The following is a 57671-nucleotide window of genomic DNA, read 5'->3' as shown; positions in this document are numbered from 1 at the left end:
GTCCGGCGCGGTCCCACAATGGCCCCAGCGCCGACAATTCATCCCGGGTGAGCGCGCGAATGGTGTACATCGGGACGGCTCAGGCGGCGGGAATTTTCCAGTCGACGATCCGGTCGAGACGGAATGTCCGTTCATCGCCGCGCATGTGGCAGTGCGCCACCAGGTAGAGGTCGCGCGATTTCTGCACGACATTCACCACGGTGACCCGCCGCGACGAGCGCACACCCTGCGCGGTGACATAGACGATGTCCAGGTCGCGCGATTCCGACAGCATATGCTCCAGCGACGGGGGCAGCATCGTCCAGGGATTCCCACGCGCCTCCAAGCGGTCGGCGTGAAGCACCAGTTCGCCGACGGCGGGAGACTTTCCGGCGTAGGCGGCGGTCAGGATTCCCTCGAACACGCCGAGCGTGGTGCGGCAGTCGCCGAGGGCCCGGTGGGCATCGGGGGTCGGAATACCAAACTCCCGCGCCAGCTCGGCCAGGCGGTTGGAGCGAAATCGAAAGTGACGCCGGGCCAGGTGCACCGTGTCGATCACCGGCCGTTCGATCAGCACCCGCCGGGCACGGCGGTATTCGCTGCGCAAAAACCCCATATCGAAAGGGGCGTTGTGGGCCAGCCACACCGCCCCGTCGGCGACATCGTTGATTTCGGGAATGACCGCGGAAAACCGCGGCGCGCCGCGCAGAAGCGAGGTGCTGATCCGATTGACCGCATAGGCGCCGGGGGAAATCGGACGCTGCGGGTCGACTAATTGCGACCACTCGTAGAGACTGCCGGAGGGTTCGCGACGGATCAGCGCGACTTCGCACACACGGTCGCCGCGCGCCGGATCCAGCCCAGTGGTCTCCACGTCGACCACAACCAGCGGAACCTCCGCGAGCGTGGCGGCAAGCATGCGGTCGGGGTCAAACGCGGTCCGGGTATTGCGGGGCATGGGTCCATCACCACCGATCCGTTGGACTCACATGGTACGAAAGGCGTTGATCACCCAGTGGTCGCCGCGAAAATCCAGCCGCATCTTGTTGTAGTATTGGACCCGGGTGAGACGATCAATAAAGGAGACTTCGACCCAAGCGGTGTCGGCAACGAGGGTGGCGCCTCCGACGACGATTTGATTTTCCAGCCAGCGTTTGCGCAGCGTCCCCTCGCCGGTGAGCGCGGCCAACAGCGCCGCCCCCGGATCGGCGCCGGCGCTCTCGGCGGGCAGATCTTCGCCGAGCGTGGCCACCGCCGCCGCCAGGTCGACGTGCCGTTCCAAATACAGCGAATCCGAGGCGCGCATGGCGGCAAACAACCCTTTGACCGTCTCCTTCGGGTCCGGGCGCGAATCCGATGCGCATCCGGAAATCACGAGGCCGGCCAACGCGAGCGTGACCAAGGTCGCGCGGCTTCCCAGAGACAAACCACGGTGCGGCATGTCAACCTCGCTGGATCAGAAGCGTGAACGAATCGAAAACCGGTGCGCGTCGCCCAACTCCGAGTACGCGGTGAAGGCGTAGTCAATGGCCAGCCGCTCCAGCGTGAACCCGGCGCCGAGACTGATCCCGGCGAGATTGTCGCTGTCGGAGTCGGTGTCGATCCGGGCGATCAGCGTGTTGTAGCCGGCGCGCAGGGCGAACTGCCGATGAACATCGACCTCCACGCCAAAGGCGCCGCCGACATCGTCGTCGCTGGGCTTGAGCAGATCGGCGGCAAAGAGGATCGGCGCGCCGCGCAACTGGTGTGAAAGGCCGGCGGCCAGCACGATCGGCAACGATTCCTTGTCGCCACCCTCAATCGACTTGGTCTGTCCGCCAAGATTACGAGCCGCCACGCCGGCGCGGGTGCGTCCATCGAGGAACTCATAGGAAAGCCCCAGGTCGGCCGCCAACGCGCTGGAATTCTCATCGTCGATTGATTCGCTGATGAACCGTCCGGTCACCCCCGCATTGAGGCCCCGTCCCAGTGCGCTGGCCCACGTCAGCGCCAACGCCACATCGGAGGCGGAGAAATCCGCGCCGGGGTTGCCGACCTCGTCACGCGCATCGAAATCGCCATAGTCGAGATACTGCGCCGAGACACCGATCCGCCCCTGTCCCCCGATCGACCAGACCGCCGCCAACGCGCCGGCCTGAATGTCGGTGAGCCAGTTGGTGTAGGAGGCCATGACCGAGCGCGGCCCGACCGCCGCCAGCGCCGCGGGATTGTAAAAAGTCGCGCCCAGTTGATCGGCGACGCCGGTCATGGCGCCGCCCATCGCCTCGGAACGGGCATCGGTCCCGATCTTCAGAAACGTGTAGGCGTCCTCGCCGGGGTCCTTCGCGGATACGGGAGAGACGGCGGCGACAACAAGGGCGATCATGCAGGCAATAGCGGCCACTGGGCGCATGTTGGTCTCATTCGTGTGAGTGACAGGATCGGTCATCGACGACGTAGGATAGCACACGGCGGTCCGGGCGGCAAGGCGACTCCCAGTGTTTCAACCCCGGGATACCCCCCGGGTTCCCCTTCCCCTACCAGGATTTGATGGTCCGGTTCAGCAGGTCCTCGGCGATCTTCTCGATCGCCCGGGACTGGCCCTGCTGTTCGTCCTCGGTGTCGGCCTTATAGATGCCGAAACCGCGCATCCGGGAGGCCTTCCAGACATTGGCAGCGCCCTCTTTCTTGTTCAATTCGGCGTCCACCCAGATTTCGACGATGTACTCGGTGACACGGTCGGTCTCGTCGAACGTGTAGGCGCGACGCTTGTATTCAACAATCGCGCCGGTCAGGATGGCTTCGGCATTGGCCTGATCGACCACCTTGATCTGGTTGTCGTTGACAAAACCATTGATGATGCCGCTGGTGAGGGTTTCGGCCAAACCGAATTCGGTGGTCTGATTCTCAAAGATCGGGACCGCGACCGACTGCACCAGGGCGGTGCGTCCGCCGGAAAACGAATACGGCGCACAGGCGGCGAAGGTCATGGCCAACGCACACAACCCCGCGATGAACATCGAACGGATCATGCCCGTCCCCGCACCACGGCGCCGTTTTTGATCACGATCCGGGCCAGATTCACGCCGTAATGATACGGCAATTCGCGGTGGTCGGCGGCATCCCAGATGACCAAGTCAGCGGCGGCGCCGGGGGCCAGGCCGCCGATCTTCCCCTGCCGGTTGAGGGCGCAGGCGGCGTTGTGAGTGGCGGCGGCAATCGCTTCGGCCGGGGTCATCTTATAGAGCACACAGGCCTGATTCAGCGCCATGGGCATCGATTCGGTCATGTTGCTGCCGGGATTGCAGTCGGTGGCCAGGCCGATGGCGACACCCGCTTCGATCATCCTGCGCACCGGCGGCTTGCGGGGCAAATCGAGAAAATAGGCGGTGCCGGGCAGCATCACCGCGACCGTCCGGCTCGACGCCAGCGCCCGAATGCCCGCGTCGTTGACGAAGACCAGATGATCGGCCGAGGCGGCGTCCATCTCGGCGGCCAGCGACGCGCCGCCGACATCGGAGAGCTCATCGACATGGAACTTGAGGTCGAAGCCCAGCTGCCGGGCGCGGCGCTGGATGGCCTCGCTCTGCGCCCGGTCGAAGACGCCGGTTTCGAAGAAAACATCATTGAACTCGGCCAGTCCCTCGGCGGCGATCGCCGGCAGAATGATCTCGCCGATGACCCGCACATATTCGTCGGGGCTGCCCTTGTACTCGACGGGGACATCGTGCGCCGGCAACGCGGTCGGCACCCAGTCGATGGGATGCGCGGCGTCCACCCGGCGGATCACCCGCAGCATTTTCAGCTCATCTTCCAGCGAGAGGCCGTAGCCCGACTTGGCCTCGGCGGTGGTGGTGCCGAAGTCGAGCATGCGATCGGCAACCCGCAGGGCGTTGCGGTAGAGCTCATCCTCGCCGGTGGCGCGCGTGCGGGCCACCGAATTGGCGATCCCGCCGCCCTCGGCGGCGATTTGCTGGTAGGTCTTGCCCGCAATGCGCATCGCGAATTCCATCTGCCGCGGCGCGGCGAAGACCGGATGGGTGTGCGCATCGACCAGGCCCGGGGTCACGACCGCGCCGGCGGCGTCGATCACGGTCGCTCCGGGCGTAAGCGCGACCTGCGCGCGGGCCTGATTCGTGGTTCCGACCCAGACAATCTGCCCCGCCTGCGCGGCGAGGGCGCCATCGCGGATAATGTGCAGTTCAGCCAGATCGGCGCCGCGCTTGGGCGCGGCCACCGCCGTGTCGGCGACACGGACCAGTTCAGCAGCGTGGGTAACGAGCAGATCGGCGGTCGGCAAGGCGGGCCTGCCTCTCAGATCGGATCAAACGGCGTCCGTGTGTGACCACCGCGCCGAATCAGCAGCGCGGTGCGCCGGATGACGATCTCCGGCATTTGTTCCGGCGCAAAGCCAAACAGCATCATCGCCCAGTCGGTCGGACGGATGCTGCCTTCGCCGCCGAGAATCAAATTCAGATGCCAGCGCACACCCTCCTCGGTCTCTTCGACCGCAATGGTGCGCAGGGTGCGGCGCGGGTCAACCGGACGCCGGTCATCGCGGCCGGGACGCCGCCAGCGGACGTCGGGCTGGGCATGGAAACGGTCGAGTTTCTCCTGCGCTTCGCGCAGCGACAGCGGCAACAGCGCGGTGTAGACCGCTTCGTTAATCGTGTCGGTCAAGGCTGGCATCCCGGCGGGGACGCCGCGCGCATCGATGAGGCGCAGCCCCTCGGGCAGCTGCCGCGCCAAACGTCCGGCATCGGCGGGATCGAACTCTTCCTCGAGCAGCAAGTCGAAGTACTCCGCATCCGAAAGCAGGCCGAACGCCAACGGCGGCCCGAACGACAACTTCAGCCGCGGGTGGAATCCCTCGGAATAAGCCGCGGCCAGCCCGGCGCGACGGATGGCGCGCTCGATCGCGCGCACCAAATCCAGATGCGAGTAAAGCCGCCAGGGCATCTCTTTGGCCCAGCGCACGCGCATCCGGGTCATTGACGGCGCGCTGAGACGGCGCGAAAAGCCGGTCTTCCTCTTACGGCGTCCGAAGAACTCATCGGCGGGGGCCGCCAGCACCGCGCGGGTGGCATCATCAGGCACCGGCAGCGGCTCGACGCAACGCTCCGGCGGCGGCGCAGGGAGATTCCACCACGTCGACGTCGGCGGTCCGGTGAGGCCGGACGATTGCCGTACCCAGGCAAACCAGTCAAAGGGCGGCGCCTCGGGATCGTTGCGGTCGGTCAGATCGAGCGCCGCCAACGGCCGCCAGAGATCGTGGTCGGCGGCGGCGATCCAGTTGCGCGCCATGATGTCTTCGATGCGGAACCCGCCGACCGCGGCCTGACGCGAAAGATCATCTTTGAAGTGGCGGAACTCACCGGCGTAGTGGCGGACGGCGTTCTCGTCGGGCGCACTGGCTGGGTCGCGCCAGCGATCCAGCGGCGCGGGACGGTACTCGAGGCGGAGGACGCGGCGGTCCTGATACCCTTCGGCGATGCGCGACCAGCCATCAATGACATCCCGCATCGGCGCCAACAGGCGCGAGAACCCATCAAAGGAATCAAAATGCAGTACCGCGGTCAGCCCCTGCCATCCGCCGTTGAAGGCGACGCGCGCCAACTCGATGGTGGCCGGGACATCGATCGGTTCGGCCAGCGCCAGTGACAGGGTCGGCTTGAGCAGATGCGGGCGGTAGGCGCCCCAGTGACGGCCGAAATCGGCGACGGTGACCGGCGGCAGTTGCGCCCGTACACGCTTCATATTGCGGCGACGCTGCAATTCACCGAGCGCGGTGACCAGCATCTCGGAGTGATCGCCGATCGCGCCGCAGAATCGCAAACCGTCGACGCCGGTCTCATCCAGGGCGATCAAGGCATCGGCGACCAGGGCCGCCAGCGGCCGCGGGCGGAGGCGTCCCTGATCATCGATGCCGCAGAGTTCGACATCAGCGTAATCATCGTCGACCTCGGTCAGCGGCACCCAGCGCGGCGTCAGTTTCGGCTGACATTGGATCCGGCGGGGCAGGGTCCAACCGGGCAACCGGTCGGCATCGAGAAACGGACGCGCCACCAGCGCGCCATCGGGCACAACCGCGTTCTGCGCCAGATCGCCCGGCAGCGTCGCAGGGATCCAGCCACCGGGCGCCGGCATGACCCAATCGACATGCCCGGAGAGAAACCGCGGTATCCAGAGCCCGTCGATCAGGACGCCGACATTCTGACGTTGCGGATCGAGATTAAGGCGCGCCAGCATCGCGGGGATGCGCGCGGCGGTCAACGGATCGGGCGCCCAGAAGAGCGCGGTCGTCATCCGGGACAGATCATCGTCGCCGTCGAGCGTGAACACCGGCCGGGATTGATCCCGAAGGAAAGCCCAGACATCGTTCGCGTATTCCACCACCCGCGCGGCGCGCAGTTGCGGGCCGTCGTTCAATTGGAAATACAGACGACGCCAGAGGGGGTCAACGATCGCCTGCTCGTAGCGGTCGGGATGGCAAAGCGCCACGGCGCGCGCGGAGGATGGTGTCTCCGGCAATCCCTGCTCCCGGCCGAGGTAGCGCCCCGGTTTGAGGATGTTGTAGAGGAATGTGGTGTTGCGTGTCATGGCGTGCGACCGTGTTGACCCCGCGTTTTCGCGCCCGCCAAAGGCAGAACGCGGCGCCGCGTTTGTCAACACGGCGCCGTGATCAAAACGTCGTGGAGGCCCGGAAACTAACCGTAGACTGCCTTATGATTGCATTTGCAGACAACCACGATCGCGGTGCGGAACTTGATGGCTCCGGTCACCGGATCCTCTTCCGGATTGAGCAGACGCACCGGCTGGGTTGTGCCCCCGCAGACCGGGCAGAGGCTTCCGCCCTTTTCTTTCTTCAGCTTATCCGCAAACGTTTGTTTCTTTGCCATTTCCCGCTCCTGTTCAGACGGCCAAAATACCCGATAGCCCGTTGAAATCCAAGGGTTTTATCGCGGGCCTTTTGCTTCGGGAGTAACGCGTGGAGACGCCGGCGGTTCCCGGGCGGCGGCAATTACTTCAACAATAGCATCTTACGCGACTGCTGAAAGCCATCGGCCTGCAGGCGATAGAAATAGACACCGCTGGCGCGCTCGATGCCGTCCTCATCACGGCCATCCCAGACCACCCGATGATGACCGGCCGGCCAATCGCCTTCGGCCAGTGTTGCGACACGGCGGCCCAGGATGTCGTAGACATCGAGCCGGACCGGACCCGTCTGCGCCAGCGAAAAGGCAATCACCGTCGCCGGATTGAAGGGATTGGGATAGTTCTGATCGAGTGCGTATCCGGACGGTATCGGGGTCTGCCCCTGCATGCGTTCAAGCACGTCCCGCAAGATCGCCGCCCCCTGTCCCGAGCCGCCGCAATCAACCAGCGCGCCGAGCAAGGCATCGACCACGCTCGACGACCAGGTCCCCGCCTCTGCCAGCCACTGCTCCACGGCGACCTTTGGCAGGACGGTATCGCGATCGAAAAATTCTGCAATCGGACAGATGTCCGCCGAGTCGACGATGCCATTGCCGTCGCAATCCGCATGCGCGGCGGCGCGCACCGGGAAGGCGCGGGCGGGTTGCACTGAGAAATCGGTGTAGGGCCGCGTCCGCGGCGGCCCCTGCGTCCGCCAGAAACGACCCAGCGGCAGCAGATCGCCTTCATTGACGGCGCCATCGTGATTGGCATCGCCCGGGAACACGCCGGGGCCGGTGTAGAAGGTCAGCAGATAATCGTCATCGGGCGAACCGGCTTCGCTGCCGTCGGCGTTGCCGTCGAGCCGATTTCCGTTGGTGTCGGTGACCTGGGCGCGCAGACGGAACGTGATCGTGTCATCCGGCCAGAACCATGCCGCGGGCGCGAAGGTGAGCGACAGCGGCGTCATTTGCCCCTGACCGGCCACCACGGCATCGGCGCGTCGTGAACGAACGTCCACCACCGGCCCGATGGGCACGATCACCATCGGTTCGGAGAAGGTCAGCACCACGCTCTGATCGATCAACGCCTCGCCAGCCTGAGCGGGCACGGCGGCGGTCACACGGGGCGGGACCTGCTCGCCGATACCGCGTCCATTCATCGGCACCTGCAGGACCGGTGTGCCGGGATCGTTGGAGCGCACCCGCAGGAATCCACTGAAGTCGCCTTTGCGCCCCGGACGGAACCCGAGCGTCCAGGTCACCTGCGCGCCCGGCGCCAGTGTCGCGCCATTGCCCTGCCCAGGGACAATTTCAAAGGGCGGGCCGGAAACCTCGGCGGGCTGCACGATCAGATTGATGCCTTGCGGGCCGCTGGAAGTGTTGCGCACCGTCACGGTACGTGTGGTGAAGAACGTGACGATGGTCGAGTCCATCGCAATCGGCGACGGCGTGACCTGGATGCTGGTAATCCCGACATACGTGTACGGTCGGGTCGCGGTCTTGGCCACCGGCTGGCCCTGCAGATTCAGGCGGGCGGAATCGACGGCGCGCAGTTCAATGGTGTAATTGCCGGAGGCCAGATCGGGCGATGGACGGGCCTTGAGCACGGCGTTAAACGGGGGCGTTCCCGACGCGGGCGTCACGACAAAGGTCATCGATCCGCGCACCGGCAGCGGAGTGAGCCGCGCCGAGAGAGAGACGGTGTGATCGTAGGGCAAGACGAGCGAGTCGACCGCGACGGAATACAGGATGGTGTCGGCGTTGACGCCCAACGAGTCGACGATCCGCGGACGGAAACTGCCAACCACAATCCGCCGCAGGGTCGAGGTGTCGGTTCCGCAAGTGTTGCTGGCCTCGAGGGCCGCCTGGTAGACGCCCGCGGTGTACGGATGAGTCGGATTCTGGGTCGTGGCTGTGACTTGATCGCCGAACCGCCATAGCCAGGATGACGGCTGCCCGGTCGATTGATCGGCGAAGCGCACACTCAGCGGTTCATATCCGCTGTCGGCATCGACGGTGAACGCGGCCACCGGCGTTGTGCCGACAGTGATCGAGTCGGCCACGGGAATCGTGTCGATGCCGCAGACCGAATGCAGCACCAGTTTGGGCAGGTACCGTCCCAGTTGCGCGTAGGTGTGCTGCGCCACCAGTCCGGCGGCGGTCCCGCCATCGCCGAAGACCCATCCGGCGCTGATATAGTTGCCGGTGACCGCGCCGGCGCAGGTGACCGGGGCGCCGCTCCCGCACACGAATGCCGGGCTGGCGGCGGCGGTGGCCTTGGGGCGGGTCGTCAGCTTGATGTATCCGGTGCGCACCACCTGGACATTGCCGCATTCGCCGGTGGCGATCAGCCGGACGCTGAAGGTGTCCCCCTCGACGTAGGTGTGGACCGGAGTCGAGTCGTTGGAGGTTGAGTTGTCGCCGAAGTCCCAGTCCCAGCCGAGGATCGGGCGGTCGGAGGTGTAATAAAAGCGGATCGCGGCCGGATTGCACACCGGCCCGGTGACCGAGTCAAACGATGAGGCGATACCGACCACCGGCAGCGCGCGGGCATGGATGTAACCGGTCTTGGTCTGGCTGGCGGCGCCGCAGGAGTTGACGGCATCCAGACGGACGGTGTGCAGGCCGGTGTCGGCATAGGTGTGGGTCACCTGCGCGCCGACGCCCGCTTCCCCATCGCCGAAATCCCACGAGTACGAATCGACGCCGCTGTTGGCGGCGGCCGTGAAGGTCACCTGGAACGGCACGCAGCCCGCTTGCACATTGCTGGTGAAATCGGGGGTCAGCGGCGCGTCGACACGGATGGTGTCGTAGGTGGTGTCGGCATCCAGTTGCCCCAGCGCGATCAGACGCACTTCGTAGAGGCCCGGGGTTTGATAGGTCACGCTCGGATTCTTCAGCGTCGAAGTCTGACCGTCGCCGAAGTTCCAACGCCACTGCTCGTCGATGCACAATGACTGATTGGTGAAATCGACAACGAGCGGCGCGCAGCCCGCATCAACGGACGGCGTGAACATCGCCTGCTTGTCGGCGTCGTAGAACTGGTCGGCGCCGATGTCGACTTCAAGGGCGACGGTCACGCGGAATTGCCGGTCGATGTCGCGCGTCAATCCGGCGGGCACCGAGGCCGCCTCGCCGGCGCGGCGCGCCGGTGAAAGACAGGTCAGATGCAAATCGGCGGTGGGACCGTCGACATAGAGTGGATCCTCGAAGATCCACGTCGAAGTCGCGCCGAAGCCGATGGACGATCCACCGTTGCCGAAATAGAGGTTGTTCTTCGTCGACTCCGACCCCGGCAGCACCGACACCGAGACAAGCCCCCGCCCCGGCGTATTGAAGCTGACGATGTTGTTGTCGAAGCGGCTGATCGAGGAGCCCTCGTGGATGAGCACGCCCGCCACACCGTCCGGGCCGGGACCGAGGTTGCCGGAGATGGTGTTGTTGACGATGGCGACGTCGGCATCGGGGAAGACCGCGACGCCGCCGACCGAGGAGGGCGTCGCGCCGCCATAATTTCCGATGATCCAGTTGTTGGCGATCATGCCGCCGGCGCCATTGTATTCGATCCCGCCGGTGAGATTGCGGCCGACGTTGTTGCGAATGATGCAGTTGATGATGGTGCCGTTGGTCTGATTGCCGACAAAGACGCCGCCGGCGCAATGCTCGCAACCTTCCGCGGTCACCGTGTTGTCGGCGATGGTGAATCCATCGAGCACGACCGGGTGAGCGCCGCTGTGCAGGTCCATCACCACCACCGACCCGCTGCCGTCGCCGGGGCCGATCAGCGTCGTGACAAACGGGCCGTCCAGCGACTTGATCGTCAGGGCGCGTCCGCCCGGATAGATCACCGCGCCTTCCTGCGGCCCGCCGTATGTGCCGGGTGCGACCAGGATGATGTCGCCGTCGTTGGTCCCCAGGATCGCATGCGGGATGGTGCGGAAGGGATTGCCGGCGGTGCCGTCGCCGGTAGAGTCATTGCCGGCGGTGCTCACATAGACCGTCTCGGGCGGTGGTGGAATAATCTGAAACTCCACCACCCCGAGATCGGACGCGTCGCCGTCGGAAACCCAATACCCCAGCGTATCCGTGCCCGGCGCCGGCGGCGCGATGTACGAGTACGCTCCGGAAATATCGATGTCGGCCGTGCCGAGCGTCGGCGGATCGGAAACCAGGAACTGCAACACATCGGTCACGTTGACATCGGAGGCCGGCAGCATCCCGCTGACCGCGTCTCCGACGATGACAACGATGCTTGTGTCCCGCGCCACCGGTGCGCCTTGAATCTCGATGGTGTCGCCGGTAAACGACACCGGCACCAACAGGCCGCCGTCATCGAGGAAGTGCAGGAAGCGGTTGGGCGCGCCGGGGATCAGGCAGGCGGTGTCGACGACAAACGAGCCCGGCGTGGCTGAAAGATCTAGATCAAGCACGATTGACGGCACCGTATCCGCGCCCGGCGCCAGGTACTCGTCGAGGTTGTCTCCCTCGCGATAGAACCAGGCCCCCTCGGGTGAGACGGCAACCGGATGCCAGGCGCCGTCTGAATAATCCGCGGCCTGGTAACATGCGCCGATGGGCGAGGCGAACTGATCGGTATGGGGGTTGTCCGGCAGCCGGAGGTTTCCGGCGAGGCGGTTGGCGAAGCGCATTGAGAGCCGCGTCACAAACGCATCGGCGGTCAGCTCGCGCATCTCCAGCGGCAGACTCAACGCCGAGAGCGTCACGGCGTTGCTCAGGGAAATACCGACGGTGACTGAATCGGCCGAGGGCTGAAATCGTCCGCCGTGCACCACCACGGAATTCTGTGCCCAGGCCCAACTCGGCAACACCAACGCCCAGCCCAGACAGACCGCGGCAATCGCGAGTTGCTGCCAGATTCTCCCTGGGTTGGTCGGTCGGGTGCTCATACGATGCCGTTTCATCGGATCACGGTTCAGTTGCCGATGACGCGCACGGTGGCCGACTCCAGCACCAGGAGCGCATGATTGCGCACCGGGGCGCCATGGTGGTCAACCAATTGCGCGCCGGCGCGCAGAGCGATCGGCGCCGTCCCCGCGCGACGTTTGGAAAACCGGAAGGTCGCCAGATGCCCCGGCGTCGTCCCGGTGGAGATACCGACCAGCGACGCGCTCTGCTGCAAGCGCGTGACCGCGTAGGCAACCACATTGGCGGAATCCTTCAGCACCAGCGCCCAGGTCGGCACGGCGCCGGAAGCGCCGCGCAGAAAACTCCCTTCGGTGGCCGCGACGAAATCCAGGACAGTGGTGTCGTAGTCGATCCGGAACGCCGCGCCGAACAGTGAGTCGACGTTGTACACGTTGATGCTGATATCGACCAGTTCCTGCCCGGCCAGTTCGACTTCCTGGTAGAGCGGCGCGGCGCGCAGCATCAAAAGCGCCGGCCGCATCACGATGTTCAAGGTCAGTGTCGCGCCGGGCTGGACCTGGCGTGGACCATCACGCCCCTCGTAGAGCACCAACCCATCGCCATCCAGCGCGCGCAGGACAAACGTGACCGTATCGCCCGGCGCGACGCTGACGGTGTCATCGATGACGCCATTCCTGAAATTCAGTGTGTCGGGTCCGACCGGCACCGCGCCGTAGCGGACGGTCAGGGTGACAACCTCGATGCGCGAGGCCAGCGACGGGGTCTCCAGGGAGACATTCAGTTTCAGCGCGACCGCGCCCCCGCCGCCGGTCGGCGAGTCGCCGCAACCCAGCAGCCAGAGCGATAGAAGCAAAAGTCCCGTGGCGCGTCCTGCGGGAAGAGCGTGCCAGATGCCGGCCATCACGCGGCCAATCTCCCGCCACGGGTACCTCCCTGTCAAGGCATAAGCCGTCCGGACGGCGTTCCCGCCTGTGCCTGAACAATCGCATTGACTCGGCCAGGCCGGGGCGGCTATCTGTGACCTGATGATCTCAGGTCGGAAACGCGTCTCCCAGGGGGTCTTCGCCTGCGCCCTCGCGCTCGGCGTGCTTCTGGCCGGAGGCGGATGCGCGGCCACCGTCGGGCAGCGGGCCATGCGGGCGATGTATGAGGGTGACTATGCCCGGGCGGTCCCGCTTTTGACCTCGCAGACGATTTCCTCACCCGATGATGCCCGCGCCTGGGCGCGCTTGGGCGAGGCCCAGTTCCACACGCAGCAGTTTGCGCCGGCGCGCGCGTCGTTTGCGCGGGCCGTCGAACTCGATGGCTATCTCCCTTCGGCCTATCTCTTTCTCGGCTACATCGCCGAAGAAGAAGACAGTGTCGAGGCGGCCATCCGACACTATGAGGAGTGCATCGCGCGGCGACCCTCGGGCGCATTGACACGCGATCTGACCAAACGCATCGAGACCTTGCGCGGGGAGCAGGCGCGGCTGGCCGCCCAGGCGGCGCTGGCGCGCGAGCGTGCGGCCGGCACACCGCCGTTGTCCGAATCGGCCATCGCGATCATCCCGTTCAACTCGGACAGTCTACCCGACAACCTGCGTCCCATCGGACGCGGACTGGCCGAATTGCTGGCGTTGGACCTTGCTAAAGTGAAATCGCTGCGGGTCGTTGAGCGGGAGCGAGTCGACCGGCTGATCCGGGAGTTGAAGCGGTCGCCGCTGGCGCCTTTCGACTCGGCCGGCGCGCCGCGGCTGGGACGGTTGCTCGGCGCCGCCCATGTGGTCGGTGGCGAGGCGGTGGAAGTGGAGCCCGGACGGCTGCGCCTGCGGACCCGTCTGGTCGGAGTCCTCGACGGCCGCTTCGACGCGGCGCGCGACCAAGTCGGCGAACTGGCGCAGTTGTTCCAGATGGAGAAACGCATCCTCTGGGAGATTCTCGCCAAGTTGCGCATCGAGCCGACGTTGGAAGAGAAGCTGGCGCTCGACCGGATTCCGACCGAGTCGTTTGTCGCCTACCTGTCCTACGCGCGCGGATTGGCCGAAGAGGAAGCCGGTCGCGCCCGCGATGCCGCGCGGGAGTATGAGCGCGCCGTGGATGTCGACCCGCGCTTCCGAGAAGCGGCCGATCGCGCCCGTGAGATGTCGTACCTGGCCTCGCTGGATCTGAACGCAAGCCCCGAGCCGCTGGCGGATTTCATCGAGCAACACAGCGGCCCGTTCGAGTGGACCGAACGCCCGGCGCGCACCGATGACCGGCTGGGCGCCATGCTTGGCCAGGCCGGGCTGGTGCCGACGACGCCGCCGGGGCCGATCGACGATCCCTACACACCGCCCTCCACGAACACGACCATCATCATCCATGGTCAGTTCGACCAGGCGAAGCCATGAGCCGCAGAGGATCGCCGGCATGCACGACCCTGGCCGCCCTGGGCATCATCGCGATGCTCGCCGCGGTCGCGACATCGGCGCGCGCGCAGATCATCCACGGCCAGAATCCGGAAATGTCGCAGCGGCTCACCTACATGTCGTGGAAAGTGTCGGGCGATGAGGAGTTCACGCTTCAGGAATGGCATGTGCCGCTGACAATCCGCTCCGGGCTGGCCGAGAATGTCGAACTGGCGGTGACCGGCGCGGTGGTCAGCGCGTCGGCAGACTGGCCCTCCGCGGGCGACCCGATCAGCGGCCTGACCGACGCCAAAGCCCAGGTGGCTGCCTCCCTGATGGGAGATCAGGTGCTCCTGGCCGGCGGAGTGTCGTTGCCGACCGGACAAAAGAAACTCTCGCGCGACCAGCAGGAGCTGTTGTCCTGGCTGTCATCCGACTTCCTCAACTTCCCGCTGAAGAATCCCGGCGAGGGCATTAACCTCTTCGGTCAGGCGGGACTGGCGCTGCCGGCTGGGCAATGGGTGGTCGGCGCCTCGGCGGCGCTGTATCTGGCGGGAACGTATGAGCCATACGATAACGGCCGTGAATATCAGCCGGGGTCACGGCTGGTCGGCGGCATCGGCGCCGAGCGCATCTGGCCCGCCAACCATCGACTGACCTGTGATCTGCTGGTGATTTACAGCACCAACGACAAACTCGACGGCGAAGCGGTCTTTCGCGATGGCGTGCAATTCGACGCCCGGCTGGCGGGTGTGGTGGCGCTCGGCCGCGGCGCGCTGGAAGGCGGTCTGCGGTATATCCAGCGCGGCAAAGACAAACAGCCCGGGCCGGCGGAGGACCTGATCGCCGAGACGGACAAACGCCACGGCGATGATTTCCGTCTGCATGCCGCCGGACGGATGCCGGTGGGTCAATCCGTCAGCGGCTGGCTGTCGGTCGATGCAAAGTTTCTTGCCGCCAACGACTATCCCAAAGCGTCGCCGTTTTTCGAGGACGCGGCGCATCTGGCCGGGTTCGGCGGAGGGCTGGATCTTGCGCTCGGGCTCAGGGCGCGCGCCGGGTTTGGCGCGCGGGTCTGGACCGGTTCCTCCGACGGCGCGCAGGGCCTCGGCGCCATCGACTTGTCCGGACTCGAAGTGCTCCAGCATTTCGTCGTGACGTTCTGATTCCCTCTGCCTGCTATCCCGCTTGGACTTTCCCGACGCGCCGCGTGTATCTTCCCTCCGTGGAAACCCGGACAGCGACAGCGCGTGTTCAATGGTGGCCGCTGGCCTGTTTGTGCGCCATCGCCATCATCGCGCATGTGCACCCGGCGGGGGCGCAGCGGCCCCGCGCGACCGCTTCCAAGACCGATTCGGTTGTCACGGCACCACGCCCGATCTTCCACCTCATCACCACCTGGGATGCGACCGCCATGCGGGTGACGCATTCCAGCGCCGCCGATCCTCTCGCCTATTCGCTGGAACGTCTCTGCCTCTACTATCAGACCCCGTTCGATCCGGTGCTGATGTTGCGAATGAACCGGTCCCCGCTGGAGTGGCCGCCGGTGTTTGCCGATGACCGTCCCGATCCCGACCGTCAGCGCATCGAGATCCGCGCCTTCCTCGACGGATCGGGTCTTGGCTATCGCGAGTTGATTCCGCTGGACCTGCCGCCCGCCGCCTTCGCTGAGTCGCTGTCGGCAGCGCTGTCCGCCGACCAGCCGGTGCTGATGAACAATCCGCTGGCGGCGGTGATCTACGGTTATGATCAGCGCGAGCCCGACCACTGGTGGTGGTTCGACGAGGCGGGCAGCCCTGAGATTGTCCTCGAATCGGAACGGCATGAACGATTCACCTATTGGAGCGATCGTCCGACCGCCGGAGTGGCCTGGGCGATCACCGGACGTACGGACCGTCCGAAGTTGTCGGCGGATTCGTTGAGTTGGGAATATCTGCGCGCGATTGTGCGTTCGGTCCAAGGGGTGGCGGCGGAGGGTGTGCGGCCCTATCCGCTGAGCCTGCGACGCGTTCAGGATCTGTTGGCATCCTCCGATACGCTGCCGGCTCTGGCTCCGACGCACGACCCGCGTGATCCGTTGGCGCTGGGACGGATGCGGCGCGTCCGTGTAGACTTGGTCGGCGTGTGCGCTTCGCTGGCGGGCACGAAACGCGACACCGCGATCACCGAGCCGCTGAAATTGGCGCAGTATCACCTGCACACGGCCTCCGGTACGCTCGCCGAGTTGGCGAACGCGCTCTACGGTGACGCGACGGGTTCGATCGATCTGGCGCGCCAGTGGAAGAACGCGCGCGCCCGCGGACACGCCCTCCAATTGCTGGGCGATCTGCTGAAGTCGGAGAAACTGGCGCTGGAATCCCTGACGGCCGCCGTCACCGCGCACGACAAATCCGACGCGCCGGCGGCCAGGAACTCCCGTCGCCGCGGACGATGACGCTCTAATCTTTCTCGAAAACGACGGTTGCCGACGAGTACGTGAGATCGTGCGTCATGCTGACCGCGGTGTGGGTCACGCCCAGACGCGCGGCGCGCAATTCGGCCTTGCGGAAGAATCGCAGACCGGGCTTGCCGGTCGGTTCGCGGGTGATTTCGATGTCACGCCAGGCAATCCCGCCGGGCCAGCCCAAGCCGAGCGCCTTCATCGCCGCCTCCTTGGCGGCGAACCGTCCGGCCATGGACTCGGCCGGATGCGGACGCGACAGGCAATAGGCCCACTCGGCGTCGGTGAAGACACGCCGCCCAAAACGGTCGCCGTACTTCTGCCAGCTGCGAGCCACGCGGGCGATTTCGATCTGATCGATGCCCAGTCCGATGATCACATGGCGTCTCCGACGTTATTGCGGCTCGTCGATGCGCTTGATGCCGCCCTTGTCGATCAGGTCGGCGTAGACACCCTTGATGCGGTCGAAAGAACCCTTGTAGAAGATAAACAGCGGCTTGGGACGTCCGGGTCGGAAGGCGAAGTAGCGGCCATCGTCTTCCTTCGGGTGGTTCCACAAGAGCGTGTCGGAGCGTCCGTCGCGGCTGTCAAGAATCAGCTGCATGTACGGGTTGTCCGTTTCGGCCTCGACGCCGGTGCCGGCCGAGGCGAAGGCATCGGTGGTGAGTGGCGTGAACCGGCGGAGTCGGACATTGAAGACCGCGGTGTCGACCGGCAGACCGGCGGCGGCGCCGTCCTTGTAGACCAGCCATGGTCCGTTGTCGGCGCGCGCCACCCGCACCTCGCCGTCGCGGGTGATCCAGCGCACGCTGACCAGTTGCGCCGAGTCGGTCTCCGCGATCACCCGCGAGCCCCAGTCGGTCGGCACGCGGCGGAAGACGCGCTGGAAGTCGCCGCGGGCCATGTAGACCGAATCGGACTGCAGTTGGCGGATATAGGTGTGATTGAAATCGGCCCCCGCCTTGCCCATGACGAACTCGGCCACGGGCACGCCGCCGGCGAAGAATTGCAGCACGGTGCCGCTGGTGGTGTCGACCTGGAAGGAGCTGTGTTTTTCCGGGCGGGTCGAGATCAGGTTCTCGAGCACCATCTCGTTGGTGAAGCGAAAGACATCGCGCAGGATGTTCGGGTCGGCCGCGTGGCTGTACTCGGGAAAGATCACCGTCCAGTTGCCGCCGCGCCGGGAGAGATAGGCCCAGTTGGCATATTTGACGGCGATGGAATCGACCGCGGTCGAATCGGCCTTGAAGAAATCGCGGCGTTCGCGGATCGACAGTTCGGTCTTCTCTTCGGTGTGGAAGACGTACCAGGCGCCCCAGAGCAGGACGACCAGACCGGCGAGCACGAGCGTGTTTCGTTTCATGATCGCAGCGCCCCCGATGGACGATCAACCCATCTTGCGACGGCGGCGCGACTGCCAGCGCCACACGCCGTACAACACGACCAACAGCGGCGGACCGAACACGTTGGCGTACTTGACCATCGTGCGGCTTCCCTCGGAGACTTCCTCGAGCGGGCGCACGGTGACATTGCGCGCGCGGATCGAGATCAGGCCCTCTTCCTGCGAGAGCCAGTCGACGACGTTCATCACGAAGGCGGCGTTGGCCGGGTTGCGCAGGCCGTTGTCGCTGACGCAGTCGGCGTCGCCCACCAGCACAATGCGGTTATCGGAAATGCTGCCGGTGGCCGGCGGCAGCACCGCGGTGTTGACCATCGAATCGGGCGGCGGTCCGCTCGGGTAGGCGCTGGTGAACGCGCCGGTGATGGCAGCCGCGAGAACCTGATGCGGCTCGGTGAAGTCCGCCGGCAGGTACTGCCGCATCGCCGAAATGTCGTAGGGCGCGCGCCGCACGCCCGAGCGCTCCGACGACCAGCAGATGGGAGTGAAGGTCAAATTGGTCCCGTCGACCGCGGTCGAATCCAGCGGCGACACGAACGGGAAGTCGACCGCCTGCAGATCTTTGCCGACCAGGTGCTCCGGATTGAAATCGGAGACCTGCGGCATGTAGGGATACTCGACGATGTTCTGAAAGCGCAGGAAACCCTGCTGCTGCGTGACGCCGATGCGCGCGCAGCGCGCGTCGATCACCAACCCCGGCTTGAAGGCGATCCCGTAGGTGCGCAGGAACTCCGGCCAGTTGGTGCGACGGTCCATCGCCTGCTGTTCCTGCAGCCGGGTCTCGACTGGATCGTAGAAGACGGCCAGCCGTCCGCCGCGCATCACGAATTGATCGATGGCGTAACGGTCCCAGGCGCGCACCGAATCGGTCGGGCCGATGATCAGCAGCACGTCGATTTTGGGGTCAATCAACTGCCCCGGGGCGATCCGGACGGCGCGCAGTTCATAGAGCTGCTCCATCGCCTGCGTGAGCATGTCGAGGCCGGCGCCCTGCTCCGGTTCTCCGTGTCCGGCCAACAGCCCGACGATGGGCACCTCGTCGGCGGTCACCTTGCGGATGGCGCTGGAGATTTCGTATTCCAGGTTGCGCGTCGACTGCACCACCGGAATGACTTCCTTCTTATCCTCATACAGGAAGGCCAGCCCCATGTACACCTTCTTCAGTTCCATCTTGTCCTTCTCGATGGCCTGAACCTGCAGGGGCGGGATGCCGAGGGCCTGCGCCTCGCGTTCGCGGTCGGTCTTGACCGGGTCGATGAACTCAAAGCGCAGCTGCCCGCCGGAGTAGGCGCGGTACTCGTAGAGCTGGTCCTTCAGGTAGCGGGCATTGGCATTGTACGGCGCCGGGACGTCCTCGGAGAAGTAGAGTTTGCAGACAACCGGATCATCGAGCGACTCGGCCAGCCGCTTGGACGCGTCCGACAGCGAGTAGAGCCGTTCGTCGGTGATGTCAATGCGCGCAAAGAAGAACAGACTGATCAGGTTGACGGCGATCACCACCGCCACAAACAGCGGCACCGCCGTCAGCGAACCGATCCCTTTGCGGACATTCTTCTGCATGAGCCATTCCACCGCTTAGCGCCAGCGGCGCGATTCGAGCGTGCGCACGGCCAGATAGAGAAAGACCGTGATCACCGACGCGAAATAGATCACGTCACGCGTGTCGATGATGCCGCGCGCGATGTTGTCCAGATGATAGGTGATCGACAGGTACTCCAGGATCGACGCGATCGCGCCGGGGAAGAAGATGACCACCTTGTCGAGCATGTAGAACACGAAGATCAGCACAAAGCCGGTGATGAACGCGACAATCTGGTTTTGCGTGAGCCCCGAGGTAAACATGCCGATGGCGAGGTAACTGGCGCCCATCATCAGCAACCCCAGATACCCGCCGACGATCGCGCCGCCGTCGGGGTCGCCGAGCGTGGCGATGGTCATCGGATACGCGAACGTGAGCAGCAGCGCCACCGCCAGCAGGATGAACGCGGCGAGGAACTTGCCGAGCACGATCTCCACATCCCGCACCGGCAGCGTGACCAACAGTTCGAGCGTCCCGCTTTTCTTCTCCTCGGCGATCAACCGCATGGTGATGGCGGGAACAAAAAAGAGGAAGGCCAGCGGGACCACGGTGCTGAACAGGTCGCGCAGTTCGGCCTGGCCGACGAGGAACAACCCGGCCGAAAAGAACCAGCCCGCGATCAACAAGAACAGGGTCAGGATGACATAGGCCACCGGCGAGTTAAAGAAGCTCTTCAACTCCTTGACCGTGAATGTCCAGGTGTTCGTCATCATGGCGTCTTACCCGGCGGTCAGTTCGCGGAAGACATCTTCGAGACGCACGCTCTCGCGGCGCATCTCCAAAAGTACCCAGTCGCGTTCCTTAACCATGGTGAAGACCGACTCGCGCAGGTCGCGTCCGCCGGCCGATTCAATCACAAAGCGGCCGTTGCTGTCGGGGGCGACACGGGCCGCGCCCGGGAGTTTTTCCAGCGCCGCGCGGACCTCGCCGGCCGGGCCCTTGATCTCGACCCAGAGACGCTCCTGCCCCTGTGAGGCGGCGCGCAGCGACGACGGCGAACCGTCGGCGACGATCTTCCCGCGGTTAATGATCAGCACCCGGTCGCAGGCCTGCTCGACTTCCGAAAGGATGTGCGTGCAGAGGATGAGCGTTTTGGCGCGGCCCAGTTCCTTGATCAGCGCGCGGATTTCAACGATCTGGTTGGGGTCCAACCCCACGGTCGGCTCATCGAGGATCAGGATTTCCGGTTCATGGATGATCGCCTGCGCCAGCCCGACGCGTTGCCGGTACCCCTTGGACAGTTCGCCGATGTCCTTGCGCACCACTTCACCCAGGCCGCAGAGTTCGACCATGCGGTCGTTGCGCCGCTTGTGCTCCGAGGCGGGAATGCCGCGCAGGCGCTGGACGAAGGTCAGGTAGTCCAGCACGTTCATTTCGGCATAGAGGGGATTGTTTTCGGGGAGGTAGCCGATTTTGCGGCGCACTTCGAGGGAGTGCTCCTCGGCGTCGAGTCCGTCGATCAACACCCGCCCCTCGGTCGGGGGCATAAAGCAGGTGATGATCTTCATCGTCGTGCTCTTGCCGGCGCCATTGGGGCCGAGAAAGCCCATGATCTGGCCGGTGGGCACGGTGAAGGAGATATGGTCGACGGCGCGGGTGGCGCCGTAGGTCTTGCTCAGATCCTGAACTTCAATCATAGGCCGCGATCGATCGATGACATTCAGATCCGATCCAAGTCCATCGAGTCGCTGAGTTTAATGCATTCGCCCGGTCCTGCCAAGCCCTTTTCACCGGAGACCTTACCGTCGTCGGCGGCCCGCCGGAGCCATTGCGGGCCGTCCTGTGCGGGAAACGAGCACCGGCAAGGACGCCTTTATACAGCCAAGCGCGACACGAGTTCAAAAAAATGTCAGCGACGGCAGGGACCGTCGGTCGCCCGTTGCCGCAGACACCAATACCGCAAGTCTGCTGTTTCGAAAGGCGGCGCCGGGTCCGATATTCTAAAAAGGTGTGCCGGGTACTGGTTGTCCGGTCCCACCGGAGTCCACTTGACGCAGGGGGAGCAATCATGACGTTGTTGCGCCGATCGCTGGTAACGCTGTGCCTGTTGCTCGGACCGCTGGGCGGTTACGCGCCGGGGCAGGATGATGTGGCCGCGGTGATTGACCAGCACTTGGATTCCCGTGGCGGGGATGATCGCATCCTTGGTTTGCAGGGATATGTGATGCGCGGGACGATTTCGCAGAACGGACGGGCCTATCCGCTGCAGATTCGCTGGAAGCGTCCCAACAAACTCCGCTTCGACATCGGCGTGGGCGACAACACGGTCGTGTCGGCCTACGACGGCCAGACGGTCTGGACCGTCGAGCCGGGGCCCTGGGGACGACAGGCGGCCGGCGTGATGCCCGGACTGCGCGAGTGGTTCATGCGCCAGGCCGATTTCGAGGGACCGCTCATCAATTCCAGCAAGAAGGGCATCGCGGTCACACCGGACAAGTCAACCTGGAGCCCCGCCGCCGGCTACCTGTTCCGCATCGACCGCGGCACGGGCGTCACCGACGAGTTGTTCGTCGATCCCAACCTGCGCCAAGTGGCGCGCGAAGTCCTTTACCTCGGCCCCCCCGGTTTTCAGCACCGGGTCGAGCAGCGCTACAGCAAGTTCCGCCGCATTCAGGGCTTTTCCTTCCCGCACCGGATCGAGCGACTGGTGGATGACGGCTCCTTCGACGCGATGATCGACATCACCGAAGTCACCATCGTGCCGGCGGTCGACGATTCGCTGTTTGCCATGCCGGCGGTGCGTTCCGCCGCCGCCAGCGACACGCGTCTGGCCGACTTAAGCGATCTAACGCCGGTGCGCGAGCGGTTTGCCGCCGATGCCGGCATGGTGCGTCTGGTGGCGCTGCTGTCGCCAACCTCGGCGTCATCGCGCCAGGGGCTTCTGGAGGTGCAGGGAATCATGGACAGCATCCGCGACGAGCGGGTCAAAGCGTACATCATCTGGATGCCGGTGGTCGAAAGCGATGACCGTGCCGCCGCCGCGGCCCGCACCGCCGAATGCGCCGACGCCCGGTTCGCGTTCTTCTGGGATCCGAAGCTGGTCGCGGCGCAGCAATGGCAGGATGTCCTCGATTTGGGGTCGATGGGCTGGAATCTCTACCTCTTCCACGCCGGCGACGCGACCTGGGAGTCCGCCCCGCCGACGCCCGGCTTCTGGATGCATCAGGGGGTGGGCAAAAAGAACGCGCCGCTTCTGGACCGGGCGCAGGGTGTGGCCAAGATGCGCCAGTGGCTGGCGGCGGCCACCGACGATGGAAAGAAGTCGCCGAAGCATTCCGAACGTTAGTTTCGATCCGGATAAAGCCGACAAAAAGGCGGGGTGAGTCGCGCTCACCCCGCCTTCTCTATTGCCATCGCAGCGAGTCTACTTGGAATAGCCGAGGATGTCGATGGTCACCCGGCGGTCGGCCTCGCGCACATCCTCCGGCGCGGTGGCCGGATGCACCGCCGAGGAATTACCGAACGAGCGCACCGCCAGACGGCTGGAGTTGATCTTGTGCGTGTTGACGACATAGTCGCGGGCGGCCTCGGCGCGGCGCTGGCCGAGGACGATGTTGTACTCGGCGTTGCCCACCGCGTCGGCATAACCCGAGAACTCGGCGATCAGGTCCGGATCCGCTTTCAGGCGCTCGGCCACACGGTCCAGGACTTCGCGCGACTGCTGGCGCAGATCGGCGCGGTTGAAGGCGAAATAGATATTCTCAGTGAACAGGATTTCATGCTCCTTGCGGCAGCAGTCCAGCGCCTTCTGGGCGGTCATCATCGCCGAATCGGCCAATGATTCGTTGGCGGCCAGACGACGTTCCAGATCGGCGATCTTGCTGCGCAGGTCGGAGTCATCATAGGCCGCGGCCTTGGCCGCGTCGGCTCCGCCATCCTTCAGCATCACATCATCGCAGGGCACGCCCTCGCGCCAGGCGCAGTTGGACAGCAGCGGCATGGCCACCAGCAGGATCGCCAAGCTCGCCCAGATCAGTTTTCCCTTGAACATTGCTCCTCCTTGCTGGAGTCACTTTCTCATTGTCCACGATAGCAAACGCACCCCCCCAACTGCGAAGTGCGCTGTGTGCGTCAATCTATAGAGGCTATCGGCAACGCGCAACCCACATTCAAGTGCCCCTAAGCCTCAAAGTGGCAGCAAATTACGCCGTTCGCCGCGGTCGTCAAGCCCAATTTAGAAACTAATTTCGCGGCCGTTCCCACTCTGGTGGCGGCTGCAACGGGGTAAAGAACCGGTCCGGAATTGGAATATTATAGTCTTGTTTAAGCAGTTTCCATCGGTGCTCTCCCCCGTCGGCGACCCCTCTCAGCACCAGTCGATCCAACTGCCAGAACGGCGGACGATCGCGGTGGAAATTATCGAACCACACATCAGCGACCAGCACGCCGTCCTCGTTATCCGCGCGGGCGGCGACGCTGGCAGGGCCATTCTTGCCACGGTTCCACTTGATGGTCCAGTCGGTCCCGTCCGAGCGGGCGGTGAACCGGTCGGACTCGCCCACGCGGGTCAGATGGTCAACTTCGCGCGAACCACCCCAGCCGCCGCCAAACAGGTCGCGCCAGGGTCCCTCGAAGAATTCCGCCACGGGAAACTCATAGTCAATGAGGTTGGCCAGTTCGTCGGTGATGAAACGGCCATCGCGGTGGTTGACGAAGGTGAAGTCATCGCCGACCACTACGGCGGTGAAGGCGGGCATTCCGAAGGGGCCGGTCGCGATGATCCGATACTGCTCGGGCGCCTTGTAGGCAATCTCGAGGATGAACTCAGCGTGGGGTTCGACCCCGACCGCCCGCCAGCGCACCCGGTAGGTTGCTGTCTGGATGGCATCGCGGCGCTCGCGCAGACGCTCCAGCACCCGCGCCGCTTCATCCTCTCCGGACAGCACCTGCCCGCCGGCGCATCCCAGCCCGGCCAGACCGATCAGAAGCACAACGGAAGTGAAAAGCGAACGTATGGGCGAACGCAGTCCCATCAGGTCGTGTAGATGAGCGCGTAGAGGTACCCGATCGGCAGGCCGCTCAGGGCGTGGCAGAAGAAGTTCACCACCGGGCCGATCATCAACCAGATCGGCGAGAAACCGGCAAACATGCCGATGGCGATGATGCCGATTAAGATCATCGGCCCGACTTGCTCCAGATGCCAGAGGTGACGGTCCCACTCGCGCGGTGAGAGACCATACAGGATTTTCGAACCATCCAGCGGCGGCAGTGGAATCAGGTTGAAGAAGGCCAGCGAGAGATTCATGATCAACGCCATGCCGATGATGCGCCCCAGCGACGGCCAGAATCCCTCGGTCATCGATGATCCCCAGCCGTTGGCCAAAAGCAGGCGGATGCCGATGCCGCAGGCGATCGCCAGCAGGATGTTCGATGCCGGACCGGCCGCCGCGGTCAGGAACATCCCCTGCTTCTCATTCTGAAAATTGCGCGGATCGACCGGGACCGGCTTGGCCCAGCCGAATCGGAACTGCGAGATGATCAGCATCAACGTGCCGAAGAAATCCAGATGCGCGATCGGATTGAGCGTCAACCGTCCGAGCATGCGCGCGGTCGGGTCGCCCAGACGCCACGCCATCCAGGCGTGCGCCGCCTCGTGAAAGGTCAGCGAGAACAGCAGCGCCGGCAGAAAGATGAGCAAAAAGACGGGGTCGGTCAGCATCGTGAATCTCGCACAACAAGTCGCCGGCGGAGTTGTTCCCCGTCGGTGCGGGCATAATACCAACACACGCCCCGGGGGGCCAGAACAACACGCGCAAGGCAAGTTGGATTACCGCGATCGGGAACGCGCGGATTTGGCGCCCAGACGGTAGCGGGAGACCCAGGGATTGCTGGCCAGGTAGAATCGCCAGGGACGCTCGTGGCCTTCGTTCACACCGATACGTCCGCTGACCTCGATCGCCCCAACCGGGGCCGTGGGCGGCAGAACGCGGAACCGTTCGCCGTCCAAACGGGCGCCATTGTCAGCGCCGGTGATGCCGAAGGCGGCGGTCAGTTTGCCGGGGCCGTTGGTGAGATCGAAGTCGCGGTCGACCCGACGACGCCGACGCATCAGTGCGATCCCTGCAAGCGGCTCGATCCCGCGGATCAGCACCGCCGCCGGAAATCCCGCGCGTTCGGTGACGAAGTTGAGCATCCAGTGGTTGCCGTAGGTGAAGTAAACGTAGGCATGTCCCGGCGGCCCGTACATCACACAGTTGCGCGGCGTCATGCCGCGGTGCGCATGGCAGGCCGGGTCTTCCTCGCCGACGTAGGCCTCGACTTCCACCAGCCGTCCGGCACACTCCGAGCGGCCGTTGCGGACCCATAGCTCGCACCCCAACAGTTCCCGCGCCACGGTCAGCGTCGGCCGGTCATAGAAAGACGACGGGAGGGGCTTGGGAGCCATGGGGCGAAGGTGCCGTGCGGGAATGCAGGGATCAATCATCTTCCAAGGGCGACGTGACCGGCCCGGTGACGCCGTCCGGATGGAAGTGCCGCCAGACGGTTTCGGCGGTTTTTTTGTCGATGCCGGTTTTTTCGCGGAGGTCGTCGACGGTCGCTTGCGCGATCGCCTCGACCGTCCCGAGGGCCGAAAGCAACGCGCGGCGGCGGGCGGGGCCGACACCGGCGATGTTGTCCAGTTCGGATTGGATCACGCGCTTCTTGCGGCGTTCGCGCTGGAAGGTGACGGCGAAGCGATGGGCTTCATCGCGCACACGCTGCAACAGCCGCAGCGACGGCGACGAGCGCGGAATCGACAACATCGGCCCGGCGGGCAGGACCACCTGCTCGAGCCGTTTGGCCAGACCGATCACAGGCACATCGCTGATGTTGAGCGCTTCCAACGCGCGCAGCGCCGCCGACAGTTGACCTGCGCCGCCGTCGATCAGCACCAGATCGGGGAACTCCTTGCCCTCCTCGACCAGATCGGAGAACCAGCGGGTGACCAGTTCGCCGATCATGGCGAAATCGTTGCGGCCGATCACAGTCTTGATCTTGAAATGGCGGTACTCGCGCTTGAGCGGCTTGCCGTCGCGGAAAAAGACCAGCGACCCGACCGGATCGGTCTCGCCGAGGTTGGAGACATCGAAGGCGCCGATGGTGCGTGGCGGCACCGCCAGGCGCAGGTCCTTCTGCAGTTGGTAGACCCCTTCGGGGATGCGCACCGCCGCGGCGGCCTTCTGCGTGAGCATCTCGTTGAGCGCCAGACGGGCGTTCGTGACCGCCATCTCCAGCAACGCCAGCCGTTCGCCGCGCTGCGGCACGATCAGACGCACTGCCCGTTTGCGGTCGCGTGAGAGCCACTCCCCGATCAGGTCCTCCTCGGACGGATGGAAGGGCAGGTAGACCTCATCGGGAATCGAGGGCGAGTGCAGGTAGTATTGCTTGATGAAGGCGGCGAGGATGTCGCCCTCGTCGTCATCGGGTTCGGCGGCCAGTTGGTAGTTCTGCCGGCCGATCAGCATCCCTTCGCGCACCTGGAGCGCCACCGCCGCGACCACCTTCTCGGAGCGGGCCAGGGCAATGATGTCGCGGTCGGCCTGGTCATCGTCGACCACCTTCTGCTTCTGGCGCACCGATTCGACCGCGCGCAATTTGTCGCGCCACTCGGCCGCCTCCTCGAAACGCATCGCCTCGGCCGCCTCGTTCATCTGCGCGGTCATCTGTTCGATGAGCCGCCCCTCCTTCCCTTCCAGAAACAGGCAGGCGGAATCGATCAGCGCCCTGTAGGCGGCGGCGGAGATCTTGTCCTCGCAGGGGCCGGGGCAGCGTTTGATGAAGTAGTCGAGACAGACACGGTACTCGCGCCGGGTCGGCGAGGGAATGATCAGGTTGCAGGAACGAATCTGGAAGACCCGGCCCAGCGTCTTGATCGTCTGGCGCATCCCCTTGACGTTGGTGTAGGGCCCGAAATAGCGCGCGCCGTCTTTGCGCATCCGCCGCACCACCAGCATGCGCGGGAAGGGCTCGTTGGTCGTGACTTTGATATAGGGGTAGCGTTTATCGTCCTTGAGACTGACGTTGTAGCGCGGCTTGTGCTCCTTGACCAGATTGGCCTCGAGGATGAGCGCCTCGATTTCCGAATCGGTCGAGAGGATGTCGAAATCGGCCACCCGTTCCAACAGGCGCAGGGTGCGCGGGTGGGTAGGTCCGGCCTCGCGGAAGTAGGAACGCACCCGGTTGCGTAGGTTCTTGGCCTTGCCGACATAAAGGATCTCCCCGTCGGCGTCCTTGAACATGTAGACCCCGGGACGGTCGGGCAGGGTGTCGAGCTTGTCGGCCAGGTTTGCCATGGTGTCTAATCTACGTGCGACCAGCGCAAATCGATAGAGGCGACCGCGGTGCCAGCGCGGCGAATCAGCGCACAGCATCGGTCACCCCCGACAGCCCCTACCCTGTCACCCTGAGCGAAGCGAAGGGGCTGCTGTCCAGCCCCACGGCGAAAAAGCAGATGCTTCGCTGCGCTCAGTATGACAATAGCTCGCGGATCGCGACGAGTCTGCTGTAACAGATGTCACCAACGGAGCCTCGAAGGGACGGAACAAAATAGCCCACGGCTTAAGCCCTGGGCTGGACGCGCCGGACCAGATATTGCCCCGGGAAGGATGGGACGGCGTTAGTTATTCGCCGGTGTGCAGCAACGGGGCGACACGGCGCGCGCCACGGTAGGCGTCGCGGTAGATCGCCTCGTCGAGCGAGGAGATGACCACGCCGCTGGATTCGGAGGCGTGGACGAAACGGTTGTCGCCGAGGTAGACGCCCACGTGCGACGGGCCACGCGACGAACCAAAGGTGAAGAAGACCAGATCGCCGATCTGGAGTTCGTCGTCGACCACAGCCTCGGGCAGGCGGTAGAGCCCGCGGGTGTTCTCCGGCAGTTCGGTGCCGTCGTAGTCGCGGTAGATCGCCGTCACCAGATTGGAACAATCGATGCCGCGCAGGTTGTCGCCGCCGCGCTTGTAGGGAGTGCCGAGGTAGGTGTCGACAATCCGCCGAAAGAGCCGGGCATCGATGGTGGTCGGCGTGGCGGCGCGGCGCTGGTTACGGCGCGCGCGAGGCGATTCGACCGCCGGCTCCCGGTCGGCATCGCTGCCGTCATCGTCGAGATCGGCGCGTGGCGCGGGCGGCGCGCCCGATCCATTATAGATTGGATATGGTGAACATGACACGACCACCAGCCACGCAAAGGCCGCCGCGAACAGACCCATCTTGTAACGAGACATGAGTTCCCTGCCCCCTCTCGTTCTCGCTTATGGAAAAGTGGGGTAGGCGATGCCAAAGCGCCAGCGGAAAAACAGGCGGGTGCCGATGAAGCCGGCCACCAGCAGGGCCAGATAAAACGGATAGGCGATGACTGCCGAAACCGAGAGGGCGGCCACCGCCGCCTTGGCGGCTGTGGCGGCGCCGCCGGACTTGACGATTCCGCGCAGGAAAAACGGCCAGGCCGCCGCGCCGGCGAAGGCCAGATAACGATCGCCGATTCTCGCCGCCACCACAACCGCCAGCGTCACCAGGATCGCCGCAATGATCATGGTGGCGCGTGCGCCCCATCGGACGGCGAAGGTGCGCTTGCCGGTGGCGGCATCGCCGTCGCAGTCGGGCACAGTGGTCGCCAGATAGACCGCGCCGACCGCCAGTGTGTACGCCAACGCGCCCATCCAGCTACCCATCCAGGGCCGTCCGGCAAACACAGAACCGAGTACATAGACCGCCGCGCCGTGTCCGATGCCGTTGGCGATCAAGGCCAGATAGGGACGGTTCTTCCATGCCCGACGGCCGACCGAATAGACAATCCCCAGCGCCATAATCAGGCCAGTGATGGCCAGATAGGGCCAGCCGAACGGGAGGGCAAGCGCCAGCGCGACCAGATCAAGCGCAGCGGTGAACACGCCGGCGGCGCGCGGCGAGATGAGGCCTTCCGGCAGGAAGAAGAGCTTGCGATTGAGACGGTCGGATTCGATGTCGCAGATCTGGTTGAGCGTGTAGACGCCGCCGAAGAGCGCGGCCAACTGCACGAAGAACAGAGCCCACCGAAGCGGCGGGAGAGTGGCATCGGCGGGTGTCGGGAGTGTGCCGAGCAGCGCGATGGTCCAGACCGGCGGCAGCAGGACCGGGCGGAGGAAGAACAGGTAGTCGAGCGGTGTATGACGGCCCCCGATCATGCCGTCTCCCTCATCGCGGCCACAGCGACAACAGCAGGTGCAGACAGGGCGCGGCCATCATCGCCGAATCGAAGCGGTCGAGCACGCCGCCGTGGCCGGGAATCAGATGCGAAGAGTCCTTCTCCCCCGCGGCGCGTTTGAGCACTGACTCGAAGAGGTCGCCGATCTGACCAACGATGCCGATCACAAGCGAGGCGGCGACCAGCAACCCGGACGGCGCATCCATCCAGCCGCCGGCGACAAAGCCGAGGCCGACCGCCAGCGAGGCGATCACCTGCGCGACGCTGCCGGCGATGGTCTTCTTCGGGGAGACCAGCGGCGCCAGCTTCGCCTTGCCCAGCCAGACACCGAACAAATACGCCGCGGTGTCGCCGATCCAGAGGTTGGCGAAAAGCAGGATCAACCACCAGAATCCCTGTCCATCGGCATTGGCGCGCAACGCCAGGAGCGCACCCAGCCCCACGCCGATCCAGGCCACGGTGGCGATCTGCGCCGCGATCCCGCCGGCCAATTGCAGGATGTCGGAGGCGCGGAACGCCGGAATGGCCGCCATCAAGACCGTCGCCGTCAGCCAGGCCGGCCAACTCCAGTTTGTCCACAAATCACCAGCAAGCCACGGCACCAGGAGCACCAGCAGGAGGCAGGGCCAAAGCGGGTATGGCGCGCCGGCCTTCTTCGCCAGACGTTGCGCTTCGCTGGTGCCAAGCAGCGCCAGGAGCGCGACCAATCCGCGCAGCCAATGGCCGCCCTGATAAAAGACCCACAGCAGGGCGGGAATCGCGACAATCGCGACGGCAAGACGAGTGAGGAAGGAGCGCATCGGCCCGGCGCCCGCCTACCGTGTCGGCCGGACACGCCCAAAGCGCCGCTCGCGCCGCTGAAAATCGAGCACGGCGCGGAAGAAATCATCGCGCGTGAAGTCGGGCCAGAACGTGTCGGTGATATACAACTCGGTGTAGGAGGTCTGCCAGAGCAGGAAATTGGAGAGCCGGTATTCGCCCGAGGTGCGGATCAGCAGGTCGGGATCGGGCAGCCCGTTGGTCTGCAGGTGCATCTTGAACAGCGATTCGTCGATCTGGTCGGGGGTGATCTCGCCGGCGTGCACCTTGGCGGCGATACGCTTGACCGCCTGCAGGATTTCGGTACGGCCGCCGTAGTTGAGCGCCAGATTGAGCACCAGCCCGGTGTTGTTGCGGGTGCGCTCGATGGCGTCGAGCACCGCCTCGCGCTTGGTCGCCGGGAGACCGTCGATGTCGCCGGTGGTGATGATGCGAACGTTGTTCTCGGCGATTTCGCGCAGTTCCTTTTTCGTGGTCTCGTAAAGCAGGCGCATGATCGCCGAAATCTCGCGCTTGGGCCGTCCCCAGTTCTCAACCGAGAAGGCAAAGAGGGTGAGCGCGGCGATGTTGGCCTCGTCGGCGGCCATGACGACGCGTTTGACGGCGGCGACGCCGGCGCGGTGGCCGGCTGAGCGCGGCAGACCGCGCCGCTGCGCCCAGCGGCCGTTGCCGTCCATGATGATGGCGACATGGCGCGGCGGCGGATTGGCGGCGCGGCGCACCTGATCGAGCAGATCGGGGGCGTCGCCGCGGCCGGCGGCCGCCTTGCGGGCGCGGGAGAGAATCGACGGCATCCCGACGCTATACCTCCATGATCTCCGCCTCTTTGGCGGCGACCAGTTTGTCGACTTCGGCGATAAAGGCGTCGGTGAACTTCTGGATTTCATCGTGGATCTTTTTGTGCTCGTCCTCGGTGATCTCCTTGTTCTTTTCCGCCTTCTTCAGATGATCATTGGCGTCGCGGCGAATGTTGCGGATCGCCACCTTGCCCTCTTCCGCGTGCTTTTTGACCAGTCTGACCAGATCGCGGCGCCGGTCCTCGTTGAGCGGCGGGATGGGCACGCGCACCAAGTTGCCGTCGACGAGGGGATTGAGGCCCAGCTCGGCCTTCTGGATGCCCTTGATGATCTCCGCGGTCATGTTCTTTTCCCAGGGCTGGATCACCAACATCCGCGGCTCGGGGGCCGAGACGGTCCCCACCTGGTTGAGCGGCACCTGGTTGCCGTAGTAGGTGACGCGCACCGAATCCAGAAGCGACACCGTGGCTTTGCCGCTGCGGATGGTGGAAAGTTCGCGGCGTGTGGCTTCCACAGTCTTGTGCATGCGGTCACGGGCGTCCGCCTTGATCGTTTCCGCAGGTCCGGCCATGTCAATGTCCTCCGCTCGGCTTACGCTGGTTGCCCCATTGAGACGACAGACAGAAAATTAAGTTGCGCTCCCGGTCCGGTCGCAAGTCAAATCCCGGCCGCGCCGGGCCGGGCTGTCCCCACTCCCCTTGTACGGAGAATCCCGCGGCGGGATCATCCGGGCAGGACGGTGGTGCCGATCTTTTCCCCGGTGGCGACCCGCAGCAGGTTGCCATCATGGGTCAAATCGAAGACAATGACCGGAATGTTGTTGTCCATGCACATCGACAGCGCGGTCGCGTCCATGATCTTGAGCTTGCGCGCCAGCGCCTCGGAAAACTGGAGAGATTCGAACTTGGTCGCGCGTTTGTCCTTCATCGGATCGGCGGAGTAAACCCCGTCCACTTTGGTCCCCTTCAGGATGACATCGGCGCCGATCTCCAGCGCGCGGAGGGCGGCGGCCGTGTCGGTGGTGAAATACGGGTGCCCGGTGCCGGCCGCCAGAATGATCACCCGTCCCTTCTCCAGATGACGGACCGCCCGGCGGCGGATGTAGGGCTCTCCCAGGGAGGCCATCGGGATGGCGGTCATGACACGGGTGTGGATGTCGATTTTCTCCAGCGCGTCCTGCAGGGCCAGCGCGTTGATCACGGTGCCCAGCATGCCCATCTGGTCGGCGGTGGCCCGGTCCATCCCTTTGGCCGCCGAGGCAACCCCGCGGTAGATGTTGCCGCCGCCGATCACCAGCGCGCACTCGATGCCCCGGCGGTGCACATCGCCCACCTGCCCGGCGATGTCGCCCAAGACACCCAGGTCAATCCCCCACCCGGGGGCGCCGGCCAGGATTTCGCCGGAAAGCTTGATCAGGATCCGTTTGAATGGCCCATCGACGGGCTTTGGGGAGGGCTGAGTCGACATGGCGGGAAGATCGGTCAGCGACGGCCCGCACGCCAGAGGCAAAGCAAAGCCCCCGTCCGCCCCGGTCGGGGGCGAACGGGGGCAGGATTCGGCCGCTTACTCGCCCAGACGGTAGCGCACGAAGCGCTTGACGGTGATGTTCTCGCCCAGCTTGCTGATCAGACCCTGCACCAGGGCGTTGATGGTCAGCTCGGGCTGCTTGACGAAGGCCTGCTCCATCAGACACACCTCGCCGAAGTACTTCTCCATCTTCCCTTCGACGATCTTGTCGACGATTTTCTCCGGCTTGCCTTCGTTGATCACCTGTTGGCGGAAGATCTTGCGTTCGGCTTCGACGGCGGCCGGGTCGAGGTCTTCGCGGCGAACGGCGACCGGATTGGCCGCGGCCACCTGCATGGCGATGTCCTTGGCCAGACCCTTGAACTCATCGGTGCGCGCGACGAAATCGGTCTCGCAGTTGATCTCCAGAAGCACGCCGAGCTTGTCGCCAGGGTGGATATAGGCGTAGATCAGGCCTTCCTTGGTGGCGCGTCCGGCCTTGGTCGCGGCCTTGGCCAGCCCGCGCTCGCGCAGATAGTTGACGGCCTTCTCGGTGTCGCCGCCGGTTTCGGTCAGCGCCTTTTTGCACTCCATCATCCCCGCGCCGGTGCGTTCCCGCAGGGCCATGACATCCTGAGCAGATATCGACATGGTTGTTCCTTTGTTCGTTGCGTCGGGTCCAAAAGATCGAATTACGCTTCCTCTTCGGCTTCGGGTTCCTTGCTCCAGGCCTCTTCGATCACGGCGCCGGCGGCGACCGCCTTGCCGCCGTCGGTGTCGGCCGCGTCCTTGCGACGCCCGCCGGTCGCCTCGAAGATCGAGGTGGCGATGGCGCTGGTGATCAGGCGGATCGACTTGATCGCGTCGTCATTGCCGGCGATCGGGAAGTCGATCGGGTCGGGATCGCAGTTGGTGTCGACAATCGCCACGATCGGGATGCCGAGCTTTTCGGCTTCGGCGACGGCGATGCGTTCCTTGCGGGTGTCGACCACGTAGATCAGGCCGGGCAGACGGCCCATGTCCTTGATGCCACCCAAAATCTCCTCGAGACGCTCCATCTCGCGGTCAAGCTTGAGCCGTTCCTTCTTGGTCAGCTTCTCGAAGGTGCCGTCGGCCTTCATCGCCTCCAGATCGCGCAGGCGCTTAATCGACTGGCGGATGGTGGCGAAGTTGGTCAGCATGCCGCCCAGCCAGCGCTCAGTCACATAGAACTGGTTGCAGCGCTGCGACTCGCTTTGAATCACTTCCTTGGCCTGCTTCTTGGTGCCGACGAACAGAATCGGACGGCCCTCGGCGGCCACCTCGCTGACCTTGCGGCAGGCGGCCTCCAACGACTTGAGCGTCTTGCGCAGATCGACGATGTAGATGCCGTTGCGGGCGCCGAAGATGAAAGGCTTCATCTTCGGGTTCCAGCGCTTGGTCTGGTGACCAAAATGCACGCCGGCGTCGAGCAGATCCTTGAGGGATACGTTCACTTCCGCCTCACTGGGTTTTGTGTTTCCGCCTCCACCCGCGTCCTCACGGCGCCGACGGACCTTGTGGTCCGACCCCGGGCCGCTCCGCGGGTGTGTGTCAAAAGCCCTCCGCCACGGCAGAGGGCTTTCGTGTTATCCGATCAACCAGTTCACTCCGAGCCAATGCCTAGCGCTTGGAGTACTGGAAGCGTTTCCGCGCCTTCGCCTGACCGTACTTTTTGCGTTCCACCGCGCGGGCGTCGCGTTCGAGGAACCCGGCCTTCTTCAGCCGCGGGCGGTAGTCGGGGTTCATCATCTGCAACGCGCGCGAAATGCCCAGAAGCAGCGCGCCCGCCTGACCCGACTTGCCGCCGCCGTGCGCGAACCCGACGAAATCGACCTGCCCCATCGCCTCCACCAGTCGCAGCGGCTGCTCGATCAGCATGACCAGCGTCTCGCGGTGGAAATAGTCCTTCATGGGCAGGCCATTGACGATCATCTCGCCTTTGCCGGGACGCAGCCCGACCCGGACGGTGGCCTCTTTGCGACGGCCGATGGCCCAATAGGTTTGTTCCGCCAAAATGCCTCCAACCAATCGCGCCACGCGCGACTTAGTTCAACGTCAGCGCCTGCGGCTTCTGCGCCGCGTGCGGGTGTTCCGGTCCGGCGTAGACATGCAACTTGCCCATCAAGCGCCGTCCCAGACGGTTCTTCGGCAGCATCCCGCGCACCGCGCGACGGATCAGTTCTTCGGGGCGACGTTCGCGCAGATGCCCGACCGTCTCCCACTTCGCGCCGCCGGGATAACCGGAGTAGGTGAAGTATTCCTTCGTCGTCTCCTTGTCGCCGGTCGTGCGGATCTTGGCGGCGTTGACGACGATGACGAAATCGCCTGTGTCCAGATGCGGCGTGAACTGCGGCTTGTGCTTGCCGCGCAACACGCGCGCGATCCGGGCCGCGGCGCGCCCCAGCACCAGGTCCGTGGCATCCACGGTGTACCACTGCCGCTCGATCTGATCTGCTTTGGGTATGAACGTCTTCATTTCCGCCCTCTTCTGGCAAAAAAACAGACAACCAGTATACCCACACCCACCCAATCTGTCAAGTGCCCAATCGACTTGAACTTCCACCGCCAGTGCCCGGCGAAGTCCCCCGCGACGAGCAAGAAAGCCGGGCCGGTAACCCGCTGGGCGAAAAGGGGTAAGTGGGTCGGGTGCCCCGCAGCAAGTCCGTCAGAGGCGGACAAAGCTGTGGGGCACCCGGCAAAGCGGTGCGTGCAAAGAGCGCACGCACCCTACAGACTGCCGACTGGGCCATAGAGAGATTACGACGACGGAGGTGCACGCGCGGGTGTCGGATGATCGATTGCTCGAATCAACTAGGTAAGCAGTTCACGACAAGCATCGACGAGACCGTAGTACTTCAGGCTGTCGGCGACCCGGGCTTCTGGATGAACATACGAAACGATGAATCTCCCGGGGGCGTACTCCACGTACGGTATTCCTCTTCGCGTTTGTGACCATTGCTCCAGCAGGCTCTTATCCAACGCGATCTTGATTCCCCACGCAACAAGCGAACCGCAGCAGATTGCAACGTCTGGCTCATAGATGTGAAACTGTCGGGCAATCCTGACCGCGTGTGTGCGAACTGCTGTGGCGAAAGCATCGGGATCCGTGGTGTATCCTCCCGGCGATTTCTTAAGATTCATCGCGGCAATCGACAGGAGTGCTGTTCGTCGCACATCGGCGGAGAGATCCTCAATCTCCGACCATTGAAGATCTCGGCTCAGATTGCGGAGCCCAAGAGTCCATCTTGCGACGTTCTCCCACGTCTGCTTTCGATCAGCTCTTGCAATTACCTCTTGGCAGAGATCCCTCAGTCCACCTTCTCGATCGTTGGCCTCCTTAAGAAGAAACAGAAGTCTCGGACTACTGCCGGCATATGCCTGATGGTCAACCATGCCGTCGCGTACGAATTGCCCTTCCAGTCCAGACCACTCGGAAAAGAGGCTATCCTGGGCTTCTAAAATCGAAGTCATACCGCGTGGACCTTTCTGAGAAGTTGTTCCATTCGCTTGGGGGCGAAACTCCGGGGCAACCCCAAAGTCAGTTAAAGCTTGAACGGCTCGCTTTTTCTTACGCCCGGGTGCCCCACCGCAAGTCCGCCAGAGGCGGACTTGCTGTGAGTAACTCTCATTCACGCAATCAAAGCGGCATCGGGGCCACTGTCAACGGGACGTCCGTCGCCCCCCGATACGTATTGTAGCGCGTAGGGTGCGTACAAAGAACGTACGCACCGTCGTTCACCGCCATGGAAAGAGCAAAGCGGTGCGTGCAAAGAGCGCATCCACCCTACAGACTACAGACTGCACGGGAGCGTGTAGGGCTATCGCCATTCCAAATGTCCAGATGGGAATGCCGGAACCAAATCCGGGATCGGTTTCCCCTTCAGTCGATATGGGCGACGCACAATGAGTTGAGTACCTGTAGCCACCTCGATGAGATTAAGATCAAGTTGTTCGCGCCCATGGAAGGAGCAAAGCGGTCCGTGCCCTTCGCATTCGCTCAGGACAAGCAAAGAGCGCACGCGCCCTGCGGATTGCCTCCACCACTTTACTTCGGAAACGGCCCTACCGCGCCCTGAGGGCCGGGTCGGAAACTTGCTGGGCGAACAGGAGTAAGCGCGTGTAGAATTGCTCGCCGGCCACCTCGTAGATGCCGTTGTGGTCGGCTCCGGGGACGATCCAGAGTTGGCCCCGCTCGCCGGAGGCGTCGTACAGGTATTGCGAGTCCTCCACCGGGATCGTCAGATCGTCGCTGCCATGGATGAACAGGATCGGGCAGGTGAGATTGGGGACTGTGCCCTCGTTGTCGAAGCGGTAGGTCATAAACCAGTGCGCCGGCAGAAACGGCAACATGCGCCGCGCCATCACCCGCGCCGAGCGGAAGGTGGCCTCGGCAATGACGCCGGCGCAGGGCCGTCGATGGGCCAGCGCGATCGCCACCGCGCCTCCGATCGAATGCCCCCAGAGGACGATGCGCTCGGGGCCAACTCCGAGCGTGTCGATCATCATTCGGTAGATCGCATCGGCATCGTGGTAGACGTTGGTCTCGGTGGCGCGTCCCTTCGATTCCCCCGCGCCGCGGTAGTCGAAGGTCACGATCGCCAGCCCGGCGGCGGCGGCCCGGGCCAACAGGTCGCGGCGATCATCGAGATTGCCGGCGTTGCCGCAGAAGTAGAGGAAGACCGGTCCCTCGACCGGAATCTCGGTGCGCCAACCGGAAAGCCGGGTGCCGTCGGGACTTCGCAGGTGCAGGGCGGTGAAACCGGGCGGGGGTGGGGTCGGGCCGCGGCGGGGCACAAACGACATGTACGGCTCGGCCCAGACAACGAGGAGCTTCAGCGCCCCAAGCGCCAGCCCCACACCGATGATCCACCAGAGAATCGTCATCCGCCGTCGCGTAAACGCCCCCTCCGCATGGTACAACCAAGAAACGATCCGATGAAACCGGAAACGGCCACAAATGACAACGGGCGGACCCGCCAGTCCGCCCGTCGCTGAAACGTCCCATACCCCGAATCTCATTTGAGCAGGACCATGGCGCGCGCCTGCGATGCCCGGCCTTCGATCACCAGACGGGAGAAGTAGACGCCGGAGGCCAGCGCCCGGCCATTGTCGTCGCAGCCGTTCCAGAAAACCGGATACTGGCCGGGTGACATCGTCTCATCAACCAGCGTGCGCACCCGGCGTCCGAGCAGATCGATAATCTCCAGCCGCACTGCGCGGGCGCCATCGCCGGCCATCGCCACCGGGATCGTGGTGCCGGCGTTGAACGGATTGGGATAGTTCTGATCGAGACGGAAATCGGCGGGAACCACCGTGCCGCCCTGGTCGTCGCCGGCGTCGCTCATCTGCGCCCAGCGGAGATAGGCGTCGCGCGCCGCGGCGGAGAACGAGCCGGCCGTGGGGGCGCCGATCAGCGCGATGGCGACCACGATGCTGTCTCCCGGCGACAGATCGACCGCCGCGGTGGAGGCCACTGCGAGGAAATCGCCGCTGGACGACGGGGCGCTGGCCGTGCCCGAGAGCGCCGCGCGCTTCTGCAAATCGGTCAGGCCGGTTTTGACATCGTTGTTTTCGAAGAAGCGCAGACCACCGAACGCGCCGGACAGCGGCGCCACACCGGCGACGAATTCACCGGCCGGCGCCTGATGGAAAAAGCCGCCGCTGGCCGCGTCGAAGCCGACCCGCTCATCGATGATGCCGACCGAGGGCAGATCGAGATCAAACACCCAGCCAAGCTGGAAGCCGGGAATGGCGACGTCGCCGCGATTGTGGATCACCCAGGCGAGCGTGACCGCGTCCTGGTCGCCGGCGGCGTGGAACACCGGCGCCAACTGGCGAACCGTGATCCCCACCGGCGATGCGGCGTGCGAGTCATCGAACGCCGAGGCAGACAGGGGCGCGAAGTCGAAGCGCAGGGTGCCATCGGGCTGACGGGACGCGTCGGCCCAGCCGCCATCCCCCGACGAAGCGAACAGCGACGCCTCATAGAGGAGGTCGGCGGCGATCATCCCGGTGCGCCATCCCTCTCCCCCGGCGTTGAGCACCGAGCCGGCGCCGAGGCCGAGATGGCCGAGATTCGAAACGGTCAATGCCGAGACTCCCGCGGAGGCCGAGGTGACTACTGCGCCCTCGGGCAAGCCGACCATCACGCCGATGGTGTCGCGCCACCAGCCAAGCAGCGGCTCACCCGACGTCGAGACCTCGAACCAGGCGGTGTCGCCGGCCACCGATTGCGGCGAGACGGCGATGACAAACGGCGCGGAGGAATTGTCGACGCTGCCGCCGGCCGGCACGGTGCCGAGATAGGCGCTGCCGGCAAGCACCTGCGCGGAGCTGCACAGCGACGTCAGGTTCAAGGTCACGTTGCGCGCGTCGGCGGCATCGGCATGCACGGGGATGATCAAGTCAACCGTCTCGCCGAGCGCCGGGACGCCGTCGCCGGCCGGATCGAGCGCCACCGGACCGGTGGTGACCACGGGATAGTACGGCGAAGGCAGGGAGGCGAGCGCGGCTTCCAGATCGAGCAGGCCGTAGCCGGAGGCGTTGTCTTCCCCCGCGGGGCCGATGTCGCGCGCGGTGGTCAGCAGCGCGGTCTTGATTTCCTCGGGCGTCAGTTCGGGATTGAATTGGCGCAGGAGCGCGACCGCCGCGGCCACATGCGGCGCGGCCATCGAAGTGCCGTTGATCAATTTGTAAGTCTGTCCCTTGTAAGCCGAACGAATCGCGACACCGGGGGCGACAATTTCGGGCTTCTTGGCGCTGCCGTCGCAGGCCGAGGGACCGCGGCTGGAAAAGCCGGCGACGTCGAGCGTGGCGAGATTGGCGTCCACGGCTCCGACCGAAAACGACGCCGTTGGCGAGGTCGCCCGATCGGCGGGGTTGCGGATCGTCATGGCGTTGGGGCCTTCGTTGCCGGCGGCGAAGATGCATACCACTCCCATCGCCTCGGCGTTGTCGATCGCCTCAAAGAACATGGTGTTGCACGGGTTGATGATCTGCTGCGACACGCCCCAGGAATTGCAGACCACATCCGGGACATCGTGCATCGTCGCGGGATTGCCGTCGGGATCCACGACCCACTCCAGCGCGGCGAGAATGTCGGAAAAGGTCACCGACAGCGAGCGTCCGCGGTCAACCACCGCGGCGGAGATCCATTCGGCGTCGGGCGCCAGGCCGATGGTGTCGGCGCCTGCGCGCCCGACCATGATGCCCATGACGTGGGTGCCATGGCCGTTGTTGTCCATCGGCGCCGGGCCATTGAGCGGATCAAACCAGGACGCGGCGGTGTCGCCGTGCACGCCGCGCCAGCGATCCGAGAGGGCGGGATGAATGCCTTCGACGCCGGTGTCGATTGAAGCGACCAGACGGCCCTTGCCGGTCAGGCCACGCGCCCATAGCGTGCGCGCCCCGATCGCCGGCAGATTCGGCGCGGCGCCGGCGCTTGTCGCCACAGCATCGACGATCGACACCGGCTGCAACAGCTCAATGGTCGCATCCGGCGCAATCATGGTGACATCGTCGCGCTCCGCCAACGCCAGCAGCGCGTCGCGATCGAGACGAATCAGGGCGAGGTTGGCGATCCAGAAGCGGCGCACGACCGTGGCATTGCCGGTGATCGTCGGGATGGTCGCCGCCGCCGTGTGCAGGTGGGCGCTGACGCGCTGGTAACGATCGCGGAGACTGCCCGCGGAAGCCGCCAGAGAGTTCACGCGGGTCGAAGGGCGATCGGAAGATTCGAATCGGACGAGGACGTCGTAGGTCGCATCGCCGGCATCGGCCGCCAGTCGATCGAGCAGTTCGGGCGCGATCACCAACTGCTGACGAGCCGACAACACGGCGCCCTGCCCCGCGACGGCCGGGAGCAAAAACAGCAGGATTGCGAAAAGGGCTAGATACTTCATCACAACGGGGGTTACCGCAACCGCGATGCCACCATGAGCAATTTAGGGCCGAATTGCGGATTTGGAGCCGACTTTCTTCACTTCGTTAACGCGTTGCGGTCTTTGCGCTTAGTAGGGCTCGCCTCGCCCGGTCTTCAGTCTTGACCGTGCAACACGCCAACGGCGGTGTGAACGACTATGCGCCGGCGCGCAGAGCGCTTCACACTGAGCATTCACGGTCACACTTCCGGATCCGGAAGCAGAAGACCCCGGCTCCGTCAGTGGACGGAACCGGGGCCGGAATTGTCGTCGATGGAGCGCCCTTACGACTGACTGAAGGGCAGGAAGAACCACTCGACCATTTTGCGATAGTATTCCTCCGCCTGCTCCTGCTTGATGAAATACAGCGGGAAGGTCTGGTAGGCGGTCTTGTAGAGCGGCGTGACACGGTCGGGCCCGACGCGGCGCACGACGACCGGCTTGGTGTCGGAGAACGACGGGCCGTTGGTCGGCGGGATGGGTCCACCCGGACGCCAGCTGCCGTAGATGTAGAGCGGCACCGCCTTCGAACCGAGCACCAGGAAGTTGACATCGGGGATGCCGTAGACTTTCGGGGTCCCGTTCGCGCGGAGGACATCTTTCAAACGCTTCGGCAGGAACATGCTGTCGATGCGCACCGGATCGACCTCGAGGCGCGGCGGTAATCCGCTACCGGCCGCCACAAGTTCGGCGGAGACAAACTCATCATTGGACTTCGGCGCGCGCGGCGCTTCACCGACACGCGTGATCGGAATCGCGTTGGCGCGCCAACCGGGATAGTACATGCCTTCGATATCCATGTAGGTGCAACCCAGGCGATCAAAGACGCGCGTGCCGAAGGTGCACAGGTCGAAGAGCCGTTCCTTCGAGGTCTGTGTGGTCTCGGTCTCGGGCAGCAGGCTGTGCCGACCCATGATCCAGAGCATGCCGCCGGCTTCGAGATAGCGCATCAACTGGGCGCGGACGGCCGGAGCGGCGCCGGGCGGGCTGACCTGCTCGAACACGTCGTCGTCGTAGAGGATGCAGAGTTTGTGCCGGACCAGCATCTCCAGCGACACGTAGTTGCCGCAACGGACACGGCCGGACGTTGGCGAGCAGTTCTTGTTCGGCGCCGGCTCCTTGCTGCGCCACCAGAAGTCCTGCATCGTGTCGGCCTCGGGGTAGACCATCTTCACCAGATTCCAGTGGAACGCCTGGTTGGTGAACGGTTCCGGCGCATCCGGCCGCTTGGACGGGTTGGTGTAGGTGTCGATGCTGTACCAGGTGTCGTCGATCAGCACGATCTTGCGCTCGAACTTCGGGTCAATGGCCTTGAATGCGACCGATGACGGCGTCTCATCGGCAATGTAGGCATCGTCGCGCGCGGTGACGACCAGCAGGAACCAGCCCACGCGCGTAATCGTCGAGTCGTTGAGCGGATCGGGCCGGCTGTCCACCTGGCGCCACAAATCATAGACGACCGTGGTGGTGTCGCGCACCCAGACACCCATGAGCGGATCGGGGTTCTGCGACTCAAGAATAGGTTGTCGGCCGAGCGTGTCGGCCAGCGTTGGTCGTGTCTCCTCGCCCCCGTACGGATAGGGACCATAGAGCCGCCAGTGATACTCCAGGAACGGCACAGACGGCGGGATGAAGTCGAGACGGTCGGATCCGCCCCAATACAACGGGATGCCGGAGTAGGTCTGCGTCAGGCGCTTGAGCGACACATACTCGCCATAGGCGTTGAACGACGGAGAGACTTGCGTCTCCGGCCAGTGGTTGCGACGCTTGTAGGTGCGGTACTTGATCTTCGAGGACGCTCCGAGATCGTCGACCGCCCGCACGAAGAAGTACTGGGCGATCGTGTCCGAGACACAATCGACCGGAATGGCCAAGGTGTCGATCGGATTGCCATTCGGGTCGCGGACGACGGAGTAGATCGTGTCGCAGTCGGCGGCCCGCGGAGAGGCGTACAGACGGATGTTGTCCCTGGTCGGCAACTCGCCCGCTTCGACGCTGTCGACAAAGATCGAAACCCAGCGGGGGAACTGATCGTTGAGCACAAAGGCGATATACTTCTCCACCGGCGATTGGGTCCCCGGAAGGTCGGCGGTCACGCTGTCGACTTCGGCGACGGTCACGACCGCGTAATCATAGCGCACGATTTGCCCGTCGCTGTCGGTGCCGTACCAATAAACGGTCGGACTGACGGCGAACTCGGAACCGTCGGGCGGAATATTAACGATGAAGATTTCGGGCACCCGGTTCTCGCCCGGGCCGCCCTGGTTATCGAGCGTGCCGCATCCGAACAAGAGCAGGAGCGCGGCCGCCAGAGAAACCGCCCATGCGGACGGGGAACGCAGCGCTTGACGCATCATATCTCCAAGTCCCTTCACAGTCATCGCGAGTGTGTCCTCGTGGTCGGAGTGCCTGCCTAAAAGTCAACCGTGAGCGAAAAGCGGTGAATCTCGCTGAGCGCCTCGAAGTCCTGGTAGCCGTAGTCGAGACGGGCCTTGTACTTCTCACTCAGGTTGAAATTCACCCCGCCGCCGACGCTGAGGCCGCCCAGGTCATGCTCGAAGCGCTGGCCGGCGCGGAAGGAGGCGAAGTTGCGGAAGGTGTATTCCAGCCCGACGTTGTATTTTTCGCGGTTGTCGGCGGGGTGCGATCCCTCGATGGCGAAGATCGCGTGGTGGCCGGGGTTGTCGAGCACGTCGACCGCGCCGCCGAACTTGAAGTTGATCGGCAGCGGATACTCCTGCGCGATGAATTTCATGTCGGGTCCGAAGTTCGACATCAACATCGTGATCTTGAAATTGCGCCAGCCGGTGTTGTACTGGGTGCCGACATCCGCCGCCCAGCCGGTGGAGCGCTCTTCCTCGTAGAGTTCATCGATCAGCTTCACCGTCACGCCCAGCGAGAAACGGTCGGTCAAGAACCGGCCGTAGGAAAGACTCAGCGCGTAGTCCTTGGCGCCGAAGGTCCAGCCGTCCACACCGTTGGGATGCTCGGGCGTGGTGACGTCCATGTCGCCGGCGTCGAGACCATAGTAGCCGAAGCCGATGACGCCGCCGAAACTGACCGGGACGGCGATGCCGACAAACGAGTAACTGATATCGGCCGGGTAGTCGATGAGCGAAACCATCACCTGGCGGTTTTCCAGTTGGACCAGTCCCGCCGGGTTGTAATAGATCGCGGAGGCATCATCGGCGATCGCGGTGAAGGCGCCGCCGATCGCGTCCGCGCGGGGCGACACACCCACTTCGAGAAACTGCGCGCCGGTCGTGCCGACCTTGTCCTGGGCCCGCGCGCCGGGGGCCGACAGCCAGGCCAACCCCGCCGCGACCGCGGCCCATTTGATCATCTGTCTCATATGCATCATGGCGTTCCTCGCCTCGGTTGACCTGCGCGTTACTTAATGATGACGATCTTGCCCACCTGCGATCCGAACCGCGAATCCACGCGGTACAAATAGATCCCTGACGTCACCGCCTGCGTGTTGCGCGAGATCAGGTCCCAGGAAATCTTCGACGAGTATCCCGACAGGTGGTCGTCCGGGTGTGTCAGCGTCCGGACCAGGTCGCCGTCGAGCGTGTAGATGTTGATCGTGCACGTGTCCGGCACGTTGATGAAGTGGATGCGGCGATCCTCCTCATTCAACGTCGTCTGCCCCACCGTGCCCTCATACCCCTGCTCGAAGTAGGACGTCAGTTTGCCGTTGGCGTCGCGGAAGTTGATCTTGTACGGATTCGGATAGACCGACACGCGCACCGAGTCGGCGTAAACGCCGCCGCGCTCGGTGTAGTCGGCGACGACATCCGCGGAGTACGTGGGCAAGCCGACGCGCCGGCTGCCGATCGCGCCAACCGACGTCTCCAGCGGCTCGAGGTTGTTGAACGGATCGCCGAAGTCGAATGCGGTCAAACTGAGGAAATAGTGCCGCGACTGCAGCAGACCCTTCAAATGCAATTCGTATTCGCCGTATTGGTAGGCCTTTTCGTCAATCACGGTATCGTGCACCGCCACCTGCTGAATCAGGTTCCGCTCCACTTCACCCGCGACCAGATACTCGTTTGCCTGATTGACCTCGTGCGGAGCGAAGTAGGCGCGCTGCGGCTTGCCTTCCTCGTCAAGGTACTCGTACGCGGTGGCCAGCGACGGACCGGGATGATCGGTCGCGTTGAACTCGGGGTCATTGAAGAACTCGCGCCATCCGTCGTTGGTCAACGGATCGGAATCCATCACCCACGATCCATTGCGTTCGTTGTAAGTGTAACGCCGGAAGTCAATCTTGTCCCATGAGGCGATCAGCGAATAGTCCTCGGAGCTGGGCTGGTCCTTCGGGGAGTTGCGTTCGACAATATAGACGCGGTACCCCTCGAAGTCGGGAACGCGCAGCAACGGGTCGATGTTGGTTTCGACCGTCCGTCCGGACCAGCGCAGGATCAACTCACCGGGACGAGACTCAATGCGCAGATCGGAGTTCGCCGTGTCCGGCCCGGGCGGCGGCGCGGGACCCGACAGATCCGGGCAACCGTCACCGGTGTAGTACACCGTGTCGCCGCCGATCACCGGCCGATAAAACTCGCCGGCGTAACCGTCGCCGTCGGTGTCGGTGCCGTAGTTGTCCCACACAAACCCAGCCCACCAGGCGTTGGTGGCCAGGTCGCTGAAGTCCAGTTTGTCGACGAAGGCCTGCGGATTGCGCACATCCAGCGTGTTGGTCGGATCGCGGTGGACGTTCCCGCCGGCGATAAAAGCCACCGTAAAGTTCGTCGACTGCCCCACACCCAGCACCGGCAGAGGGCCGGATGAAATGCAGATGCGCGAGTCCAGACCGTTGGCGACGTTGTCGGCGGCATTGCCGCGCAGCGGCGCCTGCCATTCGGGACGGAAGTCGATCGCCGAGAAACATTGATCGTAGTCGATCTCGCCGTTGGAGATGACGTGGTAGGTGGCCGCGTCGCCGCCCGGCAACCCGGTGCCGCCGGTGCCGAAGTTGTAGTTGTCGGTGATCTTGCGCGGACCCCAGTCGATGTTGCTGAAGTTGGTCGTAAACCAGTTGAAATTGGTGTGCGACTCCGGTGTCGGCCCGCGCAGCACGCGGACACCCATCGCGCCGCGCGCCGAGACCCGCGGGAAGCGGCCCGAACCGCATGCGTCGCCGTCGTTATCCATCGCGTAGGCAACCAGCAGCGAATCGGAATAGATTGGATTGACCGGGTTGGGCCAGGTCTTCAGGCACCCCGACAGGTCATCCGATGGCCCCGGCTCCGGGCAACCACTGATATTTTCCCAGAAGATGTCGTTGTCGAGGAAGATGGCGAACCACATCTTCTCGATCGGACGTGCGGAAATGTTGGTGATTTTGTAGTCGTAGATGACGAAGCGGCGGGTGAAGTTGTCGGCCGATTGGTGCGTGGTCTGCACGACCTCCAACCCCAGCGGCAGATGCAGGCGCCCCGACGGATCGTTGGTCGTCGGCAGAACCAGCGTGTCCTGGTAGACCGCCGTGTAGGCCTGTGTCAGTCTGCGGGTGATGGTGTCGCATTCCCCGGGGTAGTGGGAGACCACGCCCGGCATGATCTGCGTGAAGCCGTTCCACTCATTAGCGTCGCCGCTACCCGAGCTTTTTTGCGCGCTCAAGAGCGTGTCCGTGCCAACGATGCCGCCGATCCAGAGACTGCCGTTGAACAGATAGTCCACACGCGTCCCGGCGGGGAACTCAAACGACGGACCATACGTGATGCCCAAGTCGGCGCGGTCCTGCGGATCCGGGAGCGCTTCACCGGAGTTGGTGCCCAGCGAACCGTCGTTGGAGATGGTCATCCAGATGTCGCCGGTGTAGTGCACGCGGCGGTGAATCACCGGCGCGGCCGGGGCCACCAGGTCCTCGGCCCGCTGTTTGGTGTGCTCGACTGCCTTCGGATCCAGCGCCGCCCCCGCCTCTCCCGTCAGCAGGAGAAGGGCCATCCCGGCCCACACGGCCGATCGGCCAAACCGACGTCGCCATCCACATCCTGTTACTTGCTGCTGCATTCGCTGCTCCTCAGTCCTAGACACCCTCGCCGGACGGAACGGGCCCGTCCGGGTCGTCATCAGAAATTGACACCCAGCCCGAGCCGGATCTGCCGGCGTGCGGTCCAGTTGGTCGGGCTCGGTTCCCCGTTGCTCTCCAGCACCACCGACTCATTGACCAGACCGGATTCGGGACGGCCGGTGGCGCTGTAGACGGCCACCACATCCCGGTTGTCAAACAAGTTGTTGACCCACAGCTCGATGGTGTAATCCATCGGGCCGATCTTGAAGTCCTTGTTGAATCGGATGTCGACGTTGCTGGTGGCCGGATAACGCTCGGAATTGGCCAGCGGCTCCTGCCCCGGCGCCAGCTGCGAGGCGATGCCCGGGTGATCCTTCGTCGGCGTGTAGGGGAAACCCGACCCGTACTGCCAGAAGATGTTCAACCCGAAGTTGTCCGGCAACGTCAACCCGAACAGCTTGGGATGATCGTTGGCCGGCACGCGCAGGTCGAGAATGAACGTCACCTTGTGGCGCTCGTCCCAATCCAGCGGGAATTCCTGGATGACGAAACGGCCGCCGGAGCGGGCGTAGAAGTTGTCGAAGTAATCGAGCGCCTCCGCCGACGATTTGCCGTAGGCGTAGGAAAAGTTGTAGGTCATCGAGCCGGATACGTAGTTGCCGTATTTCTTATCCAGCTCGACTTCCAGGCCGCGGGTGCGCGAGTAGTCGGAGTTCTCGTAGTAGTTCTGCTCTTCGAGCGTCGTCTGCCCCTGCGCCTCCGATTCGGAGACGCGCGCAAAGTCGTCGGAGTAGAACCCCTGCACCGAGAGCAGATACTCCGGCGACAGCAGATACTGGACACCGAATTCGTACTTGATCGTCTTGACGAAGTCGAGGTTTACGTTGCCGATGGTGCCGGAGACGTTGCCCAACTGCGTGTTGCGGCGGTACATGAAGTGCATCTGCGGCAACTGGTAAAAGTGGCCGTAGTTGAAGAAGACTTTCGCCTTGTCGGAGATCGGATACGAGAAAGCCAGGCGCGGCGCGAACTTGTCGCGATAATCCTCGACACCGACGGAATCGGCGCGCGCGGTGTCGGTGGTCTCGGCGTTGCTGGATTGCACAAAGTACTCGTAGCGGAAACCGACCTGCGCCACCATCTGGCCGTATTCCATCTTGTCGACCAGGTAGACCGCGCCGGTCTTCGGGGTCTGATGGTAGAAGTTGCGGATGGCGCCGCGGAACGGGAAGGGGCCGCCGTCAAAACCCAGCGTGTACGGCACGTAGGGCTGCTGCAATTCATTGTAGATGAGGTCGAAGGCCGAGTACGACAACCCCATTTTCACTTCGTGCTCGCGGCGCATCTGGCTGACCAGATCGGCCTTGATCGTGCGTGTGCGCGGTTTGCGCTCATGCCAGGTGGCACTGCGGTCCCAACCCAGATCGTAGTAGCCGTCGCGACGATCACGCTCGCCGTCGCCGTTCACATCGAGATACGGCTCACCAATGTCGTAGTTCTCGTCCAGGTTCGACCACGAACCCGACGGCGACGCCGCGCCCGGATCGTACGACCCGTTGCCATTGAGATCCTCAAACGGAATCCCCGGCACCCAGGGGTCCTCCGAACTCTGGCGCTTGCCATCGTGCGACAAGTCGGTGAACGGTTCGCCCAACGGGTATCCCGGCAGCACGCCCGGGCCATCCCAGACGCCGTTGCGGTTGACGTCAACGAATGGCTCGCCCTTGGAAACATCGCCGTCGACAAACGGCTCGGGGTTGTCGTTGGGGGACGTCGACTCGCCGTCGAACCGATTCAGCTCGCGGTCGGGATCGTAGGTGCCGTTGCCGTTGCCGTCCTGCGTAAGGAGATCGCCCTCATCATAAACGCCGTTCTTGTTGGCGTCGAGGTACGGCTCGCCGGAGGAGAAGTCGTAGGTGCCGTTGCCGTTGAAGTCGAAGATCAGACTGTCGTAAGTCGTGTCGGCCGGCGTCTGTTGCGGATCGAAGATACCGTTGCCGTCACGATCTTCGAAGATATCACCGAAGTTGTACTGGCCGTCGGGATAAATCTCGATCCACTGCTCCGGCGCATCCCAGACGCCGTTGCCGTTGACGTCGAGAAATTTATCGGCCTGGAAATCAAACAGGAAGTCATCGGGACTCATGGTGCCACCCGGCTTGTTCGGATCGCCGGGCTTTTCCCAATAGTTGCGCACGAAGTCGGAGTACAGCACTTCGTAGTATGTCGACGGCCCCAGGTTGTGAACCCAGCGGACGCTGTAGAAGTCGTTTTCGTCCTCGATCCAGTCCTGTGAATTCGGAGTGTAGCGGTAGGCCCAGCTCCACTGCTGGTTGCGCTCGTAAGTCTTCTTGTACTGCCCGGTGACACGGATATCGGGAGTGAGCCGGTAGGTCAGCTTCAGCAGGGCGTTCCCGGAGTTGTTCTGGCGCTCGCTGAAAACCATGCCAAGGAATTTGATGTCGCGGTAGCGCGCCGGCCGGGTCGGGGAGGTGTAACGATCCCAGTCGAAGGCGCCGTCGGAGCGGTCAAAATCCAGACTGATGAAGTAGGTCAGCTTCTCCTGTGCGCCGTTGATGCCCAGCGCCGGCAGCAGGCGGTTGGTGAAGATCGGATCCGGCCCGCCCAGCGTGAACTCCATGCGCTGGAAGTTGCGCGAATAGGTGTTCAGCGCCGAGGTGCCAAAATCGTCGGTGAAGTATTGCAAGTGGCCGCGGGTGACCTGCGGATCGCCCTCTTTGGTGGCCACGTTGACGATGCCCGATGTGCCGCCGTATTCGGGCGACCAGGCGCCCTTGACGATCGAAATGTTCTCGATTTCAGTGCCTGACAAATTGAGCGCCGCGGTCGCGCCGCGCCCACCCAACGGGTCGGAGAGCGTGACACCGTCGACCGCATAGACCAGTTCGGTCGAACGGCCGCCGCGGATGTGGAAACGGTCGTTGCGTACGGTCACACCGACCTGCGTCTTGAGAATGTCACCCACATTGGTGACCGGCAGAGTCTTGATCTTTTCGGCGGTGACGTCGCGCTTGGTCGTCGCCTGGTCCATCTGGATCATTTCGGCGCGGCCGCGCACGACGACCGCCTCGAGCTGGACTTCGCTTTCCTCCAGTTCGAAGTTGACCACGGACGTCTGGTCGGGCTTCACGGTCACGTCCGAGACGATCATCGGTGTGTAGCCGACCATCCTGGCACCCACCGAGACCAACCCCAGCGGCACGGACAGGATCGTGTAGCGTCCATCCACGTCCGTCAGCGCGCCCAACGTCGTCCCCTCGATCTGCACCGGGCAGCCGATCAGAGGCTCCTTGGTCTTCTTGTCCACGACCAGTCCGGAGACCTTGCCGACTCCGGCGGCCCAGACGTCGGCCGCCGTCGCGACAATCGCCAGCGCGATGAGGACGATGGAAATTGTCAGTGTGAAGCGCCCCGTTCCCCGTCGATTCATACGCCCATACCTCCCCAATGCGGGTGTCAACGCACCAAACCACGCCGGCCGTTCGGGCCGTTCCATTGGCCCTTCGCAACCGTCAAACACGGGTGTCGTCTCTCCCCCCGGCCCCAGATTTTGGCTTGCCCCGCCGGACGGAAATCGCAAAACTGGCGGGGTAACTCGCACAAAGTCAAGGACAAACCACCTTTCCGAATACCGTTTGCCACCCGTGGGCGGGAAGCGAGTTTGCACTCGCGCCCTCACCGCGCATTATGCGCGGCCGGGCCGATTATTCCCGCTTTCCGGAAAAAAATCAGCGGCTGCGGACCCAGTTCTGGGCATCCCAAGCGGCCAGAGTCGCATCGATTTCCGCCCAGTCCGGGAGCGCCAATTCACATGCCCGACAAGCGGCTGGGAAATGTCGCGTGAAGTTGTCCTCGAAGAGCGCGGCGAGTCTTCGCCAATCCATCGCCTGGAAGACTGTCCCCAGATCGGCCCAGCGCTCGGAATCAGCCCGGGGATCAATGCGCGTGGGCTCGATCGGCCAGAAACGATCATGCGCTTGCGGGGCATGGATATAGATCGTGCCGTGCTGGAGAATTCCCTCCGGAGCGATCAACTGCGCCGCCGCGATCAGTTTGCGCGGCCCCAATGACAATTCATGGCCGGTGATCGATCGGCCACAGAGCCCATGCTGTGGCAAGTGCGAGCCACGATCCCCCTGGTGCAATTGCGGATCAAAGCCCATGGCGCGCAATGCCGCCTGCAGCGACCGACCGATCTGCGCGAAGACCGCGTGGAACTCGCCTCTTCCGGTTGGCGCCAGAAGACCGCGCGGCGCAGCGATGGCGTAATTGAGTTCGTGGCGATGCAACAACGCGCCGCCGCCGGTCGGACGGCGTGTCCACTCCCAGCCGTTGGCCGCGCACGCCGATTCATCCACCACCCGCCGCCAGCGCTGATGGCGGCCGATGGTGATTGCGGGTGGATCCATGCGATAGACGCGAAAGATTGCCGCATCGGAGGCCGCCGCGCGGGACAACAGGTGCGCGTCGATCGCCATCTGGGTCGCCGCCGACGCGATGGCCGGATCGCGCCGGGTGGGTGGGTTGGTCGCGGAATGCTGCGCCGTCATCGTCGGCAATGTAGACGACTCCGCCCCGCCAATGCAAATCGCCGCCCGTGGCACAGGCGGCGATCTGGCAAAAAAGCCGTTGGCGGCGTCGTCAGTCGCTGTCGAGACTGTACTGCTTCATCTTCAGGCGCAACGTCGATTCGGGGATACCGAGCCGCGCGGCGGCGTGCTTTTTGATGCCGCCGGCCTCGTTGAGCGCCTGCACAATGTAGCGACGTTCGATCTGCGCGATGTGGTCATAAAGCGAGAACCGATCGGGCATCGCCGCGGCGGGCGTCTCCTCGGCCGCGGCGGCGGCAAAGAACTTGCGCGAGAGCCGCTCGGGTCCGATGGTCGCGCCGGGCTCGGTCAGCAACACCGTCTTGCGGATCTCATTTTCCAGTTCGCGGATGTTGCCCGGCCAATCGTAGGCGGACAGCACACGCACCGCCTCGACCGAGAAACGCACCGCGCGTCCCTCGGCGCCCAGTTCGGCCAGGAAGTGGTCGATCAGAAGCGGGATATCCTCGCGACGCTCGCGCAGCGGCGGCAGGGTAAACGCGACCGGCGTCAGACGGTAGAACAGATCGCGCCGGAAGGCGCCACGCTCCATTTCGCTGGTCAGGTCGCGGTTGGTGGCCGAGATCACGCGCACGTCGATGCGGCGCGGCTTGGTGTCGCCCAAACGGGTCAGTTCCTTCGATTCGAGGAAACGCAGCAGCTTGGCCTGGATCGACAGCGGCATCTCGCCGATTTCATCGAGGAAGAACGTGCCGCCGTCGGCCTCCTCAAACAAGCCGGGTTTGTCGCGGTCGGCGCCGGTGAAGGCGCCGCGCTTGACACCGAACAGTTCGCTTTCCAACAGCGTTTCGGGCAGCGCGGCGCAGTTGACCGAAACAAACCGCTTGTCGCGCCGCCGGCTCGAATAGTGAATCGCCCGGGCCAGCAGGTCCTTGCCGGTGCCGGTTTCGCCGTTCAGCAGCACCGAGACATCGGAATCGACGATCAGGCGGACCCGCGACAGGGTGTCGTGGAACTCGGCGTTTTGCGTGATGATGTTGGGGAATTCGCACTCGCGGCCGAGCTGGTTGCGCAGCCGCTGGACATCGCGCAGTAGCCCTTCGGAGCGCAACCTGGTCGAACGCCAGGCGACGACTTCGGCGTAGGCGACGACGAAGTCGAGATCGCGCGGCTCGAAGCCCGCGCCGTTGGCGCGCGGCGCATCCGGCAGCGCGTCGACATAAAGCAGCCCGGTGGACTGCGGGCCCAAGTCGACCGGCACGGTAATGACCGACACGGGAACGACGTCGGTCACCGCCGCCAGGTGCGCATAAAGTTGCGGCGCCAACGCCGTCATCCAGAAGTAGTGCGGACGGTCGGTGCGCACATCGTGCTGGTAGGGGTTGGTGGCCAACGCGGCGATGGCGTTGGCAAAGTCATCGGGCGTGCCGGAAGAGGCCAGCACGCGTCCGGAGCGCTGGCCGCCGGAGGTGACTTCGATCAGGATGACGTGCGAGGCGCCAAGACGGCTGCGGCAGAATTCGATCGCCGCCTGCAATTCATCGCCGTCGGCCGCCGACCAAGGCATGGCCGCCAGACGGAACTCGTTGGCAGACGACGTAGCGCGGGCCACACACTCATCAGACAGATCGGATAGAAGCTGCTTATCGTCGAGACTGATGCCCGCGCGGCTGCCATCGTCGGTCATGGCGCGACGCGCGTAGGTCAGCGCTTCGGCAATCAAACCGCGCGCGCGCCGCTGGGCGATCGCCAGCATCTGCACCTGCGACAATTGGTCGCGGGCGCCCAGACGCGCATAGAGGGTCGCCGCTTCGTCGAGAGCGGCAAGCATTCCACGCTCCGGCGCGCCGATCGTGTCGAGCACATCGGCGCGGGCTTCGGCCAGTCGCGCCAGTTCGTAGGGGTCGCCGACCGCCTGCAGACACTCGCCGGACTTCTCGAGGCAGGCCAGCGCCTCGGCCGATTCGCGCTGATGGGCCAGCCCGCGGGCGAGAATGCGGTAGAGACTGCCCGCTTCGGCGCGCTCGCCGATCTGGATGGCGACTTCGAGACCCTCCTGGGCAAGACGACGTGCCTCGGTCCAGTCGCCGAGCGCGGCTTCGCATTCGGCCAGGCCGCGCAGCGCCTGTGAAATCAGATCGTTGGCGGCGCCGATGCGCCGTCCAAGTTCGAGCGCGCGACGGAACGCTTCCTTGGCGGCGATCCAGTGATGCTGTTCGAACTCGCACCAGCCGGAATACTCGAAGTAGATGGCCTTCTCGCGGACTAGTCCGGCCTTCTCGATGGCGGTGAGCGCCGCATCCAGCCGGGAAACCGCCTCGCGGAACTCATGGCGCAGGGTCGCAAGGTACCCCAGCGACAGCAGGTTGCGACCGGCAGACGTCCAATTCTGAATGGCGACGGCGCGCGCATGCGCCTGCGTCAGGGCCGTCTGCGCGTCATCCCAACGCCCCTGCAACAGATGGACACGGCCCAGATTGCCCAGGAGCATGGCCTCGCGATCGGTGTCGCGCTGCGCGCGGGCCAACTGCAGGGCATCGTCGAGATGCTCGACCGCGTTGCCATGCTCACCGCGCACGAAGTAGACGCGCGCCATATCGTTGTGGGCGCGAATCACGCCGGCGGTGTCGCCGACGCGCCGGTAGATGGCCAGCGCGTCGCGCACATGGATGAGCGCGTTTTTGGTGTCGCCAAGTCCGAGATAGGACAAGCCGAGGGCGCTGTGGGTGTCGCCGAGGAAATCATCGACGGCGCTGCGTTCAAAGGCGGCCAGCGCCCGGCGGGCCCAATCGACCGCGGAGCGGTGGTCGGACTGTGCCAAGTCCAGCCGCGCCTTTAACAGGCACCACTCGCCGGCGGTCGATGAGAGGGGGTCGCTCATCGCCTGCGCCTGCGCGTCGGCCAATTGCGCCGCGGCCTCAGTCCATTTCTTGTCGTTCAGCAGCGACTGAATCTGCTGAAGCGGCGGCCCGGAAGGGGCCACGGGGTGGTGGGGAAGGGGCTTCATTACAAAACCTGTCGGTCAGCGCAAGCGCCGCACGACTTTGCTCTTGGTGGTCTTGGTCTCCGCAATCCGAATCATTCGATCCATCACGCTCCGGAACACCAAAGCGACAAGCGACGCGCCTGAGTTGCCCAAGGACGCGCTGGGGATGTCGATGGCCGGCCCGTTCTGAACCACGGCGGCTTGACCCGATGCACTGGAGTCGCCGCCCGGATTCGTTGTCTCCACTACCTGATCATCCCACGGATGGCCATCGGCGGGGGTGTTGCCGTTGGGATTGTAAATCCCCGGTCCGTCCGCGAACACTAAGGTGGTGGGTGAGAATGCAATTACCAGAGCCAACAAGATGGCGATCAAAGACCTTGGTCTTGCCATCTGATGCCTCCTCCCCTGGGCAAAAAGCCCAGTTTCGAGCTGATTTACTCCCGATGCTGTCTGACTTAAGATGGGGCGATGGGCCCCTGCGCGTCACACGAGTAAACACACCCCTATCTGTAGGTTTGTCAAGGACTTTGTGCCGTTTCCGCGCGTTTTGCGTCGCAAAGTTTGCGCCGAGCAAGCCGCGTACCGAGCTGGAGTCTCGGAGACGGTCAAGCCAAGTCGCCCTCTCCAAATGGAGCATTCCGACATCGACTGATGGGAAAGCTCCCACTACAAGTTCCCGCTCTTAGTAACTCGTTGACGCGGCATGGCTATCGCTCGACGTATTGCCACCCGACAACTCATTGTCCAATAATTCATTAAATAGGTGCGCAAAATCTCCACAGCCCGACCCCTCCGTTCTGGCATTGCCTTTGCCAAATGAGATTCACGCAGGCATGCCTGCAGGCTGTTCCGGGGGGAACTGTGATTTCTGCGCCGTGCGTACATTCGGACTCTGATCGCCGCCCGGTCTGTGTGACGGCGGGGACGGTGATTCTGTTTTTGGGGCTGGCGATCTTCGCCGGCTGCGATCTGCAATCCCCCAAGTCGCCACAATGGACCGTGGACTTGGCGGTACCGCTGGCCAACCGGCACATTGATGGGCCCTATCTGGCCGCTCATGACGGCACCGACTACCTGCGTTGGAGCAATGACTCCGGCCTGGTTTGGTCGGTGTGTGCCGTTCTGGCCCCCGTCTATGTCTCTGAACACTTAAAGTTCACAGTCCCGGCACAGACCGGCTCAGCCAGCCTTGGCAGCGTGACCGTCGGCGCTGGAACTTCGGTCGAGCGTGAAATCGCGCTGGGCGAGTTGACGCCATTGGCGGCTGGCGAGGTCCCGGAGTTTGCGACGCAGATCGCCGCGACCTTCCCCGATGCTCCCGGATTCGACACCGTGGGCGGCGCGAGCGGCGACTTGGTAATCCAGATTGAGAATGCGCTCGGCCTGACGCTGGATCAGGTCACAGTTCATCTCAATGCCGGCGGGCATCCGGTGGCGATCGTGCCGTTCCCGGATCCGATCGCGCCCGGCCAGACAGCAAGCCGCACCGTGACGCTTGCAGGACTGTCGGTCGGCAACGACTGGGACTTCACGCTGGAGGTGCACACTCCCGGCGGCACAATCCTCTCCGCCGCCGACAAGTACCTGCGCCTCAGCGCCTCGCTGCCGAATGGAGTCCGTGCCGTCTACGCGCGCGGGATCGTAGCCCCGAGTGCGTCGGAGCAGTCCGATTCGCTGCGTCTGTCCGACACGCATTTGCTCTCGTCGGCGGAATTGGCCGCCGGGCAGCTGACGCTGTCCTGGCGCAATCATACGCCGCTGCCGGTCACTGTCGCCTGGTCATCCCCTGAGCTGCTGCGTGATGGGGTCCCGCTGTCGGGGTTGATCAATTTCGCCCCCGGCGCGGAGCACACACAGATCATCGATCTTTCGGGCACCGTCTACACTGGCGGCGCCACCAGATCCTATGCGGCCGTGAATCTGACGGTCCAGACGACCGGATCGGACGGCCAGATCATTGAAGTTTCGGATGCCGATCAGGTTGAGTTTGCGCTGGCCGCATCGGAATGGACGCTGGCGTCGGCCAGCGGTCAGATCGCCCCGACCGAATTCGCCACCGGAACTCAGTCCGCCGGCTTCGAGTGGGAGGACGGTCTCGACGCCGCCGGTCTGGATGGATGGGAGGCGTACCTGCGCATCGAATCCTCCCTGCCCTTGGCGGCGCAGTTCAACGGTACGGTCACCAGCAACACCGGACTGGTACTGCCCTTTGCCGGGACTGTGCCCGCGCGGGTCGGCAACCAGCCGACGGTGACCCGTCTGCCCCTGGTGCACGGCGCTATCCCTTTGTGGCCGCTTCCCGGTCAAGTCGCTTGCGCCGGCACGGTGACGCTCGGCGGGGAAACTGCCGATATCACTATCACGGCCGCGGATTTCATCCGGGCCGGAGTCGAATTTGCCGCGCCGGCGCACCTCTATGTCGACGACGTTCAACTGGACCTCGAACCCACCGCCATCGACCTCACCAGCGATGATTACGGCGACCGTACCGACCGATTGATGGCCGCCACCGTCACCGTCACCATCCAGAATCGCTTCCCGGTGGGCGGCGAATTTGTGTTGCGCGCCGCCGCCGACTCGATGGGTGTGGATGAGGACGGGGCGCTGCGCTTCGGTCCCTCGACCGTGGCCCCGGCGGCCACCGACGCGCAGGGATTTGCCGTGGCGCCGGTCACCACGGTCCTCAACTATGAGTTGAACCGCGAGCAATTGGCGTTGTTTGAGCGCGACCGGATCTGGTTCGCTGAGTCGCTGCGATTGGTCGGCCCGGGTGCGGGAACGCCCGCCCGGATCGCTGCCGATGATGTCATGGACTGGCACGCCGCCGCGCGGATGGTTGTCAAGCTCGACGGCGACGTGAGGCCGTGGGAGGACTGATGCGTCGACTCACCACGATCATTGTTCTTTCCCTCGTCTTCGGGGCATCGGCCCGGGCGCAGAGCCCCTTGGCGCTGTCAACCGCGGGCGCGTCGCTGGCGCTGTCGCAGGGGGTCGAGGCGCTCTTCTCGAACCCGGCGCATCTGGGCATGAGCCAACCCTACTGGGTGCAGTTGCGATTGGTCGGCGCGGGAGCCGGCGTTCACAGCAACGGCCTCGGCTTCGACGACTACCGCAAATACAACGGCGCCACGCTGGAGGCCGAAGATAAGGCGGACATTCTCGCCCAGGTTCCTGAGGAGGGCTGGGCCCTGTGGAGCGAAGGGTCGGCCACGGCCCTGGCGGCGCGGATGGGCGCCTGGGGCCTGTCGGTTTCCGGACTGGGAAGCGCGCGGGGCAATCTGGACCGCGAGGCCATCGATCTGCTCCTGCATGGCAACGC

46 protein-coding genes (2 of these 46 cut by a window edge) are annotated in these 57671 nt (G+C 64.3%); 6 read left to right on the top strand and 40 right to left on the bottom strand.

The genetic code is table 11. From position 1 onward, the window contains the following. The 10 genes from VNN55_12310 to VNN55_12265 all read right to left on the bottom strand — a co-directional run. A protein-coding gene (locus VNN55_12310; protein ID HWO58340.1) for a GNAT family N-acetyltransferase crosses the window boundary here: on the bottom strand, nt 1–70 show its start. The gene continues 362 nt to the left of window position 1, outside the view; only the first 70 of its 432 coding nucleotides appear in the window; it begins with the start codon at nt 68–70; its stop codon lies beyond the left edge, outside the window. Nucleotides 71–79: 9 nt separating this feature from the next. Continuing rightward, nucleotides 80–937 carry an exonuclease domain-containing protein gene (locus tag VNN55_12305; protein HWO58339.1) on the bottom strand — a complete coding sequence of 286 codons (858 nt, stop codon included), beginning with the start codon at nt 935–937 and terminating at the stop codon, nt 80–82. A gap of 27 nt (nt 938–964) precedes the next feature. Continuing rightward, nucleotides 965–1420 (bottom strand): hypothetical protein, encoded by a 456-nt coding sequence (locus tag VNN55_12300; protein ID HWO58338.1) that lies wholly within the window; start codon nt 1418–1420, stop codon nt 965–967. A 15-nt stretch (nt 1421–1435) separates the two neighbouring features. Continuing rightward, a complete protein-coding gene (locus VNN55_12295) occupies nt 1436–2371 on the bottom strand; it encodes a PorV/PorQ family protein (protein HWO58337.1) in 936 nt (311 codons plus the stop codon). A 124-nt stretch (nt 2372–2495) separates the two neighbouring features. Continuing rightward, entirely contained in the window at nt 2496–2990 is a 495-nt protein-coding gene (locus VNN55_12290; GenBank protein HWO58336.1) for an LptE family protein, read from the bottom strand. Next, the gene (gene hutI, locus VNN55_12285; GenBank protein ID HWO58335.1) at nt 2987–4258 is read right to left on the bottom strand and encodes an imidazolonepropionase; all 1272 of its coding nucleotides are present in this window, start codon (nt 4256–4258) and stop codon (nt 2987–2989) included. Before hutI ends, VNN55_12290 begins: the two co-directional genes overlap by 4 nt. Nucleotides 4259–4272: 14 nt before the next feature. After that, nucleotides 4273–6558 (bottom strand): TIGR03936 family radical SAM-associated protein, encoded by a 2286-nt coding sequence (locus tag VNN55_12280; protein HWO58334.1) that lies wholly within the window; start codon nt 6556–6558, stop codon nt 4273–4275. Nucleotides 6559–6665: 107 nt separating this feature from the next. After that, nucleotides 6666–6857 carry a hypothetical protein gene (locus VNN55_12275; protein ID HWO58333.1) on the bottom strand — a complete coding sequence of 64 codons (192 nt, stop codon included), beginning with the start codon at nt 6855–6857 and terminating at the stop codon, nt 6666–6668. Between the two features lie 122 nt (nt 6858–6979). Next, nucleotides 6980–11782 carry a PKD domain-containing protein gene (locus VNN55_12270; protein ID HWO58332.1) on the bottom strand — a complete coding sequence of 1601 codons (4803 nt, stop codon included), beginning with the start codon at nt 11780–11782 and terminating at the stop codon, nt 6980–6982. 26 nt (nt 11783–11808) lie between these two features. Next, nucleotides 11809–12663: a cohesin domain-containing protein gene (locus VNN55_12265; protein ID HWO58331.1), complete on the bottom strand. Its 855-nt coding sequence runs from the start codon at nt 12661–12663 to the stop codon at nt 11809–11811. 124 nt (nt 12664–12787) lie between these two features. On the opposite strand from VNN55_12265, the gene VNN55_12260 reads away from it, so the two are divergent. From VNN55_12260 to VNN55_12250, 3 genes are all read left to right on the top strand, one after another. Beyond that, nucleotides 12788–14134, top strand: a complete 1347-nt coding sequence (locus tag VNN55_12260; GenBank protein HWO58330.1) for a tetratricopeptide repeat protein — start codon at nt 12788–12790, stop codon at nt 14132–14134. After that, the gene (locus VNN55_12255; GenBank protein HWO58329.1) at nt 14131–15297 is read left to right on the top strand and encodes a hypothetical protein; all 1167 of its coding nucleotides are present in this window, start codon (nt 14131–14133) and stop codon (nt 15295–15297) included. Before VNN55_12260 ends, VNN55_12255 begins: the two co-directional genes overlap by 4 nt. Before the next feature lie 110 nt (nt 15298–15407). Further along, nucleotides 15408–16565, top strand: a complete 1158-nt coding sequence (locus tag VNN55_12250; GenBank protein ID HWO58328.1) for a hypothetical protein — start codon at nt 15408–15410, stop codon at nt 16563–16565. 4 nt (nt 16566–16569) lie between these two features. Here the strand turns inward: VNN55_12250 and acpS are convergent, their stop codons facing one another. Genes acpS through VNN55_12225 form a run of 5 tightly spaced genes read right to left on the bottom strand, consistent with a single transcriptional unit; the run spans nt 16570 to nt 21186 of the window. Then, entirely contained in the window at nt 16570–16950 is a 381-nt protein-coding gene (gene acpS, locus VNN55_12245; protein ID HWO58327.1) for a holo-ACP synthase, read from the bottom strand. Nucleotides 16951–16965: 15 nt separating this feature from the next. Further along, complete coding sequence (locus tag VNN55_12240) at nt 16966–17934, bottom strand: DUF4340 domain-containing protein (protein HWO58326.1); 969 nt, start codon at nt 17932–17934, stop codon at nt 16966–16968. Between the two features lie 24 nt (nt 17935–17958). Then, nucleotides 17959–19530 carry a Gldg family protein gene (locus tag VNN55_12235; GenBank protein HWO58325.1) on the bottom strand — a complete coding sequence of 524 codons (1572 nt, stop codon included), beginning with the start codon at nt 19528–19530 and terminating at the stop codon, nt 17959–17961. A 15-nt stretch (nt 19531–19545) separates the two neighbouring features. Further along, nucleotides 19546–20262, bottom strand: a complete 717-nt coding sequence (locus VNN55_12230; GenBank protein ID HWO58324.1) for an ABC transporter permease — start codon at nt 20260–20262, stop codon at nt 19546–19548. A 6-nt stretch (nt 20263–20268) separates the two neighbouring features. Next, complete coding sequence (locus VNN55_12225; protein HWO58323.1) at nt 20269–21186, bottom strand: ATP-binding cassette domain-containing protein; 918 nt, start codon at nt 21184–21186, stop codon at nt 20269–20271. 371 nt (nt 21187–21557) lie between these two features. Between VNN55_12225 and VNN55_12220 the strand changes: the two genes are divergently transcribed. Then, on the top strand, nt 21558–22835 hold the full coding sequence (locus tag VNN55_12220; GenBank protein ID HWO58322.1) for a hypothetical protein: 1278 nt from the start codon (nt 21558–21560) through the stop codon (nt 22833–22835). Between the two features lie 78 nt (nt 22836–22913). Here the strand turns inward: VNN55_12220 and VNN55_12215 are convergent, their stop codons facing one another. The 25 genes from VNN55_12215 to VNN55_12095 form a co-directional block, all read right to left on the bottom strand. Next, nucleotides 22914–23540 (bottom strand): OmpA family protein, encoded by a 627-nt coding sequence (locus VNN55_12215; GenBank protein HWO58321.1) that lies wholly within the window; start codon nt 23538–23540, stop codon nt 22914–22916. A gap of 190 nt (nt 23541–23730) precedes the next feature. Continuing rightward, nucleotides 23731–24522, bottom strand: a complete 792-nt coding sequence (locus tag VNN55_12210) for a hypothetical protein (GenBank protein HWO58320.1) — start codon at nt 24520–24522, stop codon at nt 23731–23733. After that, nucleotides 24522–25208 carry a site-2 protease family protein gene (locus tag VNN55_12205; protein HWO58319.1) on the bottom strand — a complete coding sequence of 229 codons (687 nt, stop codon included), beginning with the start codon at nt 25206–25208 and terminating at the stop codon, nt 24522–24524. Before VNN55_12205 ends, VNN55_12210 begins: the two co-directional genes overlap by 1 nt. Before the next feature lie 108 nt (nt 25209–25316). Next, on the bottom strand, nt 25317–25934 hold the full coding sequence (locus VNN55_12200) for a DNA-3-methyladenine glycosylase (protein HWO58318.1): 618 nt from the start codon (nt 25932–25934) through the stop codon (nt 25317–25319). 31 nt (nt 25935–25965) lie between these two features. Continuing rightward, nucleotides 25966–27822: an excinuclease ABC subunit UvrC gene (uvrC, locus tag VNN55_12195; protein HWO58317.1), complete on the bottom strand. Its 1857-nt coding sequence runs from the start codon at nt 27820–27822 to the stop codon at nt 25966–25968. 327 nt (nt 27823–28149) lie between these two features. Beyond that, complete coding sequence (locus tag VNN55_12190; protein ID HWO58316.1) at nt 28150–28752, bottom strand: NlpC/P60 family protein; 603 nt, start codon at nt 28750–28752, stop codon at nt 28150–28152. Between the two features lie 27 nt (nt 28753–28779). Beyond that, nucleotides 28780–29691: a UbiA family prenyltransferase gene (locus tag VNN55_12185; protein ID HWO58315.1), complete on the bottom strand. Its 912-nt coding sequence runs from the start codon at nt 29689–29691 to the stop codon at nt 28780–28782. A 10-nt stretch (nt 29692–29701) separates the two neighbouring features. After that, a complete protein-coding gene (locus tag VNN55_12180; protein ID HWO58314.1) occupies nt 29702–30511 on the bottom strand; it encodes a phosphatidate cytidylyltransferase in 810 nt (269 codons plus the stop codon). Nucleotides 30512–30526: 15 nt separating this feature from the next. Then, nucleotides 30527–31324 (bottom strand): isoprenyl transferase, encoded by a 798-nt coding sequence (locus tag VNN55_12175; GenBank protein ID HWO58313.1) that lies wholly within the window; start codon nt 31322–31324, stop codon nt 30527–30529. A gap of 7 nt (nt 31325–31331) precedes the next feature. Next, nucleotides 31332–31898 (bottom strand): ribosome recycling factor, encoded by a 567-nt coding sequence (gene frr, locus VNN55_12170; protein HWO58312.1) that lies wholly within the window; start codon nt 31896–31898, stop codon nt 31332–31334. 152 nt (nt 31899–32050) lie between these two features. Continuing rightward, a complete protein-coding gene (gene pyrH / locus VNN55_12165) occupies nt 32051–32794 on the bottom strand; it encodes a UMP kinase (protein HWO58311.1) in 744 nt (247 codons plus the stop codon). Nucleotides 32795–32890: 96 nt separating this feature from the next. Beyond that, nucleotides 32891–33484, bottom strand: a complete 594-nt coding sequence (gene tsf, locus VNN55_12160; GenBank protein HWO58310.1) for a translation elongation factor Ts — start codon at nt 33482–33484, stop codon at nt 32891–32893. Between the two features lie 41 nt (nt 33485–33525). Beyond that, nucleotides 33526–34308 carry a 30S ribosomal protein S2 gene (gene rpsB, locus VNN55_12155; GenBank protein HWO58309.1) on the bottom strand — a complete coding sequence of 261 codons (783 nt, stop codon included), beginning with the start codon at nt 34306–34308 and terminating at the stop codon, nt 33526–33528. Nucleotides 34309–34474: 166 nt separating this feature from the next. Continuing rightward, nucleotides 34475–34867 carry a 30S ribosomal protein S9 gene (gene rpsI, locus VNN55_12150; protein HWO58308.1) on the bottom strand — a complete coding sequence of 131 codons (393 nt, stop codon included), beginning with the start codon at nt 34865–34867 and terminating at the stop codon, nt 34475–34477. Between the two features lie 31 nt (nt 34868–34898). Further along, complete coding sequence (gene rplM, locus VNN55_12145) at nt 34899–35330, bottom strand: 50S ribosomal protein L13 (GenBank protein HWO58307.1); 432 nt, start codon at nt 35328–35330, stop codon at nt 34899–34901. 335 nt (nt 35331–35665) lie between these two features. Beyond that, nucleotides 35666–36247 carry a hypothetical protein gene (locus VNN55_12140; GenBank protein ID HWO58306.1) on the bottom strand — a complete coding sequence of 194 codons (582 nt, stop codon included), beginning with the start codon at nt 36245–36247 and terminating at the stop codon, nt 35666–35668. Nucleotides 36248–36916: 669 nt separating this feature from the next. Next, nucleotides 36917–37738 carry an alpha/beta hydrolase gene (locus tag VNN55_12135; GenBank protein ID HWO58305.1) on the bottom strand — a complete coding sequence of 274 codons (822 nt, stop codon included), beginning with the start codon at nt 37736–37738 and terminating at the stop codon, nt 36917–36919. A gap of 131 nt (nt 37739–37869) precedes the next feature. Then, nucleotides 37870–40755, bottom strand: a complete 2886-nt coding sequence (locus VNN55_12130) for a S8 family serine peptidase (protein ID HWO58304.1) — start codon at nt 40753–40755, stop codon at nt 37870–37872. Nucleotides 40756–41057: 302 nt separating this feature from the next. Further along, entirely contained in the window at nt 41058–43127 is a 2070-nt protein-coding gene (locus tag VNN55_12125; protein ID HWO58303.1) for a hypothetical protein, read from the bottom strand. Nucleotides 43128–43186: 59 nt separating this feature from the next. Further along, a complete protein-coding gene (locus VNN55_12120; GenBank protein ID HWO58302.1) occupies nt 43187–44134 on the bottom strand; it encodes a PorV/PorQ family protein in 948 nt (315 codons plus the stop codon). A gap of 29 nt (nt 44135–44163) precedes the next feature. Beyond that, complete coding sequence (locus tag VNN55_12115; protein ID HWO58301.1) at nt 44164–46725, bottom strand: hypothetical protein; 2562 nt, start codon at nt 46723–46725, stop codon at nt 44164–44166. A gap of 125 nt (nt 46726–46850) precedes the next feature. Then, nucleotides 46851–50243, bottom strand: a complete 3393-nt coding sequence (locus VNN55_12110) for a carboxypeptidase-like regulatory domain-containing protein (protein HWO58300.1) — start codon at nt 50241–50243, stop codon at nt 46851–46853. Nucleotides 50244–50541: 298 nt separating this feature from the next. Then, a complete protein-coding gene (locus tag VNN55_12105) occupies nt 50542–51372 on the bottom strand; it encodes a hypothetical protein (GenBank protein HWO58299.1) in 831 nt (276 codons plus the stop codon). An 82-nt stretch (nt 51373–51454) separates the two neighbouring features. Beyond that, on the bottom strand, nt 51455–54370 hold the full coding sequence (locus VNN55_12100) for a sigma 54-interacting transcriptional regulator (GenBank protein ID HWO58298.1): 2916 nt from the start codon (nt 54368–54370) through the stop codon (nt 51455–51457). A gap of 15 nt (nt 54371–54385) precedes the next feature. After that, nucleotides 54386–54742, bottom strand: a complete 357-nt coding sequence (locus VNN55_12095; protein HWO58297.1) for a hypothetical protein — start codon at nt 54740–54742, stop codon at nt 54386–54388. Between the two features lie 537 nt (nt 54743–55279). Between VNN55_12095 and VNN55_12090 the strand changes: the two genes are divergently transcribed. Further along, on the top strand, nt 55280–57229 hold the full coding sequence (locus VNN55_12090) for a hypothetical protein (protein ID HWO58296.1): 1950 nt from the start codon (nt 55280–55282) through the stop codon (nt 57227–57229). Beyond that, nucleotides 57229–57671, top strand: partial view of a DUF5723 family protein gene (locus tag VNN55_12085; GenBank protein HWO58295.1) — the 5' portion only. The gene runs 787 nt beyond the window's last position; only the first 443 of its 1230 coding nucleotides appear in the window; its start codon is at nt 57229–57231; the stop codon falls past the right edge of the window. The genes VNN55_12090 and VNN55_12085 overlap by 1 nt, the downstream gene beginning before the upstream one ends.

The organism is bacterium, assembly GCA_035559435.1.
Classification (GTDB): domain Bacteria; phylum Zixibacteria; class MSB-5A5; order WJJR01; family WJJR01; genus JACQFV01.
This window is presented reverse-complemented; position numbering and strand designations above follow the sequence as displayed.

Coding starts and splice junctions, on each gene's coding strand:
- VNN55_12100 (HWO58298.1), bottom strand. CDS start 54,370: ATGAAGCCCCTTCCCCACCACCCCGTGGCCCCTTCCGGGCCGCCGCTT.
- VNN55_12110 (HWO58300.1), bottom strand. CDS start 50,243: ATGAATCGACGGGGAACGGGGCGCTTCACACTGACAATTTCCATCGTC.
- VNN55_12185 (HWO58315.1), bottom strand. CDS start 29,691: ATGATCGGGGGCCGTCATACACCGCTCGACTACCTGTTCTTCCTCCGC.
- VNN55_12210 (HWO58320.1), bottom strand. CDS start 24,522: ATGGGACTGCGTTCGCCCATACGTTCGCTTTTCACTTCCGTTGTGCTT.
- VNN55_12095 (HWO58297.1), bottom strand. CDS start 54,742: ATGGCAAGACCAAGGTCTTTGATCGCCATCTTGTTGGCTCTGGTAATT.
- VNN55_12300 (HWO58338.1), bottom strand. CDS start 1,420: ATGCCGCACCGTGGTTTGTCTCTGGGAAGCCGCGCGACCTTGGTCACG.
- tsf (HWO58310.1), bottom strand. CDS start 33,484: ATGTCGATATCTGCTCAGGATGTCATGGCCCTGCGGGAACGCACCGGC.
- VNN55_12295 (HWO58337.1), bottom strand. CDS start 2,371: ATGCGCCCAGTGGCCGCTATTGCCTGCATGATCGCCCTTGTTGTCGCC.
- VNN55_12190 (HWO58316.1), bottom strand. CDS start 28,752: ATGTCTCGTTACAAGATGGGTCTGTTCGCGGCGGCCTTTGCGTGGCTG.
- VNN55_12115 (HWO58301.1), bottom strand. CDS start 46,725: ATGGCCCTTCTCCTGCTGACGGGAGAGGCGGGGGCGGCGCTGGATCCG.
- VNN55_12230 (HWO58324.1), bottom strand. CDS start 20,262: ATGATGACGAACACCTGGACATTCACGGTCAAGGAGTTGAAGAGCTTC.
- rplM (HWO58307.1), bottom strand. CDS start 35,330: ATGAAGACGTTCATACCCAAAGCAGATCAGATCGAGCGGCAGTGGTAC.
- VNN55_12120 (HWO58302.1), bottom strand. CDS start 44,134: ATGATGCATATGAGACAGATGATCAAATGGGCCGCGGTCGCGGCGGGG.
- VNN55_12305 (HWO58339.1), bottom strand. CDS start 937: ATGCCCCGCAATACCCGGACCGCGTTTGACCCCGACCGCATGCTTGCC.
- frr (HWO58312.1), bottom strand. CDS start 31,898: ATGGCCGGACCTGCGGAAACGATCAAGGCGGACGCCCGTGACCGCATG.
- VNN55_12275 (HWO58333.1), bottom strand. CDS start 6,857: ATGGCAAAGAAACAAACGTTTGCGGATAAGCTGAAGAAAGAAAAGGGC.
- VNN55_12220 (HWO58322.1), top strand. CDS start 21,558: ATGACGTTGTTGCGCCGATCGCTGGTAACGCTGTGCCTGTTGCTCGGA.
- uvrC (HWO58317.1), bottom strand. CDS start 27,822: ATGGCAAACCTGGCCGACAAGCTCGACACCCTGCCCGACCGTCCCGGG.
- VNN55_12225 (HWO58323.1), bottom strand. CDS start 21,186: ATGATTGAAGTTCAGGATCTGAGCAAGACCTACGGCGCCACCCGCGCC.
- VNN55_12265 (HWO58331.1), bottom strand. CDS start 12,663: ATGGCCGGCATCTGGCACGCTCTTCCCGCAGGACGCGCCACGGGACTT.
- VNN55_12130 (HWO58304.1), bottom strand. CDS start 40,755: ATGAAGTATCTAGCCCTTTTCGCAATCCTGCTGTTTTTGCTCCCGGCC.
- VNN55_12135 (HWO58305.1), bottom strand. CDS start 37,738: ATGACGATTCTCTGGTGGATCATCGGTGTGGGGCTGGCGCTTGGGGCG.
- VNN55_12290 (HWO58336.1), bottom strand. CDS start 2,990: ATGATCCGTTCGATGTTCATCGCGGGGTTGTGTGCGTTGGCCATGACC.
- VNN55_12235 (HWO58325.1), bottom strand. CDS start 19,530: ATGCAGAAGAATGTCCGCAAAGGGATCGGTTCGCTGACGGCGGTGCCG.
- VNN55_12255 (HWO58329.1), top strand. CDS start 14,131: ATGAGCCGCAGAGGATCGCCGGCATGCACGACCCTGGCCGCCCTGGGC.
- VNN55_12280 (HWO58334.1), bottom strand. CDS start 6,558: ATGACACGCAACACCACATTCCTCTACAACATCCTCAAACCGGGGCGC.
- VNN55_12215 (HWO58321.1), bottom strand. CDS start 23,540: ATGTTCAAGGGAAAACTGATCTGGGCGAGCTTGGCGATCCTGCTGGTG.
- VNN55_12270 (HWO58332.1), bottom strand. CDS start 11,782: ATGAGCACCCGACCGACCAACCCAGGGAGAATCTGGCAGCAACTCGCG.
- VNN55_12205 (HWO58319.1), bottom strand. CDS start 25,208: ATGCTGACCGACCCCGTCTTTTTGCTCATCTTTCTGCCGGCGCTGCTG.
- VNN55_12140 (HWO58306.1), bottom strand. CDS start 36,247: ATGGTTGACCATCAGGCATATGCCGGCAGTAGTCCGAGACTTCTGTTT.
- VNN55_12125 (HWO58303.1), bottom strand. CDS start 43,127: ATGCGTCAAGCGCTGCGTTCCCCGTCCGCATGGGCGGTTTCTCTGGCG.
- pyrH (HWO58311.1), bottom strand. CDS start 32,794: ATGTCGACTCAGCCCTCCCCAAAGCCCGTCGATGGGCCATTCAAACGG.
- VNN55_12175 (HWO58313.1), bottom strand. CDS start 31,324: ATGCCGTCGATTCTCTCCCGCGCCCGCAAGGCGGCCGCCGGCCGCGGC.
- VNN55_12180 (HWO58314.1), bottom strand. CDS start 30,511: ATGCGCTCCTTCCTCACTCGTCTTGCCGTCGCGATTGTCGCGATTCCC.
- VNN55_12200 (HWO58318.1), bottom strand. CDS start 25,934: ATGGCTCCCAAGCCCCTCCCGTCGTCTTTCTATGACCGGCCGACGCTG.
- VNN55_12240 (HWO58326.1), bottom strand. CDS start 17,934: ATGAAACGAAACACGCTCGTGCTCGCCGGTCTGGTCGTCCTGCTCTGG.
- VNN55_12260 (HWO58330.1), top strand. CDS start 12,788: ATGATCTCAGGTCGGAAACGCGTCTCCCAGGGGGTCTTCGCCTGCGCC.